This is a genomic window from Coriobacteriia bacterium, from assembly GCA_014859305.1.
GTDB lineage: Bacteria > Actinomycetota > Coriobacteriia > Anaerosomatales > Kmv31 > Kmv31.
This window is the reverse complement of record JACUUM010000004.1, coordinates 1-57671: the sequence shown is the minus strand read 5'-3', so window position 1 is coordinate 57671 and position 57671 is coordinate 1. Positions and strand designations below refer to the sequence as shown.

General features: G+C 72.1%; 58 protein-coding genes, 1 tRNA gene and 1 riboswitch (1 of these 60 running past the window's edge). Of the genes, 1 reads left to right on the top strand and 58 read right to left on the bottom strand.

All coding sequences use genetic code 11. The features are described from left to right. From IBX62_01515 to IBX62_01265, 51 genes are all read right to left on the bottom strand, one after another. Positions 1-432 carry the 5' portion of a hypothetical protein gene (locus IBX62_01515; protein MBE0475769.1) on the bottom strand. Its footprint begins 297 nt before the window's first position, so 432 of the gene's 729 nt are visible here — the first part of the coding sequence; it begins with the start codon at positions 430-432; its stop codon lies beyond the left edge, outside the window. Between the two features lie 26 nt (positions 433-458). Next, positions 459-1550 (bottom strand): Nif3-like dinuclear metal center hexameric protein, encoded by a 1092-nt coding sequence (locus IBX62_01510; protein ID MBE0475768.1) that lies wholly within the window; start codon positions 1548-1550, stop codon positions 459-461. After that, positions 1547-2362, bottom strand: a complete 816-nt coding sequence (locus tag IBX62_01505) for a histidinol-phosphatase HisJ family protein (GenBank protein MBE0475767.1) — start codon at positions 2360-2362, stop codon at positions 1547-1549. Before IBX62_01505 ends, IBX62_01510 begins: the two co-directional genes overlap by 4 nt. Further along, complete coding sequence (gene mnmA, locus IBX62_01500) at positions 2359-3390, bottom strand: tRNA 2-thiouridine(34) synthase MnmA (protein ID MBE0475766.1); 1032 nt, start codon at positions 3388-3390, stop codon at positions 2359-2361. The genes IBX62_01505 and mnmA overlap by 4 nt, the downstream gene beginning before the upstream one ends. Before the next feature lie 26 nt (positions 3391-3416). Next, positions 3417-3848: a Fe-S cluster assembly scaffold protein NifU gene (nifU, locus tag IBX62_01495; protein MBE0475765.1), complete on the bottom strand. Its 432-nt coding sequence runs from the start codon at positions 3846-3848 to the stop codon at positions 3417-3419. A gap of 35 nt (positions 3849-3883) precedes the next feature. Continuing rightward, positions 3884-5068 (bottom strand): cysteine desulfurase, encoded by a 1185-nt coding sequence (locus tag IBX62_01490; GenBank protein MBE0475764.1) that lies wholly within the window; start codon positions 5066-5068, stop codon positions 3884-3886. A gap of 5 nt (positions 5069-5073) precedes the next feature. Next, entirely contained in the window at positions 5074-5502 is a 429-nt protein-coding gene (locus IBX62_01485) for an Rrf2 family transcriptional regulator (GenBank protein ID MBE0475763.1), read from the bottom strand. Between the two features lie 144 nt (positions 5503-5646). Continuing rightward, positions 5647-6387: a hypothetical protein gene (locus IBX62_01480; GenBank protein MBE0475762.1), complete on the bottom strand. Its 741-nt coding sequence runs from the start codon at positions 6385-6387 to the stop codon at positions 5647-5649. Positions 6388-6738: 351 nt separating this feature from the next. Continuing rightward, positions 6739-7203 carry a 6,7-dimethyl-8-ribityllumazine synthase gene (locus IBX62_01475; protein ID MBE0475761.1) on the bottom strand — a complete coding sequence of 155 codons (465 nt, stop codon included), beginning with the start codon at positions 7201-7203 and terminating at the stop codon, positions 6739-6741. Positions 7204-7207: 4 nt separating this feature from the next. Continuing rightward, positions 7208-8467, bottom strand: coding sequence for a bifunctional 3,4-dihydroxy-2-butanone-4-phosphate synthase/GTP cyclohydrolase II (locus IBX62_01470; protein MBE0475760.1), 1260 nt, complete (start codon positions 8465-8467; stop codon positions 7208-7210). An 8-nt stretch (positions 8468-8475) separates the two neighbouring features. After that, positions 8476-9141 carry a riboflavin synthase gene (locus IBX62_01465; protein ID MBE0475759.1) on the bottom strand — a complete coding sequence of 222 codons (666 nt, stop codon included), beginning with the start codon at positions 9139-9141 and terminating at the stop codon, positions 8476-8478. A gap of 27 nt (positions 9142-9168) precedes the next feature. Further along, entirely contained in the window at positions 9169-10290 is a 1122-nt protein-coding gene (ribD, locus tag IBX62_01460) for a bifunctional diaminohydroxyphosphoribosylaminopyrimidine deaminase/5-amino-6-(5-phosphoribosylamino)uracil reductase RibD (protein MBE0475758.1), read from the bottom strand. 10 nt (positions 10291-10300) lie between these two features. Next, positions 10301-10423, bottom strand: a riboswitch (FMN riboswitch). A 20-nt stretch (positions 10424-10443) separates the two neighbouring features. Then, positions 10444-11103: a ribulose-phosphate 3-epimerase gene (locus IBX62_01455; protein ID MBE0475757.1), complete on the bottom strand. Its 660-nt coding sequence runs from the start codon at positions 11101-11103 to the stop codon at positions 10444-10446. A 32-nt stretch (positions 11104-11135) separates the two neighbouring features. Next, entirely contained in the window at positions 11136-12170 is a 1035-nt protein-coding gene (locus tag IBX62_01450; GenBank protein ID MBE0475756.1) for an NAD(P)-dependent glycerol-3-phosphate dehydrogenase, read from the bottom strand. Continuing rightward, positions 12167-12832 (bottom strand): glycerol-3-phosphate 1-O-acyltransferase PlsY, encoded by a 666-nt coding sequence (plsY, locus tag IBX62_01445; GenBank protein ID MBE0475755.1) that lies wholly within the window; start codon positions 12830-12832, stop codon positions 12167-12169. Before plsY ends, IBX62_01450 begins: the two co-directional genes overlap by 4 nt. A gap of 8 nt (positions 12833-12840) precedes the next feature. Further along, positions 12841-14154, bottom strand: coding sequence for a ribosome biogenesis GTPase Der (gene der / locus IBX62_01440; protein ID MBE0475754.1), 1314 nt, complete (start codon positions 14152-14154; stop codon positions 12841-12843). A 3-nt stretch (positions 14155-14157) separates the two neighbouring features. Further along, positions 14158-15504, bottom strand: a complete 1347-nt coding sequence (locus tag IBX62_01435; protein MBE0475753.1) for a DUF512 domain-containing protein — start codon at positions 15502-15504, stop codon at positions 14158-14160. Then, positions 15497-16342 carry a 4-hydroxy-3-methylbut-2-enyl diphosphate reductase gene (locus IBX62_01430; protein MBE0475752.1) on the bottom strand — a complete coding sequence of 282 codons (846 nt, stop codon included), beginning with the start codon at positions 16340-16342 and terminating at the stop codon, positions 15497-15499. The genes IBX62_01435 and IBX62_01430 overlap by 8 nt, the downstream gene beginning before the upstream one ends. Next, complete coding sequence (locus tag IBX62_01425; GenBank protein MBE0475751.1) at positions 16342-16953, bottom strand: 1-acyl-sn-glycerol-3-phosphate acyltransferase; 612 nt, start codon at positions 16951-16953, stop codon at positions 16342-16344. Before IBX62_01425 ends, IBX62_01430 begins: the two co-directional genes overlap by 1 nt. 1 nt (position 16954) lies before the next feature. Next, positions 16955-17629, bottom strand: coding sequence for a (d)CMP kinase (locus IBX62_01420; GenBank protein MBE0475750.1), 675 nt, complete (start codon positions 17627-17629; stop codon positions 16955-16957). A gap of 57 nt (positions 17630-17686) precedes the next feature. Next, the gene (gene aroA / locus IBX62_01415) at positions 17687-19003 is read right to left on the bottom strand and encodes a 3-phosphoshikimate 1-carboxyvinyltransferase (protein MBE0475749.1); all 1317 of its coding nucleotides are present in this window, start codon (positions 19001-19003) and stop codon (positions 17687-17689) included. Beyond that, positions 19004-20143 carry a prephenate dehydrogenase/arogenate dehydrogenase family protein gene (locus IBX62_01410; protein ID MBE0475748.1) on the bottom strand — a complete coding sequence of 380 codons (1140 nt, stop codon included), beginning with the start codon at positions 20141-20143 and terminating at the stop codon, positions 19004-19006. Then, complete coding sequence (gene aroF, locus IBX62_01405) at positions 20128-21150, bottom strand: 3-deoxy-7-phosphoheptulonate synthase (protein MBE0475747.1); 1023 nt, start codon at positions 21148-21150, stop codon at positions 20128-20130. The genes IBX62_01410 and aroF overlap by 16 nt, the downstream gene beginning before the upstream one ends. 83 nt (positions 21151-21233) lie before the next feature. Further along, positions 21234-22349, bottom strand: a complete 1116-nt coding sequence (hisC, locus tag IBX62_01400) for a histidinol-phosphate transaminase (protein MBE0475746.1) — start codon at positions 22347-22349, stop codon at positions 21234-21236. A gap of 133 nt (positions 22350-22482) precedes the next feature. After that, a complete protein-coding gene (locus tag IBX62_01395; protein MBE0475745.1) occupies positions 22483-23124 on the bottom strand; it encodes a histidine phosphatase family protein in 642 nt (213 codons plus the stop codon). A gap of 3 nt (positions 23125-23127) precedes the next feature. Next, entirely contained in the window at positions 23128-23877 is a 750-nt protein-coding gene (locus IBX62_01390; protein MBE0475744.1) for an adenosylcobinamide-GDP ribazoletransferase, read from the bottom strand. Beyond that, positions 23874-24926, bottom strand: coding sequence for a nicotinate-nucleotide--dimethylbenzimidazole phosphoribosyltransferase (cobT, locus tag IBX62_01385; protein MBE0475743.1), 1053 nt, complete (start codon positions 24924-24926; stop codon positions 23874-23876). Before cobT ends, IBX62_01390 begins: the two co-directional genes overlap by 4 nt. Before the next feature lie 21 nt (positions 24927-24947). Further along, the gene (locus IBX62_01380) at positions 24948-25562 is read right to left on the bottom strand and encodes a bifunctional adenosylcobinamide kinase/adenosylcobinamide-phosphate guanylyltransferase (GenBank protein MBE0475742.1); all 615 of its coding nucleotides are present in this window, start codon (positions 25560-25562) and stop codon (positions 24948-24950) included. Further along, positions 25562-26305, bottom strand: a complete 744-nt coding sequence (locus IBX62_01375; protein ID MBE0475741.1) for an rRNA pseudouridine synthase — start codon at positions 26303-26305, stop codon at positions 25562-25564. Before IBX62_01375 ends, IBX62_01380 begins: the two co-directional genes overlap by 1 nt. Before the next feature lie 54 nt (positions 26306-26359). Beyond that, complete coding sequence (gene scpB / locus IBX62_01370; protein MBE0475740.1) at positions 26360-26938, bottom strand: SMC-Scp complex subunit ScpB; 579 nt, start codon at positions 26936-26938, stop codon at positions 26360-26362. A gap of 42 nt (positions 26939-26980) precedes the next feature. Further along, positions 26981-27724 carry a segregation/condensation protein A gene (locus IBX62_01365; GenBank protein ID MBE0475739.1) on the bottom strand — a complete coding sequence of 248 codons (744 nt, stop codon included), beginning with the start codon at positions 27722-27724 and terminating at the stop codon, positions 26981-26983. A gap of 9 nt (positions 27725-27733) precedes the next feature. Then, positions 27734-28732 (bottom strand): tryptophan--tRNA ligase, encoded by a 999-nt coding sequence (trpS, locus tag IBX62_01360; protein MBE0475738.1) that lies wholly within the window; start codon positions 28730-28732, stop codon positions 27734-27736. Positions 28733-28828: 96 nt separating this feature from the next. Continuing rightward, positions 28829-29449 carry a site-2 protease family protein gene (locus IBX62_01355; GenBank protein MBE0475737.1) on the bottom strand — a complete coding sequence of 207 codons (621 nt, stop codon included), beginning with the start codon at positions 29447-29449 and terminating at the stop codon, positions 28829-28831. 29 nt (positions 29450-29478) lie between these two features. Next, complete coding sequence (locus IBX62_01350) at positions 29479-32124, bottom strand: CBS domain-containing protein (GenBank protein ID MBE0475736.1); 2646 nt, start codon at positions 32122-32124, stop codon at positions 29479-29481. Positions 32125-32146: 22 nt separating this feature from the next. Beyond that, positions 32147-33448 carry a thymidine phosphorylase gene (locus tag IBX62_01345; GenBank protein ID MBE0475735.1) on the bottom strand — a complete coding sequence of 434 codons (1302 nt, stop codon included), beginning with the start codon at positions 33446-33448 and terminating at the stop codon, positions 32147-32149. Positions 33449-33468: 20 nt separating this feature from the next. Then, a complete protein-coding gene (locus IBX62_01340) occupies positions 33469-34665 on the bottom strand; it encodes a phosphopentomutase (protein MBE0475734.1) in 1197 nt (398 codons plus the stop codon). Then, entirely contained in the window at positions 34662-36365 is a 1704-nt protein-coding gene (gene tadA / locus IBX62_01335; GenBank protein ID MBE0475733.1) for a Flp pilus assembly complex ATPase component TadA, read from the bottom strand. Before tadA ends, IBX62_01340 begins: the two co-directional genes overlap by 4 nt. 7 nt (positions 36366-36372) lie before the next feature. Beyond that, positions 36373-36657 carry a hypothetical protein gene (locus tag IBX62_01330; protein ID MBE0475732.1) on the bottom strand — a complete coding sequence of 95 codons (285 nt, stop codon included), beginning with the start codon at positions 36655-36657 and terminating at the stop codon, positions 36373-36375. A 119-nt stretch (positions 36658-36776) separates the two neighbouring features. Further along, a complete protein-coding gene (locus tag IBX62_01325) occupies positions 36777-37034 on the bottom strand; it encodes a hypothetical protein (GenBank protein MBE0475731.1) in 258 nt (85 codons plus the stop codon). A 290-nt stretch (positions 37035-37324) separates the two neighbouring features. After that, entirely contained in the window at positions 37325-38794 is a 1470-nt protein-coding gene (locus IBX62_01320) for an NADH-quinone oxidoreductase subunit N (GenBank protein ID MBE0475730.1), read from the bottom strand. Then, positions 38791-40242 carry an NADH-quinone oxidoreductase subunit M gene (locus IBX62_01315; protein MBE0475729.1) on the bottom strand — a complete coding sequence of 484 codons (1452 nt, stop codon included), beginning with the start codon at positions 40240-40242 and terminating at the stop codon, positions 38791-38793. The genes IBX62_01320 and IBX62_01315 overlap by 4 nt, the downstream gene beginning before the upstream one ends. A 4-nt stretch (positions 40243-40246) precedes the next feature. Further along, entirely contained in the window at positions 40247-42127 is a 1881-nt protein-coding gene (nuoL, locus tag IBX62_01310) for an NADH-quinone oxidoreductase subunit L (GenBank protein MBE0475728.1), read from the bottom strand. 1 nt (position 42128) lies between these two features. Further along, complete coding sequence (gene nuoK, locus IBX62_01305) at positions 42129-42440, bottom strand: NADH-quinone oxidoreductase subunit NuoK (protein ID MBE0475727.1); 312 nt, start codon at positions 42438-42440, stop codon at positions 42129-42131. Further along, a complete protein-coding gene (locus IBX62_01300; GenBank protein ID MBE0475726.1) occupies positions 42437-42934 on the bottom strand; it encodes an NADH-quinone oxidoreductase subunit J in 498 nt (165 codons plus the stop codon). Before IBX62_01300 ends, nuoK begins: the two co-directional genes overlap by 4 nt. Next, on the bottom strand, positions 42931-45009 hold the full coding sequence (locus tag IBX62_01295) for an FAD-dependent oxidoreductase (protein ID MBE0475725.1): 2079 nt from the start codon (positions 45007-45009) through the stop codon (positions 42931-42933). Before IBX62_01295 ends, IBX62_01300 begins: the two co-directional genes overlap by 4 nt. 11 nt (positions 45010-45020) lie before the next feature. After that, positions 45021-45992, bottom strand: coding sequence for an NADH-quinone oxidoreductase subunit NuoH (gene nuoH / locus IBX62_01290; protein MBE0475724.1), 972 nt, complete (start codon positions 45990-45992; stop codon positions 45021-45023). Beyond that, entirely contained in the window at positions 45989-47137 is a 1149-nt protein-coding gene (locus IBX62_01285) for an NADH-quinone oxidoreductase subunit D (protein MBE0475723.1), read from the bottom strand. Before IBX62_01285 ends, nuoH begins: the two co-directional genes overlap by 4 nt. A gap of 8 nt (positions 47138-47145) precedes the next feature. Further along, positions 47146-47607, bottom strand: a complete 462-nt coding sequence (locus tag IBX62_01280) for an NADH-quinone oxidoreductase subunit C (protein ID MBE0475722.1) — start codon at positions 47605-47607, stop codon at positions 47146-47148. Then, positions 47604-48242 carry an NADH-quinone oxidoreductase subunit B gene (locus IBX62_01275; GenBank protein MBE0475721.1) on the bottom strand — a complete coding sequence of 213 codons (639 nt, stop codon included), beginning with the start codon at positions 48240-48242 and terminating at the stop codon, positions 47604-47606. The genes IBX62_01280 and IBX62_01275 overlap by 4 nt, the downstream gene beginning before the upstream one ends. Further along, a complete protein-coding gene (locus IBX62_01270; protein MBE0475720.1) occupies positions 48212-48577 on the bottom strand; it encodes an NADH-quinone oxidoreductase subunit A in 366 nt (121 codons plus the stop codon). The genes IBX62_01275 and IBX62_01270 overlap by 31 nt, the downstream gene beginning before the upstream one ends. A gap of 203 nt (positions 48578-48780) precedes the next feature. Then, positions 48781-50847 (bottom strand): ABC-F family ATP-binding cassette domain-containing protein, encoded by a 2067-nt coding sequence (locus IBX62_01265; protein ID MBE0475719.1) that lies wholly within the window; start codon positions 50845-50847, stop codon positions 48781-48783. Between the two features lie 30 nt (positions 50848-50877). Here IBX62_01265 and IBX62_01260 point away from each other — a divergent pair, with 30 nt between their 5' ends. Beyond that, positions 50878-52230, top strand: a complete 1353-nt coding sequence (locus IBX62_01260) for an NAD(P)/FAD-dependent oxidoreductase (protein MBE0475718.1) — start codon at positions 50878-50880, stop codon at positions 52228-52230. Between the two features lie 42 nt (positions 52231-52272). On the opposite strand, the gene IBX62_01255 is transcribed toward IBX62_01260, so the two are convergent. From IBX62_01255 to IBX62_01225, 7 genes are all read right to left on the bottom strand, one after another. Continuing rightward, positions 52273-52497 (bottom strand): DUF2905 family protein, encoded by a 225-nt coding sequence (locus tag IBX62_01255; protein MBE0475717.1) that lies wholly within the window; start codon positions 52495-52497, stop codon positions 52273-52275. Between the two features lie 538 nt (positions 52498-53035). Beyond that, positions 53036-53110 (bottom strand) — tRNA-Val (locus IBX62_01250). A 107-nt stretch (positions 53111-53217) separates the two neighbouring features. Next, positions 53218-54198: a UDP-glucose 4-epimerase GalE gene (gene galE, locus IBX62_01245; GenBank protein ID MBE0475716.1), complete on the bottom strand. Its 981-nt coding sequence runs from the start codon at positions 54196-54198 to the stop codon at positions 53218-53220. A 64-nt stretch (positions 54199-54262) separates the two neighbouring features. Beyond that, on the bottom strand, positions 54263-55120 hold the full coding sequence (rfbD, locus tag IBX62_01240; GenBank protein ID MBE0475715.1) for a dTDP-4-dehydrorhamnose reductase: 858 nt from the start codon (positions 55118-55120) through the stop codon (positions 54263-54265). Beyond that, positions 55113-56135: a dTDP-glucose 4,6-dehydratase gene (gene rfbB / locus IBX62_01235; GenBank protein MBE0475714.1), complete on the bottom strand. Its 1023-nt coding sequence runs from the start codon at positions 56133-56135 to the stop codon at positions 55113-55115. Before rfbB ends, rfbD begins: the two co-directional genes overlap by 8 nt. Further along, positions 56132-56587 carry a dTDP-4-dehydrorhamnose 3,5-epimerase family protein gene (locus tag IBX62_01230; protein ID MBE0475713.1) on the bottom strand — a complete coding sequence of 152 codons (456 nt, stop codon included), beginning with the start codon at positions 56585-56587 and terminating at the stop codon, positions 56132-56134. The genes rfbB and IBX62_01230 overlap by 4 nt, the downstream gene beginning before the upstream one ends. A gap of 9 nt (positions 56588-56596) precedes the next feature. Next, positions 56597-57664 carry a glucose-1-phosphate thymidylyltransferase gene (locus IBX62_01225; protein MBE0475712.1) on the bottom strand — a complete coding sequence of 356 codons (1068 nt, stop codon included), beginning with the start codon at positions 57662-57664 and terminating at the stop codon, positions 56597-56599. Between the last annotated feature and the right edge of the window lie 7 nt (positions 57665-57671).

Below are 57671 nucleotides of genomic sequence, written 5' to 3'. Positions count from 1 at the left end.
CTCGCCCTCGCGCGCGTCCAGCGCCGTCAGCGCGCCGTCGATGCGCGCCAGCTGCCCCTCGGCCTTCTCGACCTTCTCCATCACCCGGAGCTCCTCGATCTCCAGCTTGTCCTTGCGCCGCTTCAGCGCGTCCATCTCGCGCGTGATGTTCTGCACCTCTTTGGGATTGACGACCTCACCCGACATCACCCTGGCCTGCTCGGAGCCGATCTTGGCCTCGACCCCTGAGGCTTCATCCTCCAAGCGGGAGAGCTCGCTGCGCAGCCCGCCGAGGAACTCCTCGGCTCGCCCGCGGAGCTGCTCGACCTCGCGGCGCTTCTTGCGCGCATCGAGTATGGCGCGCTTCTCGGGCAGCTCGTCCAGGCGCTTGCGGGTCCGGACCTCGACGAGGTCCGCCTCCTGCAGCCTGACGAGCGTCTCGGATCGCTCCACGCGGTTCTCCCCGCTCCCCTCGCGGCTCACGGCGACCAGTACAGCGTTCCCGGCGCGTCCACGTGGACCGCCGTGGTCCCGAGCGACGGAGTCGCGCGCACCGCCTCGGCGAGCACGGTCACCATCGGCCACTCGCTGGCGTCGTGGCCGACCTCGATCACGCACAGACCCGCGGCCACGGCGTCCAACGCGTCATGATACCTCAGCTCGCCCACCAGGAACGCGTCGGCGCTCGAGGACAGCGCCGCGCCCAGGAGCGAGCCCGCGGACCCGTTCGCCACGGCGACGGTCTCCACGAGCCGCTCGGGCTCGCCGAGCGCGCGCGGCGCCACCTGCAGCCTGCATGCGACGTCGAAGACGAGCTCCTGCAGGGTCCGGCCGCCGGTGGCGCACAGACGTCCCATCCGCGCGGCTCCGCGGGCGGTAGAGGACTCCTGCACCATGATGAGCGGCTCGTCGTAGGGGTGGGCCGCTGCCGCCGCCGAGGCTACGCCCGGACCGCTTCCGCGCGGGGCCACCATCTCCACGCGCGACTCGGCCACCCGCTCCTCCCGCCCGTGCGTCCCGACCGACGGGGAGGAGCCGCGCAGCGGCGTGTAGCGGCCGATGCCGCTGCCGCAGAAGGCGCAGCCCCCGTAGAGGCCGATGCGCCCCGCGCCTGCCGCCGCCATGGAGTCCACGACTGCGTCCTCGGCCTCCGGGGGGACGAACACGGTCACGACGTCGACGGGCTGGAGCCCGTCCTCCAGCGGCCGCAGCACCCGCAGCCCGAGGACCGCCGGCAGCGCCTCCGCGCCGGCAGGCGAGCGGTCGAGGTTGGTGTGCGCGCAGGCGAGCGCGACACCGGACTGCAACGCGGGCAGAAGCGGGCTCGCGGTCTCGGTCGGTCGAGGCCCGGGCCCCAGGTAGGCCGGGTGATGCGTCACGAGCAGGTTCGCGCCCGCGGAGGCCGCGCGCTCGACGGCGTCGACCGTCGGGTCGAGCGTCACCAGCACGCCCGTGACCTGCGCGTCCGCCCTCCCCGCCAGCAGCCCGACCGCGTCCCACGGCTCCGTCCACTGCGAGGGGAACCGCTCCTCGAGCACCCCCACGACATCGGCGATCGTAGCACCGCTCATCGGCGTGCCACCCCCATCGGGATCTCCTCGATCCGGCGTCCACGTACGACGGCGATGCTCTCGTACCCGGCCGCGCGCAGCAGCTCCTCGGCCGCGTCCAGCCGGAAGCCGACCTCCAGGGGGTGGTGCGCGTCGGATCCGGTCACCACGCTCACTCCGGCTCTGCGGCAGGCGGCGAGGAAGTCGAGCGAGGGGTACGCCTCGCCCACCGGCTTGCGCAGCCCGGCAGTGTTCACCTCCACCGCCACGCCCGCGCCCGCGAAGACGGACGCGGCTTCCTCGTACAGCGGCAGCGCGTCGAAACCCGGGCGATGCCCGAACTTCTTGACCAGGTCGGGATGCGCCATGGCGTCGAAGAGACCGCTGCGGGCCGCCGCGCAGAGCCGGCCGAAGTAGGCGCGCCACACATCCCCCGCGTCGCGGCGGTCCCACTCGCCCGCCAGGCGCGGGTCGTCGAAGGCCCAGCCGTCGAGGAAATGGACCGACCCCAGGACGACGTCGAACGGGTACGCCGCGACGGCGTCGCCGACGCGCTCCTCGGCCCCCGGCAGCCAGTCGGCCTCGATGCCGAGGAGGACCTCGGGTCCGCCGGCGGAGCGCATGCCCTCGGCGGCGACCAGCACCTCGGAGACGTAGGCCTCGAGCTCGTCGGCGCCCATGGCGTAGCCGGGGTCGAAGCCCGGGGGAAGCGGCAGGTGGTCGGTGATCGCCACGACATCCAGGCCCGCGGCGCGAGCGGCCTCGGCCATCTCCGCGGCGGTGCCCTCCGCGTGTCGGCACAGCGACGTGTGCACGTGCAGGTCGACCCTCATCGCGCCTCCCTCAGCACCCCGCCGCCGAGCACGCGCTCTCCCGCGTAGCATACGACGGACTGCCCTGGTGCCGCGCCGACCACCGGCTCGTCGAGCGCGATCCGCAGAGTCCCGTCCTCGCCGAGCCGGATCAGCCCGGGGACCGGGCGGGCGCGGTGGCGGATCGCCACCCCCCCTCGCTCGGCGGCCCCCGCGCGCCAGACGACGTCGTCGGCCACCAGCTCGCGCGCCTCCAACTCGCGCGCCTCGCCGACGACGACGGCGTTGCGTTCGGGCAGCAGGGCGACCACGTAACGCCTCCGGTCGGCCCCGCCGCCGAGCCCACGGCGCTGCCCGACCGTGTAGCGCGCGAGCCCGCCGTGCTCGCCCACGACGCGGCCAGCCGTATCGAGCACGGGACCCGGGGTCAGCGCACCGGGATACGCCTGGGCCACGAACGCCCCGTAGTCGTCGTCGGGCACGAAGCAGATCTCCTGGCTGTCGGGCTTCTCGGCGGTGGGGAGCGCCCGTTCGGCTGCGATCCGGCGCACCCGGTCCTTCGTCAGGCCTCCGACGGGGAAGCGTGCGAGCGCGAGGTGCTCGGAGGTCATGCGATACAGGAAGTAGCTCTGGTCCTTGCCGGCGTCGGCGCCGCGCACCAGCCAGCGCTTCCCCGCGGGATCCTCTACGATGCGCGCGTAGTGCCCCGTCGCGAGCCCTTCCGCCCCCGCGGCGAGACACCGCCGCAGCAGCTCGTCGAACTTGACCCGGTCGTTGCAGGCGACACAGGGGTTCGGCGTCCTCCCGACGGCGTAGGCCTCGGCGAAGGGCGCGGCGACCTCGCGCGAGAACGTGTCGCGGAAGTCCATCGTGTAGTGCGGGATGCCCAGGGCGTGGCACACCCTCTTCGCGTCCCGGGCGGCGGCGGCCGAGCAGCAGCCGCTCTCGGCGTCGGGTGCCGCGAGCAGCCGCATGGTCACGCCCACGACCTCGTGGCCCTCCTCCACGAGCAGGGCGGCCGCAACCGAGCTGTCGACGCCTCCGCTCATCGCGACGAAGAGGCGGGCCAAGGGGACTACTCCTCGCCATGCGGGTCGAAGTGAGGGTCCTCGGAGCGTATGGGTCCCGCGATGGGCTCGCGTCCCTGCTTGACCAGGTAGTCGTCCACGGCCTTCTTCAGGCCGTCGGTCGCCAGGACGGAGCAGTGCATCTTGACCGGCGGCAGGCCGCCGAGCTCGTCCGCGACCTGCTGCTTGGAGATCCTCACCGCGTCGGCGAGCGACATGCCCTTTGCCATCTCGGTCACGATCGACGAGGTCGCGATCGCGGCCCCGCAACCGAGCGTCTGGAACTTGATGTCGTCGATCCGGTCGTCATCGACCCTGATCGTGATCTTCATGACGTCGCCGCAGACGGGGTTGCCCACCTCGCCCACGCCGTCCGCGTCCTCTATCACGCCGACGTTGTGCGGGTTCGCGAAGTGCTCCATGACCTTCTCGCTGTACATGCCTCTCCTTCTCGCGTGGCGGCGTGCCGGCGCCGCTAGCTCCGCCCGAACATCCTCGCGTAGACCGGCGACATCGCACGCAGGCGCTCGACGATCGGCGGCAGCGTCTCGACGAAGTACTCGACATCCTCCTCGGTGGTGTACCTCCCCACGGTGACGCGCAGCGACCCGTGCGCATGCTCGGGCTTGCATCCGATGGAGAGCAGCACGTGGCTGGGCTCCAGTGAGCCCGAGGAGCACGCCGATCCCGTGGAGACCGCGATGCCCTTGGCGTCGAGCTGGAGCAGCATCGCCTCTCCCTCCACGCCGAGGACGATCAGGTTCGCGATGTTCGGCAATCGCTCCTGCGAGTCGGCCGCCGACAGTCGCGTGTTCTCCATGGCCAGGACGCCCTCTGCGACCCGGTCCCGCAGCGCCTCCAGCCGGGGCGCCTCGGCGGTGCGTTCCTCGTCCATGATCCGCAGCGCCTCGGCGAAGCCCGCCGCGCCGGCGACGTTCTGCGTGCCGGACCGCTTGCGGAACTCCTGACCCCCCCCGCGAAGCAGCGCCGCGAACGGGGTTCCTCGCTTGAGGTAGAGGCCGCCGACGCCTTTGGGGCCGTAGACCTTGTGGGCGGAGAAGGAGGCCGCGTCCACACCGAGGGCACCGACGTCGAAGGCCACTTTGCCGAGGGACTGCGCGGCATCCGTGTGGAAGTACGCGCCGCGCTCGTGCGCGACCTCGGCCAGGCGGGCGATCGGCTGCAGCGTGCCGATCTCGTTGTTCGCGTGCATGATCGAGACGAGGACGGTATCGTCACGCAACGCCGCGGCCAGGTCCTCGGGGTGGACCACGCCGTCCTCGTGGGGCTTGAGATAGGAGACCTCGTACCCGTGCTTCTCGAGCCAGTGCGCCGGCTCCAGCACCGCGTGGTGCTCGAACGCCGAGACGACCACATGGCGGCCCTTCCGCTCGCTCGCCGCGGCGGTGACCCCGAGGAGCACCGCGTTGTCCGATTCGGTGCCGCCGCCGGTGAAGAGCACTTCGTTGGGACTCGCGGCGCTGATGGAGGCCATGACGCTCTCCCGCGCGTCCTCGAGGGCCTTGTGGGCGTCGCGGCCCAGCGCGTAGAGACTGTTCGGGTTGCCGTAGCGCTCCGTGTGGAAGGGCGCCATCACCTCTACGACGCGGGGGTCCACCGGGGTGGTCGCCGCGTAGTCCAGATACACCAGCCGCTCCACGCCGATCACGCTCCCTTTCCCGCGTCGAGACGCGTCTGCGCCGAGGCCAGATCCGACAGCGTGGTACCCTGCAGCACGCCCCGCAGGCCGTCCGCCGCCCTCTCCCACACGACGGCGGCGGCGCACGCGTGGCTGCGGCCGCACTCGCGGTCCGGCGAGCACAGGGTGGGCACGAGCGGCCCCTCGAGAGCCTCGACGGCGTCGAGCACGGTGATCGCGTCCGGGTCCTTCCCGAGCTCGAAACCGCCCCTGGCGCCGCGCACGGACGTGACGATGCCCGCGCGGCGCAACGAGACCAGCAGCTGCTCGAGGAAGTTCGCCGGGACGCCCTGGCGCTCCGAGATCTCCCGCACGCTGATAGGGCCTGCGCCGTGACGGCACGCGAGGTCGATCAGCGCGAGGAGACCGTACTCGCTCTTCGCCGTGAGCCGCATGCCGCCCGTCCTCGCAGTCGCCGCCGTAAGGTGAATCCTTACCGAATAGGTAAGGTTTAAAACGCGACGGCGGGCATGTCAAGCCTGGAGGTGCTTCCCGCGCTCGCCGAGACGCGTGAAGCGGCAGCTCGGTCCGGGCGCGGCTCAGCCGGCTTCGGCCTCCGGAGCCGCCGAGCGGATGATCGACAGGACCTCGCCCACGTCGATGTTGGCGATCGGGACGAGCAGCACGACCGCCTGGGCGTGGTCGATCGTCCCGTGCTCCACCAGCGCCCGGATCTCTTCGAGGTTCTCGACGGCGATCGTCCGCATGAGGTCGTACAGGCGCCGTTGCCGGATGGCGACCTTGAAGACGTCGGCGGTCTGCTGGCCGTCGACGATGAACAGCGCCGTGGAGTCCGGGCCCGCGACGGTCTCCCGCCGGTTCGCGACCTCCGAGACGTAGTGGCTCGCGGCCGCGAGGGAGACCGGCCGCTCGATGGCGCGCGTGAGGATCGACAGACCCGAGGCGGACTTCCACATCCCCTCGCCGCTCGTCGCGAAGCCGATCGCAGCCCCGTCGGCCTCTACCCGCGCGCGGAACTCCCGCCTCAGCCGCGCCTCCTGCTCGTCTCGGGCTCTCGGGACCGAGAGGACGACCTCCGGCACGGCCTCCGTTCCCGCCCCGGTGTGGACCTGGGGCGCGGCGCCGACGAACTCGCGCACGTCGGCGCCGAGGGCGTCCTTGGCGTCCATGGTGAGCAGCTCGGCCAGGCGCGGGTTGCTGACCTCCAGCTTCAGGCCGAAGACGTCGAGCACGGCGAAGCGGGAACGCTCCTGTCGCTCCTCGGTCGTGCCCTCGTCCTGGTCGGGGGGGCCGGCCGGGACGGTATCGTCCTCCAGCATCGCAGGCTCCCTTCCGCGCGGTCGGAACAGCCCCGCCCATCTTAGCGCAATCGGAGGGCCTGGCCGACGGACAAGTGGTCCGGGTCGCCGCGGGTCCACCCGCTCGACCCGCTCCGGCGGCCCGCGTCGCCGTTCGTCGAATCGAACACAGCGTCGCTTGTCGGCCGGGCCGGCCGGTGCTAGATTCTGGTTCCGTCTCTCCTCGGACCCCCCGCGAGAGGGTGCGAAGCGGCAAGAGGACCCACGGCCGACAGCCACAGGGTGGCGAGGGCCCTCTGGGTCTTCCACGGACGGTGAGGCCCCGCTCTCCGGTCGGGAGGACGGGGCCTCGCGACCGCCCGAGGAGAAGGCCTACGGCATCGCCTTCAGCAGGTTCGCCATCTCGATGGCCGACAGCGCCGCGTCCCATCCCTTGTTGCCGGCCTTGGTGCCTGCCCGTTCCACCGCTTGTTCGATCGTGTCGGCGGTGACGACGCCGAAGATCACGGGGACCCCGGTGTCCAGCGACGTGGAAGCCACGCCCTTGCTCACCTCGGCGGCTACGTACTCGAAGTGCGGGGTCCCGCCTCTGATCACCACGCCGAGAGCTATCACGGCATCGTAGGCGCCCGAGGCAGCCATACGTTTGGCCGCCAGCGGCAGCTCGAAGGCGCCGGGCACCCAGGCGACGTCGACCGCTTCCGGCGCCGTCCCGTGGCGCGCCAGCGCGTCGCGGGCGCCGTCGAGCAGACGCGCGGACAGGAGCTCGTTGAAGCGGCTCACGACGACGCCGATCTTGAGGTCGGTGCCGATGAAGTCGCCTTGGTACGTCGCCATCCGGTCACTCTCCTTCCGTCAGGGACCCTCCGGGGCGGCCCGGGGGGAGCGTCAGGGTGTGGGCCATCTTGTCGCGCTTCGTGTGGAGGTACTCCAGGTTGTGCGGGCATGCCGGTACTTCGAGCGGGACCTGCTCGACCACCTCGAGCCCGTATCCCTCGAGCCCGACGATCTTGGTGGGGTTGTTCGTCAGCAGCCTCATCGAGGACAGGCCGAGGTCCGCGAGTATCTGCGCGCCGATGCCGTAGTCGCGCAGGTCGGCAGGAAAGCCGAGCGCCTCGTTCGCCTCCACCGTGTCGTGGCCGCGCTCCTGGAGCTCGTAAGCCCTGAGCTTGTTCGCCAGCCCGATGCCGCGGCCCTCATGACCGACGATGTAGAGGATGACCCCGCGCCGCTCGCTCTGGATGAGCCGCATGGCCTCTTGCAGCTGGGACCCGCAGTCGCAGCGCAGGGAGCCGAAGACGTCGCCGGTGAGGCACTCGGAGTGCACCCTGACCAGCACGTCTCGCGCACCGGAGACGTCGCCCGCCACCAGCGCGATATGGGTCGCGCCGTCCAGTACGGAGGTGTATCCGTAGGCCGTGAAGTCCCCGTGCGCCGTAGGCAGGAATACCGTGGAGCTGCGCTCCACGAGGCGCTCCGTCCGCCGCCGGTAGCGGATCAGGTCGGCCACGGTCACCATCTTGAGACCCCGCTCCGCCGCGACGCGCTCGAGCTGCGGCCGCCGGGCCATCGAGCCGTCGGCGTTCATGATCTCGCAGATGACGCCCGCCGGGTACAGCCCCGCGAGGCGCGCCAGGTCCACCGCCGCCTCCGTGTGCCCGGCGCGTTCGAGCACGCCTCCGGGCTTGGCGCGCAGCGGGAAGACGTGGCCGGGCATCGAGACGTCCTCCGGACCGGTGGCGGGGTCGATCGCCGCCTGGATGGTCGCGGAGCGGTCGGCGGCCGAGATGCCGGTGGTGATGCGTCCCTTGGCCCCGATCGAGACGTGGAACGCGGTCCCCTGCGCGGAGGTGTTGGTCTGCGTCATCGGGGGTATGCGCAGCTCGTCGAGCCGCTCGGCGGTCAGCGGCAGACAGATCAGGCCACGGCCGTTGGCGGCCATGAAGTTCACCGCCTCGGGCGTGACCTTCTCGGCGGCCATGACGAAGTCGCCCTCGTTCTCCCGGTCCTCGTCGTCGACCACGATGAGCATCCGCCCCGCCCGGATCTCGTCCAGCGCCTCGTCGACGGAGGAGAACGGCGTGTTCGCGCAGTGGGCCACGTCAGCCCTCACCTGCCCTCCGTGAAGTCCCGCAGCATCTCGCCCAGCCCGCGGCGGGTCTCGCCGGCGGACTCCTCGGCTCCCTCGTACAGTGCGACGTAGCGCCTGACGTACTTGGCGAGCATGTCGGCCTCCAGGTTCACCGGGGAGCCGATCGCCTTCTCCTTCAGCGTGGTGACCTCCTCGGTGTGCGGCACGACGGCGGCGGTGAAGTCGGTGTGTCGCAGGGAGGCCACCGTCAGCGAGATGCCGTCCACCGCCACCGAGCCCTTCGGCACGAGGTACTCGGCCACGCCCGCGGGGGCGCTGAACGTGTACACGGTCGAGTTGCCGGCCGGTAGCCGCCTCTCGAGCCGCCCGACGCCGTCGACATGCCCGGTGACGAGGTGCCCGCCGAGGCGGTCGGAGAGCCGGAGCGCACGCTCCAGGTTCACCTTCCCCGCCTGCTGAAGGCGGCCCAGCGTGGTCACCCTCAAGGTCTCGTCGCTCACGTCGGCGAGGAACGCGCCGCGGATGAACTTCACGACGGTCAGGCACACCCCATCGACCGCTATCGAATCGCCGATCGACATGTCGCGCCCGAACTCGGGAGCGTAGACCTCCAGCCGGACCCCGCCCGGGACCCGCTCGACACGCGTGATGACGCCCTGCGACTCGACAAGTCCGGTGAACACGGCGTGCTCCCTTCCTTTCCGCGCGGCCTACCCGGCCGCGCGCCTCTCCCAGACGGTGACCGCGTCGGGACCGAGAACGCCGGTCTCTACGCAGCGCATCTCCCTCTCCAGCCGCCCGTGCGCCTCGCTGCCCTGCCCGAGGTACAGCACCGGGGCCGAGACGCCCCCTACGCCACCGGCATGAACCAGGATGAGCCGGTCGACGAGATCGTCCTCCCACGCCGAGGTGAACAAGCCGGGTCCGGCCTCGAGCAGGACGCGGGAGAGCCCGCGCCCGCTCAGCGCGCGAAGCGCGCCTAGGAGGCCGTCCGCGCGCGGGTACGTCTCGCACTCCACACCCGACGCGCTCAGCGCGTCGCAGCCGCTGGGGCGGTCCTCGGGGATCAGAACGAGCGACGGGCCGAGCCCGGGGTCCAGCACCCGCGCGCCGGGCTCGGGACAAGCCGTACGGCACACGACGACGCGAAGCGGCTGGCGGGCCGCGGGGACGCCGCCCTCGTCGCGCACGGTGAGCAGCGGGTCGTCTGCGCGCTGCGTGGCGGCCCCCACCGCGACGGCGTCCGCTGCCGCGCGCAGTCGCATCGTCAGGCGAGCGGCCTCCGGACTCGAGATCGCCGTCCGCCGCTGCGCTGCGAGCGCAGGCCGGCCGTCGAGCGTCAGGGCGACCTTCACGTCCAGCCACGGCAGGCCGGTGCGTGTGCGCTTCAGCCACGCCTCGTTCAGCTGCTCGAACGGTCCCGGGTCCTCGGCGAAGCGCACCTCGACGCCCTCGTCGCTCAGCGCCTGGGCGCCGCCGCCTTCGACGTCCGGGTTCCGGTCGGGCATCCCGATGACCACCTCGGCCACCCCTGCCGCGACAAGCGCCTCTGCACACGGCGGCGTGCGTCCGTGGTGGTTGCAGGGCTCGAGGGTCACATAGGCGGTCGCTCCGCGCGCCCGCCCGCCGGCCGCCTCCAGCGCGACGGCTTCGGCGTGCGGCGCCCCCGCGCGCTCGTGGAAGCCCTCACCGACCACGGCGCCTTCGCGGACGAGGACGCACCCGACCATGGGGTTCGGGGACGTCGCCCCTCGTCCTCGCTCCGCGAGGCGGTAGGCTCGGGCGAGCATCGGCTCTGCCACGGACGCGGCGGGGTCGCTGAACAGGCGCATGCGCGCGACGACCTTCCTTCTCCCATCCGGACTGTCACCGTCGGCCCCGGGATTCCACCGGGTCTGCCCCTTCGATCGGGGCTCGCGGGCTCTCACCGCCGGTGGGGACTTCCACCCCGCCCTGAAGAAAGCGCATATGAGGATACCACACGGCTAGAGCGCCGACTCACCGGCCTGCCGGATCGCCGCGAGCGCCGCCGCGGGGTCGCCGTCTCCGAACACGGCGTTGCCGGCCACCAGGACCCGGGCGCCCGCCTCCACCACCAGCGGCGCGGTCGCGACGTCTATGCCGCCGTCGACCTGGATGACCGGGGCGGCCCCCTCGTCGGCGCACAGTTCCGCGATCTCGCGAACCCGTTCGACGGACCGCGGGATGAAGCGCTGGCCGCCGAAGCCGGGGTTGACGCTCATCACGAGCACGAGGTCGGCGTAGCCGACGGCGTCCCGGAGCGAGTGCACGGGCGTGGCCGGGTTCAAGGTGACGCCGGCGGAGGCCCCCGCTTCCTTGACCGCTCCGAGCGTTCGGTGCAGGTGGGTGGAGGCCTCGACGTGCACCGTGACGATGTCCGCGCCGGCGTCGAGGTACCATTCCACGGTGCCGTCGGGGTCCGCGACCATGAGGTGGACGTCCAACGGCAGCGAGGTGACTCGCTTCAGGGCGCGCACCACCGGCGGTCCCACGGTGACGTTAGGCACGAAACACCCGTCCATGACGTCCACGTGCACGAGGTCCGCTCCGGCCTCCTCGGCCAGCGAGACGGCCTCGGCGAGACGCGTGAAGTCCGCCGCGAGGATCGACGGTGCGAGCACCACGCGCTCACCTCCGAAGACGGACGGGTCGATGCTCACCTGCGCTCCCCTCCCTCGAGCAGCCCCATGCCGTGCATCTCGTCGACCGCCGTGCGCGTCATCAGCTTCTCGACGGCCTCTCGCGCCGGCAGCCCCTCGTACAGGATACGCCTCACGAGCGAGGTGATGGGCAGCTCGACCCCGTAGCGGCCGGCGAGCTGCCCGATCGTGAGGGCCGCGGTCGTGCCCTCGGCGACCATGCGCGTGGACGCCTCCCACTCCGCCACCGTACCGCCCTTGCCGACCGCCTCGCCGACCGAGCGGTTCCTGCTGTGGCGCGAGGTGCACGTAGCGATCAGGTCGCCCATGCCCGCCAGCCCCATGAAGGTCAGCTGCCTCGCTCCGGCAGTCTTGCCGAGCCGGGACATCTCCGCGAGCCCGCGGGTCATGAGCGAGGCCTTCGTGTTGTCGCCGAAGCCCAGACCGTCCGATATCCCCGCCGCCACGGCGATCACGTTCTTGGAGGCGCCGCACAACTCCACGCCCACGATGTCCGGATTCGTGTACACGCGGAAGAACGGTGTCATGAACGCATCACGGACGAAGGCCGCGAGCCCCTCGTCGTGCGCGGCGGCGACGGTGGCCGACGGGATGCCGCGCGAGACCTCCTCGGCGTGGTTGGGGCCGGAGAGCGCCGCCAGTCGTTCCGGCCCGCCGAGCTCCTCGGCGAGCACCTCGGTCATCCGCAGCAGCGTCCCGCGCTCGAGGCCCTTGGCGAGGCTGACGACGGGCACCTCGGAGGACAGGAGCGGCCGCAGCGCACCTGCTGCTTCTCGCACGCCGTGGCTGGGCGTGACGATCACGACGAGCTCGGCGCCCGAGGTCGCCCGGGCGAGGTCCGAGTACGCCCCGACGGTCTCGGGCAGCAGGACGTCCGTGAGGTAGCGCGGGTTCCGGCGCTCCGCCTCGATGGCCTCCGCGGTCTCGGGCCGCCGCGCCCACAGCCGCACGTCGTGGCCCTTGCCGCCGAGCATCCAGGCGACGGCCGTCCCCCACGAGCCGGCTCCCACCACCGCGACGGTCCGCGTCACCGCTCGCCTCCGCTCTCCCTGGTCGCCCTCCTCCAGACTACCTTACGTTCCTGTCCCCGCGCGATGCGCGCGATGTTGCCGCGATGCCTCCACGTCAACAGCGCCGCGGCTGCGACCGCGAAGGGCAGCGCGCCCGGCACGTCCCTGTAGAACAGCCCCACGACACCCGGATAGAGCAACGCGATCACCAGCGAGCCCGCGGAGACCATGCGCGTGAGAGCCACCACCACGGCGAACACGCCGAGGAGTATCGGGACGGCCAGCGGCGTGACGACGAGCAGGACCCCTGCGGCGGTGGCGATGCCCTTGCCGCCACGGAAGCGCAGGAAGGGCGTGTACGTGTGGCCGAGGACGGCGGTGAGGCCCGCCAGCACCGGCAGGGCGGCCGAGACCCCGGCCGGCGCCGCGCCTGACGCCTGCCAGGACACGGCCGCGGCCGCGTACGGCGCGGCCAGGACCGCGACCGCCCCCTTCACGACGTCGAGCACCAGCACCGCGACTCCGGCCGCCGGCCCCAGGACACGCCATGCGTTCGTCGTGCCGACGTTGCCGGAGCCGTGCTCCCGGATGTCGATGCCCCGGTGGACGCGGCCGACGATGTAGGCGACCGGGATCCCGCCCGCCAGGTACGCGATCAGCAGTGCGGCCAGGATGCCCGCCATCCCGTAGGTCACGGCCGCTCCTTGGCCTTGAACCTCAGGACGACCGGCGTCCCGGTCAGGTCGAACCGTTCGCGCATCCGGTTCTCCAGGTAGCGGCGGAAGCTGTCGTCGGCCAGCTTGGGCTGGTTCGCGAAGAACGTGAAGACGGGCGGCTTGGTGCCGGTCTGGGTGACGTAGTTGACCTTGAGCGTGCGGCCGCCCTTGGAGACGGTGTGACCGACGTCGCGCAACTCGGTCAGCAACTTGTTGAGCCGGCTGGTCGGGATCTCGGAGACGTACGACTCGTAGACCGTGTCCACGGCCTGCAGGACACGGCCGACCCCTCGGCCCGTGAGCGCGCTGATCCGCAGGACGGGCGCGTAGCCGACGAACCCGAGCTTGCGCACCAGATCGTCGTAGACCTCCTCCTTCTCCTCGGGCGTGGCCAGTGCGTCCCACTTGTTCAGCAGCACCACGAGCGCGCATCCCCGCTCCTCGGCGAAGCGCGCCACGCGCTGGTCGCCGTCGGTCACGCCGATGGTGGCGTCCACGACCAGCAGAGCCACGTCGGCGCGGTCTATCGCGCGCATCGCGCGCACGAACCCGTAGTACTCCACCGACTCGTCGATCCTGGCCTGCCTGCGGATGCCGGCGGTGTCCACTAGCCGGTAGCGGGCGCCGTCGCGCTCGATCACCGTGTCCAGCGCGTCGCGGGTCGTCCCCGGAACCTCCGACACGATGGCGCGCTCCTCGCCCACCAGGCGGTTGAGCAGCGACGACTTCCCCGAGTTCGGTCGCCCTATGATCGCGACGTCGACCCGTCCGGCCTCCTCGGCGGCCTCCAGGTCGGGAAGGGCCGCGACGACCGCGTCGAGGAGGTCGCCCGAGCCGTGACCGTGGGTGGCGGATACAGGCCGGGGCTCGCCGAGACCGAGGGCCCAGAACTCGTGGACGGCCTCCTCCCGCGACGGGTCGTCCATCTTGTTCACGGCGAGGAAGACCGGCTTGCCGCTGCGCTTGAGGATCCTGGCCACGTCCTCGTCGGTGGTGGTCACCCCGGTCTTGCCGTCGACGAGGAAGACGATCACGTCGGCCTCCTCGGTCGCGGCCATGGCCTGCGCGCGGATGGACGGGGCGAAGACGTCCTGGCGCCCGAACTCGATGCCTCCCGTGTCCACCAGCATGAAGTCGCGCCCGTTCCAGTCGGCGCGGTGGTAGCTGCGGTCGCGAGTGACGCCGGGCGCCTCGTGCACGATCGCTTCCGAGGCCTGCGCTATGCGGTTGACCATCGTCGACTTGCCCACGTTCGGCCTGCCGACGACCGCCACGAGCGGCAGCGCCATGCCTCACGCCTCCCGGTACCGTCCGACGATGTCCGCCAGGCGCTCCGCGAACGCCCGCCCCTCGCTGGGCACGACCAGGACGTCCCTGCCCGTCTCGGCGGAGAGGGTGTCGGCCGCATCGCCCCGGTGCTCCAGGTCGTCGAGGAGGAGCCCGTCGGAGTTTACCACTACGTCGGGGACGAGGTACGGGCCCGGCCCGGCGTGTCCGCGGACACCGCCGAGGACGTCCCCCCTCCCGAGCAGACCGGCGACGGACACGTTCCCCCCGAACAGCGAGTTGGCGACCGGCAGGACGTCCGCCGCGGCGCCCAGCGCCCTGAGCGACGGTGCCACGCGACGCAGCAGCGGCGCGAACAGCGCGCCGGTGACCAGCGTGACGGGCACGGGCCGCCCCCCGCTGGACTCGGCATGGGCCTCGCGGACCGCGTCGCGCACCTCGTCGACGAACGCCCGCGACGGACCGACGCCGTTCTCGTACTGGGGGAAGCCGTCGTACTCCGACCAGGGCGGCAGCTCGATGCCGGCGCCGAGGTAGAGCTCGTCGGCGGCCTGCACCCAGGTCTCACCCCTCTCCACGCGCGTGACGGCTTGCCAGGATCGCAGCCTGTCAAGGACCGCCGCGGCTCGAGAGGGGTCCTCATAGGAGGAGGTGAACCGGCTCTGGTGTGCCGTGTAGCCCATCGGGACGACGCCCACGGAGAGCACGCGGTCGCGCCGCGATGCCCACGACAGCGTCTCGTCGAGCTCCTCTCCGTCGTTCAGGCCCGGGACGAGGACCACCTGCAGGTGGACGTCGATCCCCCCGCGCAGGAGCCGATCGAGGTTCCCCAGCGCTCCGTCCCCGGCGGCGGGAGACATCAGGCGGCGCCTCACGGCGGTGGTGACCGCGTGGATCGAGACGTACAGCGGGCTCAGCTTCTGGGTGAGTATGCGGCGAACGTCGGTGTCGTCGAGGTTGGTGAGGGTGATGAAGTTGCCCTGCAGGAAGGAGAGACGGAAGTCGTCGTCGCGCACGTACAGCGAGGGCCGCAGACCCTGCGGGAGCTGGGAGATGAAGCAGAAGGCGCATGCGTTGGCGCACTCCCGCACGCCGTCGAAGAGCGCCTCGGCGAACAGGACCCCCCACTCCCCGCCCTCGCGGCGCATGCGAACCGTGCGCTCCGCGGCACCTCCGGTCACGCGGAGCGAGACCTCGCTTCCCGAAGCGTGCCAGCGCCAGTCCAGCACGTCGCGCAGCGGGCGGTCCTCCGCAGCCAGGATGCGGTCGCCCGGGCGCAAGCCGGCGCCCTCGGCGGGCGACCCCGGCGCCACGGAGGCGATCAGACCCCCGCGGGTGCGGCTCTCACCCATGCCCTCCTCCGAACGATTCGACCGCGCGGACCACGCCGGACACCTGCTCCTGGGGCGTCGAGGCACCGGCCGTCACACCCACGACGCGAGCGCCGGCGAACCAGCCCGGGTCGAGCTCGTCGGCGGTCTCGACGTGGTGCACGCGGTCGTTCACCGACCTGCAGATCTCGGCCAGCCGGTTGGTGTTGCCGGAGTTGTGCCCCCCTACCACGACCATGACGTCGACGTCTCTGGCGAGCTCCTCGGCGGCGCGCTGGCGCTTGGCGGTGGCGCTGCAGATCGTGTTGCATACGCGCAGCTCCGACACGCGGGGGAGCAGCGCGGTGACGACCTCGTTGAGCCTGGAGAGGGACTGCGTCGTCTGAACCACGACTCCCACCTTGCGCGAGGGAAGCTTGTCGGGCAGGTCCTCGGCGGCCTGGACGATGAGCGCCTCTCCGGGCGCGTGGGCCATGATGCCCTCGACCTCCGGGTGCTCCGCCTCGCCCACGATGACGACGGAGTAGCCCTGCTCGGCGAGCTCGCGAGCGCACTGATGCGCGGCGGACACGAACGGGCACGTCGCGTCGACGACGTCGAGACCCTTCTCGCGAGCGGCTTCGATGATCGCGGGGTCGACCCCGTGGGAGCGGATCACCAGCGTGCCGTCGTCGGCCTCGTGAAGGCACGCGGCGACCTCGACGCCCTTCTCGCGCAGCGCCGCGACCGCCTGGGGGTTGTGGATCAGCGGCCCCAGCGTGCGCACCCTGCCCCCGGCCTCCGCCGCCTCCTCGGCCAGCCGCAGCGCGCGCTCGACCCCGTAGCAGACCCCCGCGTACCGCGCGACCTCGACGCGCACTAGACCCTCCTCGCTTCGTCGAGCGCGGCCCCGATCCCGGCCATCAGCTCCGCGGTCATCGCCGAGACGCGTTCGCGGCTCCCTCCGGCGAAGGCGCCCGGCTCGATCGGCTCGCCGTAGGCCACCGAGATCCGCGGAAAGCGCACGGAGCGCACGCCCGGAGGCCGCACCCCGCCCGTACCGTCGATGCCCACCGGTACGATCGGGGCGCCCGTGCGCATCGCAAGGAACGCCGCCCCCTCCTGACCTTGCCCGCCTCCCTCTCGGACGCGCGTCCCCTCGGGGAAGATACCCACCGCCCAGCCGCCTTCCAGACGCCGGCTCGCCTTCGCGATCGCCCCCCTGTCGGCGGTATCCCGCCGCACCGGGAACGAGTGCAGCGCCCGCAGGAGCCACCCCAGCACGGGGATGGCGAAGAGCTCCGCCTTGGCCATGAAGCTCACCGGACGCCACAACCCCGCCGGGATCACGATCGGGTCGAGGTACGACACGTGGTTGCCCGCGAGGATGACGCCGCCCGCGCGCGGCACGTTACCCTGCCCGACCCAGCGGATGCGGAAGAACGGGCGCAGGAGGGCCTGCGCGAGGAACCAGCACGCGCGATAGAGCACGTCAACGCCTCCTCGCCCGCTGCGCCAAGCCGACGACGCGATCGACGACCTGTTCCACGCCGGCTCCCGTGGTGTCTATCCGTACGGCATCGGCGGCGACCGCGAGAGGGCTCGCGGCCCGGCTGGAGTCCGCGGCGTCCCGGGCCTCCAGGCGCTCCAACACGTCGCGGGCCTCCGCCTCGTGCCCGGCCGCCGCATGCTCGGCGTGGCGCCTGCGGGCCCGCTCCCCGGGCGCGGCCGAGAGGTACACCTTGACCTCGGCTTCCGGGAACACGACCGTGCCGATGTCGCGGCCCTCAACCACCAGGTCGTCGCTGCGGCCCAGGCGGCGCTGCTCTCGGACCATCGCCTCCCGCACGCCCGGTGCCCGCGCGACGGCGCTGACGGCCGCATCGACCTCCGGCGTGCGGATGGCGGCGGTGACGTCCTCGCCGTCGAGGATGACGGCAGCGGGCAACGGCTCGCCCGGAGCGTGCGCGAACGCCACCCGCGACGCCTCCGCCAGGGAGGCGAGCGCCGCCTCGTCGTCCAAGGGGGTCCCGGTCCGCAGCGCCTTCAGCGCCACGGAGCGGTACATCGCGCCGGTGTCCAGGTAGTGCAGCCCGAGGCGTCGGGCGACGGCCTTGGCCACGGTCGACTTGCCCGAGGCGGCCGGGCCGTCTATGGCTACGATCATCGGCGGGACTCCTGGTCGGGGGGACGGACCGAGGAGAGGATAGCAGACGCGCGCCCCTCAGCCCGACACCAGCGACGCGAGGTCCTCGGCGAAGCGCGGGTACGACACCTCCACGCACTCGAATCCGTCGATGCCGACCGTCGCGTCGGCGGCCAGCGCCGCCACGGCGTAGGCCATCGCGAGACGGTGGTCCCCCCGGCTGTCCAGCGCCACGTCGCCGCGCAGGGGGGCGTGCGAACGCCCCACGATCACGAGCGTGCCCTCCTCGTCGATCTTGGCGCCAACGTACAGCGCGGAGAACACCCCCACGATACCGTCGAGCCGGTCCGACTCCTTGAGCCGCAGCTCCTCCACGCCCCGGAAGCGCGTGGTGCCCTCCGCTTGCGTCGCCACGACCGCGAGCAGCGGGACCTCGTCGACCAGCGACGGCACCTCCTCGGCGGCGACCTCGGCGGCCTGTAGCGCCCCGTCGCGCGCCACCGTCACGTCGGCGACGGACTCCCCGCCCTCGTCGCGCTCGTTCGCGTACTCGACACGGGCCCCCATGCGCTCCATCACGCGCAGGAACCCCGTGCGCGTCGGGTTCACGGACAAGCCGGGCAGCGTCACCTCTCCGCCCTCGTGCATGAGCGCCGCTCCCGCCATGAACGCCGCCGAGGACGGATCGGCCGGGACCGACAGCTCCGTCGCGGCGGGCACGACCGGCCCGTCCACCCAGGCGGCGAGCCCCTCGCGGCCCACCGGCACGCCGAAGGCGGGCAGCATCCGCTCGGTGTGGTCGCGGCTGGGGGCGGGCTCGGTGACCAGGGTGCGGCCCTCCGCGCGGCAGCCGGCGAGCAGGACGGCGCTCTTGACCTGGGCGGAGGCCACGTGCAGGTCGTAGCTGAAGCCGATCGCCGATGCGGCGCCGCGGATCGTCATCGGCAGCGTGCCGTCCTCGGTCAGCTCGAAGCGCGCGCCCGTCTCCACGAGGGGGCGCGTGACGCGCCGCATCGGCCGGCGGGACAGGGACTCGTCGCCGACCAGGGTGACCGTCACCGGCCACGGCGCCAGAACGCCGGCCAGCAGGCGCGCCGTCGTGCCGCTGTTGCCGCAGTCGATTGGCCCCGCGGGCTCCGAGGGGCCGCGCTCGCCCCAGCCCGTGGCCGCGAGCTCCAGGCCGTGCTCCCCCTCCTCCTCGACGACCTCGGCGCCCAGCGCTCTCACCGCGCCTATCGTCGCGCGCACGTCCGCGCCGCCGAGCACGCCGTGCAGCCTGCTGGTGCCCTCGGCCATGGCCGCCAGCAGCACCGCGCGGTGCGAGATGGACTTGTCGCCCGGTACCCGAAGGGTTCCTCGAGCGGGAAAGGCGGGGGGCTCGACGATGTGCTGCATTCAGGCCTCCTCGGTGGAGAGCGGACCGGCTTCCGGTTCGTAGCCGAGAGAGAGAAGGGCGTCCAGCAGCGCGGGCAGGTCTCCCTCGTCGGTCAGCACCAGCCGCAGCATCGCGCTCGACTCGGTCTGGTGCAGTATCTCGATGTCCTCGATGTTGCATCCCGCGCGGCCGACGGCCATCGTGACCTCGCTTATGACGCCGGGCCGGTCGATGACCGGGATGGTCACCTCGGTGAGGCGCTCGGTCGCGGGCACCCACTCCGCGGGCAGGGAGGAACGCGTGTCGGCGGCCCGGGCGAGCCACGCCCGCACTCGGGCGACGTCCCCGTGGCGCAGGGCCGAGGAGAACGCGTCCAGCTCGCGGCCGAGGCCGCGTAGCGCCACCCCGATGGCCTCGCGGTTGTCCAGGCAGATGCCCGTCCACAGGTCCGGCGAGCCTGCGGCGACGCGGGTCATGTCCTTGAAGCCGCCAGCCGCCAGCCGCAACGCCTCACCGCCGCGCTCGGCGGCGAGGTTCGTGAGCGCGGACGCCGCGACGTGCGGCACGTGGCTGACGACGGCGACCGCCTCGTCGTGGCGATCGGGGTCGACGGACATCGCGCGGGCGCCGAGCGCCCCCACGAGCGCGTGCAGGCGCCGGTACGCCTCCATGTCGGTCGACTGATCCGGCGTGAGCACGTAGTACGCCCCGCGGAAGAGCGCGTGCGTGGCGTTGCGCACGCCACTGCGCTCGGAGCCGGCCATCGGGTGCCCTCCCACGAACGCGGCCCCGGGGGCGAGCCACGCCCGGGCGGCCGCGGTCACGCCCGTCTTGGTCGACGCGACGTCGGTCACCGTACCCCGGTAGCCCACCTCGCCGAGCCGGCGGAGCCATTCCTCGGCCGCCGCCGCCGGCGTGGCCAGCACGACGAGGTCCGCCGGCCCGCCTGCCAGCCACCCGGCGGCCTCGGCGGCTTCCGGCGAGAGGCCCTCGTCGAGAACGCCGTGCTCGACGGCCCAGGCCAGCGCCTCCTCGTCGGTATCCACGCCGAGGACCGGCGGCGCCTCCGCAAGGGCGCGCACGGCGGCGGCCAGCGACCCGCCGATCAGCCCCACACCGACGACGATGATGCGCGAGAAGCCGCTCACGGCCGCCCCCACCGCCTGCCCCCGAGCTCGACGTAGGGTCCGAGCGAGGCCATCGCCTCGGCGAACCCCTCCGCGGTGAGCGACTGCGGGCCGTCGCAGCGAGCGTGCTCGGGGTCGGGGTGGACCTCGACCATCAGACCGTCCGCTCCCGCGGCGAGCGCAGCGCGGCACATCGGCGCCACGAGGTCCCGACGGCCGGTCGCGTGGGAGGGGTCCGCGACCACGGGCAGGTGCGTCAGCGACTTCAGCGCGGCCACGGCCGCGAGGTCGAGCGTGTTGCGCGTGTAGCTCTCGAACGTCCTGATGCCGCGCTCGCACAGCATCACGTCGCGGTTGCCTCCCTTGAGCACGTACTCGGCGGCGGAGAGCAGCTCCTCTATCGTGGCCGACAGGCCCCTCTTCAGAAGGATCGGCTTGCTCGTCCGTCCGAGCTCGTCCAGCATCATGAAGTTCTGCATGTTGCGCGCTCCGACCTGGAGCACGTCGGCATGCTCGGCCACCACGTCGGTGTCGCGCACGTCCAGCACCTCGGTGACCACCGGCAGGTCGACCTCGTCCGCCGCCTCGCGTAGCAGCTTGAGGCCCTCCACGCCCATGCCCTGGAACGCGTACGGGCTCGTCCGGGGCTTGTAGGCCCCGCCTCGCATCATCGTGGCGCCTCCGGCCTTCACCGCCCGCGCCGCGGCGAGCACCTGCTCGGCCGATTCAACGGAGCAGGGGCCTGCGATCATCGCCACCGCCCCGCCCCCGACCACCGCCCCGCGCACGTCCACCACGGTGTCCTCCGCCTGGAAGTCGCGGCTGACCAGCTTATAGGGCTTGAGCACGCGCACGACCTCTTCGACGCCGGGGAGGCCCTCCAGCTCCAGGCTGTAGATGGTCTCCCGGTCACCGATGACGCCGATGATCGTCTTGACCTCGCCGCGCGACAGGTGCGCCTCGGCCCCCGCTTCCCGCAGCAGGTCCACCACGTGTTCGACCTCCGAGGAGGTCGCACGGTCCCTCATCACCACGAGCATCGCTCGATCACCCTCTCTTCGCCCGCCTGCTCACTGCCGGTCCCCGGCCCGCCCCGGCCCGCGGAGGTCGTCCGTGGCGGCCGTCAGGCCAGCCCGCGCAGCCTCTCCGCGGCCGCCTCGAGGGCCTGGACGGCATCCAGGGTTTCCGCGGGGGTGCCCACGGTCATGCGCAGCGCGGGCGCGGTCCCGAATCCCCTGACGATGACGCCCTCCTCGAGGAGTGCCTCGAACACCTCGGCCGGCCTGGACGTGTGGAAGTACACGAAGTTGGCCTCCGAAGGCGCGTAGGAGACCCCGAGCCGGTCGAAGGCCGAATAGAGGTAGGTCTTCTGCTCCTGGTTCTCGGCGCGCCGGCGCCTCACCTCGGCCTCGTCGCCGAGGGAATGGTACGCCGCCGCCTGGGCGACGGTGTTGACGTTGAACGGGGCGCGCAGGCGGTGCACGGCGTCGGCCAGCGGCGCCGGCAGGGCGCCGTAGCCGACGCGCAAGCCGGCCAGCGAGTACATCTTCGAGAACGTGCGCAGCACGGCCAGCGGGCGATCCCCGTCGAAGAAGGCCAGCGAGTCGGGGTAGCCGGGGTCCGTCACGTACTCGAAGTACGCCTCGTCGGCCACGACCAGCACGTGCTCGGGCGCGCGGCGAAGGAAGCGCTCGAGCGCCTCGCGGCGGTACACCGTGCCCGTCGGGTTGTTGGGGTTGCACAGGAACACGACGCGCGTCCGTTCCGTGATCGCGCCGGCCATCGCCTCCACGTCGTGGGTGTCGTCGGCGAGCGGCACGCGCACGGCCGTCGCGCCGAACATCTCGCAGGCCATGGGGTAGACGACGAAGCTGGGCCAGGCGAACACGACCTCGTCGCCGGGGCGAAGGACGGCCTGCGCGATGAGCACGAGCAGCTCGTTGCTGCCGTTGGCGACGACGAGGTTCTCCGCCGGCACGCCGAGCCGCTCGGCGAGGGCGCCCCGGAGTGCTCGCGCCGACCCGTCCGGATAGCGGTTGACCCGGGGGGCCACGGCCCGGATCGCCCGGAGCGCGGCCGGGAAGGGCGGATGCGGGCTCTCGTTGCTGGACAGCTTCAGCACTCGCGGCCTGCCGCAGCGCTCCCGCACCTCGCTCGCACGCAGGCCGGGCGCGTACGGCACGAGACCGGCCAGGTCGTCGCGCACGATCCGCTCCCACGCGCTGCTTCCGCTTCCCAAGGCGCCTCCCATTCCGTCGGCGCACGGCTCACCGCGAGCCGCGGCCGGAGGTTGCGAAGGATTCTCCCGCAGGGGGGCGCGCGGTGGCAAGCGGTCTCAGGGGCGGGACGCCCAGGCGGGCGGAGCGAGGGGGTCAGTCCCTCCCCGGCGTGCGGACGCACGTACCGGGCGTCATGCCGAAGACCTCCAGCGCCCCGTGCCCGTCGGCGAGCTTGACGACGGTGACCGACGCCGGACGGATCGCGAAGCGCCATGCCGCTTCCGCCGGCAACCCGAGCCAGGTCACCAGCAGGGCGCGGACCACACCCCCGTGGGTGACGACGGCGACCCTCTCCCCCGCCTCCGCGATGAGTCCCGCGGCCTCCCGGATGCGACGGGTGAACGAGGCCCAGCTCTCGCCGCCGCCGGCGATCTCCCCCGCATCCGGGCCGCCGAGGTAGTCCATCGGTACGCCGGCGCGCCGCACCTCCGCGTAGGTGAGCCCCTCGGCGTCCCCCCAGCCCACCTCGCGGAGCCGCTCCTCGACCAACAGGCGTGCGCCCGCCGCGGCCGCGCCTGAGCTCGCCGGCTCCAAGGCCCGCCGCGCGGGCGAGGCGAGCACCGCGTCGGGGCGGAAGGCCCCGATGCAGCGGGCCAGGGAGGCGGCCTGCCGCGCCCCTCGGGGCGTGTAGGGCGAATCCGCCTCGGCGATGTAGCGCCCCTCGCGGTTCGCGACGGTCTCGGGATGCCGCGCGATCAGCACCCGCCGCGTCGTCGTATCCCCGTCGCCTCCCATCGCCTAGAGGATCCCCGCGATCATCAACGCCGCCGTCTCGACAAGCAGGACCGAGGCTCCGAGCACGTCGCCGGTGTATCCCCGGAACGGCCGCGCCACGACGAAGGGCACGGCTATCGCGACGGCCAGCCCCGTGAACGCCGCGGCCGCCGCGGCGGAGGGCTCCTCCAGCCGCACGAGCGCCACGGCGACGGCGACGGCGGCCGACGAGGCGAGCACGCCTCCGACGGGCGCGGGGCCGGCGAGCGCGGCGCCGAGCCCCCCGGAGCGCGCCGGGCGAAGCCCCCAGACCAGGAGCGAGGCCGCGCTCCGCCCGAGCACGGGAGCGAGCACGAGCGGCCACACGCGGCCCGCCGTCAGCGACGCACCGATCGCGGATGCCTGTCCGAGCGCGACGAGTGCCACGGCGGTGGCGCCGAACGCGCCCGTGCGGGTGTCGGCCATCACGGCGAGGCGGGATGCCGGATCGGCCGCCCCCCACGCGGCGTCCGCCGCGTCGGCCAGCCCGTCCCAGTGCAGCATCCGCGTGCCCCACGCCCACCACGCCACGACGAGCACCGCGGCGATCATCGAGGCCTGACCGCGCCAGCCCCATCGAAGCGCGAGCCAAGCCGGCAGCGCGGCCGAGGACCCCAGGAGCAGACCGACGGGCCCGAACCAGCCCACTGCGCCCGGGCCCGGCGCGGGATGCCGGGGCACCGGGACCCGGGTCAGCAGCGCCAGCGCGGCGAGCGCTCCTCGGGCCGCGGTCACCCTACGCCCCCACCGGACACGCCTGCCTCCTCGAAGCTCGCCATGTCGCGCAGGACGGCCGCGGCGGCCTCGATCGCCGGCATGGCCAGTGCCGCCCCGGTGCCCTCGCCGAGGCGCATTCGCAGGTCCAGCAGCGGCTCGAGCGCGAGCCAGCGCAGCGCCACGGCGTGACCGGGCTCCGGCGAGAGGTGCGACGCCACGACTCGCTCGCGTAGCGCGGGACACATCGCCGCGGCGGCCACCACGGCGGCCGTCGAGACGAAGCCATCGGCCACGGTCACGCACCCGCGTCCGGCGGCGCCGATGGCGGCTCCGGCCAACGTCGCTATCTCCAGGCCGCCCACGCCCGCCAGCGTCGCCAGCGGGTCGCGGCCGTCGGCGCCGTTGCGCTCCAGCGCGGCGCGCACCACCGCGGCCTTGCGGGCCACTCCCTCGGCGTCCAAGCCCGTCCCCGGCCCCGCCACGTGCTCCGGCCCCGCACCCGCGAACGCCGCCACCAGCGCGGCCGCCGCGGTCGTGTTGCCGATCCCCATCTCGCCCAGCCCCAGCACGCCTACGCCGTCGTCGACGAGCTCCCGTGCCAGGCCGATCCCGGCGCAGATCGCTGCGAGCGCCTCGTCCCCGCTCATCGCGGGGCCGGCCGTCATGTCGCGCGTGCCGGCGGCGACCCGCAGGTCGCGCACGCCTTCGGGGACGTCGCCGGCCCGCACCCCAACGTCGGCGACGACCAGACGAGCCCCCACGCTACGCGCGATCGCGTTGATCGCCGCCCCGCCGGCGGCGAAGTTCGCGGTCATCTGGCGCGTGACCTCCTGCGGGTACGCGGCCACCCCCCTTGCGACCACGCCGTGGTCCGCGGCGGCCACGAGCACGGCCTTCTCGCCGAGGACCGGCGGCACGCTCCCCGTGATGGCCGAGAGCCGCGCCGCGAGCTCCTCCAACCGGCCGAGGCTCCTCGGGGGCTTGGTGAGCGAGTCGAGCCGCGCCCAGGCGGACTCCTCGACCCCGGTGTCGGCCGGCCGGACGGCCGCGCACGCCTCGGCCAGCACTCGTCGTCGGTCCCTCGTCACCTACGTCTCCTCTCGCGCCGTCGGCGCTGCGACCGCCGGCAGGCTCTTCAGGTCCAGGCAACGCCCGGCTACCACCAACCAAGCGGCGTCCGCCGCCTCGACCAGCCGCCGGTTGGCGCGCCCGAGCACGTCGCGGAAGAGCCGACCCGACGCGTGCGCCGGCACGACTCCGTCACCCACCTCGTTCGTCACCACGACCAGGTGGCGGTCGCGTGAACCGGCGGCGGCGGCGCACGCCTCGGTGACCGCGTTCATCCGCGCCTCGACCTCGTCGGCGAACTCCTCGGGCAGCGCCTCGGCGTCCCACGGGCCGGCGAGCGCCCCGCGCGCCGCCGTCTCGTCCATCAACCGGCCCAGCAGCGTGCCGAGGCACTCCAGCACGACCGTCTCCCCTGGTCGCGCCCCTGGCGTCCAGGCGCCCGCGTCCCGGACCTCCCGAACGCGCCATGCCTTCGGGCGCGCCTCACGATGCGCCTCGATCCGTGCCGCCATCTCCTCGTCGCCCGCGGCCGACCCCGCCGCGGCGACGACGACGGCGCCTCCGAGCTCGGCGGCCAGCCCCTCGGCGGCGGAGGACTTGCCCGAACGCGCGCCTCCCGTGAGCACGTACAGCACTACGCCTCCCCTCCCGATCCCGCCGCCTCGCGCAACGCCGCGACCTCCTCGGGCATGAGCGGGCGAGCCTGACCGGGACCGAGCCCGCCGGCCTCCACGGGCCCGAACCGCGTCCGGCGCAGTCCCAGCACCGGATGGCCGACAGCGTCGAGCATACGCCTCACCTGGCGCTTGCGTCCCTCCCGGATCGTGATCTCCGCCTCCGAGCGGTCCGGGCCGGAGTGCAGCAGCCGGACCTCGGCGGGCTGCGTCGGCCCGTCCTCCAGCATCACCCCGCGCCGCAGCCGCTCGGCGTCGGGCTCGCGCAGCTCGCCGCGCACCACGGCGAGGTACGTCTTGGGCACGTGGAAGCGCGGGTGCGCCAAACGGTGCCCGAGCTCCCCGTCGCTCGTGAGCAGCAGCAGGCCGGTGGTGTCCTTGTCCAGCCGCCCGACGGGGAACAGACCCGGCGGGACGGTCCCGTCGGCCAGGCGCGGCAGGAGCTCCGCGACCGTCGGTCGCCCGCGGGGGTCCGACATCGTCGTGAGGTACCCCGCCGGCTTGTCGAGCACGTAGTGGTACGGGCCCTCGCCGAGTACCACGGGCCGTCCGTCGACGGCCACCGTGTCCGCCGCCGGGTCCACCTTCGCGCCCAGCTCGGTGACGACCGCGCCGTTCACCGTCACGCGGCCCGCGGTCATGAGGTCCTCGGCGCCCCGCCTGGAAGCGGCCCCCGCGCGCGACAGGAAGCGCTGCAGCCGCATGGTCACCGGCGTCTCCCCCGCGCGCCCGCGTTCCTCCCTGCGTCCGCCCACGCCCTAGTCGACCTCGGCGAGCTCGTCGTCGTCCTCGGCTTCCAGGGCCGGCCCCCGCATGGCGCTGAGGCGCTCCTTGATCGCCGACTCGGTCTCCGGGTCCGGGGAGAACTCCTCCAGCGGAGGCAGTTCCGTGAGGTCCTTCAGACCGAACTTCTCCAGGAAGGCGCGCGTCGTCGCGTACAGTATGGCGTTGCCGGCGTCGCGGTCGCGCCCGACCTCGCGCACCAGCCCCTTGTCCACGAGCGAGGAGATCACCCCCTCGGAGTTCACCCCGCGCACCGCGTTCACGCCGGATCGGGTCACGGGCTGGTGGTACGCGATCACGGCGAGCGCCTCGAGGGACGCTTGCGAGAGCCGCCTCGTGTCCCACGACAGCACGTAGCTCTCTACGGCCTCGTGGTAGGCGGGGTGCGTGTACAGGCGCCATCCGCCGGCCACCTCGCGCAACTGGAAGCCCCGCTCGGCGTCGCGGTACTCCTCGGCCAGCGAGCGCAGTGTCGTCTCCACCTCCCCCGCGTCGGCCTCGAGCACCTTGGCCATCCGCGACGCCGAGACCGGCTCGTCCGAGACGAACAGCATCGCCTCCACGGCGCCGCGCAGGTTCTCCTCGAACGTCACCGCCTACGCCACCTCCTCCACGAGCACGACCTCGATCTCGCCGAAGAGCGCCTCCTGCCGGACGTCCGCCCTGCCGCGCTTGTACAGCTCCAGCACGGCCAGCAGCGTCACCACGACCTCCTCGGGAGTCGCCGAGGACAGCAGCTCCGTGAAGCGCGTCGGGCCGCGCCGGCCCCTCAGCGCCCGCTCGACCCCGGCGACGTGCAGCTCCAGGCTTATCGGCGCCGCAGCGACGTGCTCGGCCTCCAGCAGGAACGTGCGTCGCCGGTGCTCGAGGTCGGCGCAGACCACCGCCAGGCCGTGCAGGGTCACGCCTTCCAGGAAATCCGGCATGAGCCCGAGGAAGGGCTCCTCGAGCCCGGCCTGCCGGGGGTGCGTCCGCGCGGTGGACTCCATGCGCGCCGCGAGCTCGGCCGCCACGTTCTTGAACTGTTTGTAGGCGAGCAGACGCGCGATCAGCAGCTCTCGCGCCTCCTCGGGCGAGAGGTCCTCGAACTCCTCCAGCTCGACGGTCTCCTCGGAGGGCAGCAGGCCCGCCGCCTTGATCTCCAGCAGCGTCGCGGCCACGAGCAGGAAGTCGCTCGCCACGTCCAGGTCCAGCTCGCGCATCCGGTCCACGTAGGCCAGGTACTGGTCGGCGACGTCGGAGATCGAGATCGCGCTGACGTCGAGCTTCTGCTTGGAGACCAGGTGCAGCAGCAGGTCGAACGGCCCTTCGAAGACCTCGGTGCTGACGCGGTACGACACGGGGCGCTCCTACGCGTCCGCGTCGACGTGCATCGCCCGGCGCACCGAGGACATCAGCTCCTCGACCGCCGGGCGCACCCGCGAGGCGCCCTCGGCCAGGACGTCCCAGGCGAAGGACGGGTCCGCCCCGAGCTCGTCGCGCCGGGTGCGGAACGGGCGCAGGTACGCGTTGAGGTCCTCCACGAGCTCACGCTTGTGCGCCACGCACCCGCACTCCGCCGTACGGCAGCACGCGTCGAACTCCGCGACCACGTCCGGCTCCCCCACCAGCTTGTGGATCTGCTGGAGCGGGCAGACGTCTGGGTCGCCCGGGTCGGTCTTGAGCTTGCGCGCCGGGTCGGTGAGCATCCCCATCACCTTCGACGCCGTCTCCTCCTCGGTCTCCGAGATGTAGATGGCGTTGCCGTAGGACTTGGACATCTTGCGACCGTCGGTGCCCGGCACGCGCGCGCCCTCCTCGGCGACCTTGGCCTGCGGCTCGGTCAGCAGCTCGCCGTAGACGCCGTTGAATCGGCGCACCACCTCGCGCGTGAGCTCGAGGTGGGGGAGCTGGTCCTCGCCCACGGGCACGACGTCGCCGCGCACTATCGTGATGTCGGCGGCCTGCAGCAGCGGGTAGACGAAGAACCCGACGTTGCCGAGGTCCTTGTCGGTGATCTGCTCGCGCTGCTCCTTGTAGGACGGTACGCGTTCGAGCCACGGCATCGGCGTGACCATCGCGAGGTACAGCGTGAGCTCGGCCACCTCGGGCACGTCCGACTGGCGGTAGATCGTGGCCTTGGCGGGGTCGATCCCGGCGGCCACCCAGTCGAGCACCATCTCCTCGGTGAAGCGGCGCACGCCGGACGTGTCGGCCCAATCGGAGGTGAGCGCGTGCCAGTCGGCGACGAAGTAGTACGCCTCGTACTCCTCCTGCAGCTCCCGCATGCTCGTCAGGTTGCCGAACCAGTGGCCCAGAGTGAGACGGCCGGTGGGGCGGTAGCCGGTGAGGATTCGCTTCCTGGTCACGTTCCCGCTTCCGGTCGAGACGTCGGATCCGCGTGAGGCCGAGGGATGTCCCCGGCCGGAGGTCGCCCGTAATGATACCGCAGCGTCGGGGCCCGGCTAGCTCGCCAGGCGCAGGAGGAACCCGAGCATCGGGTCGACCGTGTAGCGGAAGTACTCCCCGATCGGGCTCACCCCGGCGACCGAGGGCAGCACGAACACCAGCACCATCAGGATGAGGAAGCTCTGGCGCTCGAAGGCCCGGTACGCCGGCATCGCCGACGGCGGAAGCAGCAGCGGGAAGAACGACGAGCCGTCCAGCGGCGGGATCGGCAGCAGGTTGAAGAACATCAGCACCAGGTTGGTGAGGATCAGGTAGAACGCGAGCGTGGCCGCCACCGCGGCGGCCGTACCGCCCGGCGCGAAGCCCAGGACCCACAGGAGCGCCGTCCCGGCCAGCGCCAGCGCCAGGTTCGTGAGCGGACCCGAGAAGCCGATGAGCAGCTCGCCGGTGCGCGGTTCGCGCAGGTTGCGCGGGTTGAACGGCACGGGCTTGGCCCACCCGAAGATCGGCGCGCCCGAGAACGCCAGTATCGCGGGCAGGATCACCGTCCCTACCGGGTCGACGTGCTTGATCGGGTTGAGCGTTATGCGCCCCGCCGCCTTGGCCGTCGGGTCCCCCAGACGGTAGGCGACGTAGCCGTGCGCGACCTCGTGGCAGATCACGGACGGGATGAGCATCGCGAACCATATCAGGCGCTCGTACGCGATCATCGGGGGGAGGACGTCTCCTGGTCGCGCGGTCTCAGGCCCGCCTTGAGCGCCAGCCTGCGCAGGTTCTCCAGTTCGGCCTCACGTCCCACCGCGCGCTCGTCCAGCCTGTCCGCGAGGGCCTGCGCAAGGATATCAGAGAACGCCGAGGACGGTTCGAAGCCCATCGCCACGAGATCGTCGCCGGTCACGGCCGCCCGGACGTGCGCGAGGACCGCGGCGTATCGCGTGACGCGCTCCCGCACGACCTCGTCGCCGGTCACGAGCAGCCACACGAGCGTCTCGGGCGGTAACGGCGCGAGCAGCGCGTTGAGCCTGCTGTCGCGCATCCCGCGACGGTCCCTCAGGCGGCGCAGCACGGTGGGGCCGCGCTCCGACGCGGCGCGGACGGCAGGGGTGTGCTCGCGCCCCAGGCGCAGCCGCCGCAGCCACTTGTCGGCCTCGCGCACGCTCGCCGCGCCCCCCAGCGCCACGAGCAGCGCCGTACGCCGCTTGGGCGGCGCGGGCAGCGCCTCCGCCAGCGCGGCGTATGCCCCCTCGGCGGCTCGCACGGACTCCACCGCCCGCTCCTGCTCCACGTCGTCGGGCAGCAGCGCGGACAACGCGCCCAGCTCGGCCAGGCGCGTGAACGCCGGGTCGGCCGGCCGCTCCTCGATGAGATCCATCAGCTCCTCGCGCACGCGCGCGCCGCTCACCTCCTCGAGCACCCCCAGCTGCACCGCCTCGCGCGCGAGCGCCTCCGTGTGGGCATCCATGCGGAACCCGTAGCGCTCCTCGAACCGAGCGGCGCGCAGCACCCGCGTGGGGTCCTCGACGAACGACAGCGTGTGCAGCACTCGCACGACCCCGCGGCGAACGTCGCGATAGCCGCCGAAGGGGTCGGCGACCGCGCCGAAGCACTCCGGGTTGATGCAGGCCGCCATCGCGTTGATCGAGAAGTCGCGCCGCAGCAGGTCCTGTCGCAGCGACGAGCGCTCCACCGTGGGCAGCGCGCCGGGACGCGTGTAGTACTCGGTGCGCGCGCTCGCGATGTCGACGTGCAGCTCGCGCGACACAATCAGCACGGCGGTCCCGAACCGGCGGTGGGCCCGCACCCGATGCCCGAGTCGCCGTCCGGCCTCCTCGCCGAAGGCCACCCCGTCGCCCTCCACGACCACGTCCACGTCCAGGTTCGCCCGGCCGAGCAGCATGTCGCGCACGAACCCGCCCACCACGTAGGCGCGCACGCCGAGGTCGTCCGCCACCTCCCCGAGCGCGTGCAGGCTCTCGCGGGCCTCCGTCGGCAGGAGGTCTTCCACGGATGCGAGGAACCGCTGGGACGACTCGGCGGTGGCCTGCGGGAGCCGCCGGTCGAGGTACGCGTCGCCGTGCTCGGCGCGCAGCAGGTCCTTGCGCGTGACGATCCCCACGAGGCGCCCGTCCTCCACCACCGGCACCCGGCCGATGCCCGCCTGCGCCATCAGCCGCTCGAGCTCGCCGAGGTCGGTCTCGGGCGAGACGGCCACGACGTCGCGCGCCATGAAGCCCTTCACCGGCGCGTGGTCGAGCTTGTGGCGCCGCGCCTTGTCGAAGTCCTTGCGCGTCACGAGCCCGACGAGCCGTCCCTCCTCGACGACCGGCAGCCCTCCGTGACCCCAGGCCGCCATCACCTCGCCGGCCTGCCGCATGGTCTCCTCGGGCGTCACGGTGCGCACCGGCGCCGAGAGGATGTCGCGGGCGGCCAGTGGAGGGCGGACCTCGGTCTCCAGGGCGCGGCGCAGCTCGGCGAGCGTCTCGTCCAGGTCGGCGTCCTTCAGCGCCGCAGAGGCCGCCTGCGGGTGGCCTCCCCCGCCCAGGTGCCCGAGGACCCGCCCCACGTCCACGTCGGTCAGGCGGCTTCGCCCCACCACGTGCAGCCGGTCCGGCATGTCGACCGCGGCGAAGGCCACGCGGTATCCCATGTCCTCGACTATGTAGTGCGTCACCACGCTCGCGGAATCGACGTACTCCTCGAGCCGGGCGCGGCCGACCACGACCTCCTGCCCGTGGATCCGCCACGTCTCCAGAGAGGCGATCAGCCGGTCGAGCAGCCCCTGCTGGGCGGGCGTGAGCGTGCGCACCAGGAACTGGTTCAGCACCTCCATGTCGGCGCCGACGGCCATCAGGTAGGCCACCGCGTCGGCGTCGTAGGCCGTGGAGCCCGGGTACGTCAGGGAGCCCGTGTCCTCGTGGATCCCGAGCAGCATGACCGAGGCCTCCAGCGGCGTGAGGGCCACGCCGCGACCCCGGATCTCGTGCACGAGTATGGACGTCGTGGCCCCCACGAGCCTCGAGCGGTCCTCGACGCCGGCGAGGTCGCCCGGACCGGTCGGGTGATGGTCGTAGACGACGACCTCCACTCCCGGCCTCGTGGCCACGCGTCCCAGCTCGCCGATGCGTCCCGCGTCGCGCGTGTCCACCATCACCAGCCGCGTCACGGCGTCCAGGTCCAGCTCCTTGAGCTCGATGAAGTTCAAGAAGTCCTGGTGCAGGTTGTGGAACTCCCTCACGTTGTCGTTCTGCGAGCCGAGGAAGACGCCCACGGAGCCAGGGAACAGCTTGGTGGCCGCCACCGTGGCGGCGTACGCGTCGAGATCGGGGTTCGCATGACCGACGACGACCTGCACTGCGCTCCTCCTCGGAGGGGGTCTACACGTCCGTCAGCAGCGCCCTGGGTTCCGGCCGGTCATCGGTGACGCCCACGGCGGCGAGCAGGCGCCGCTCCCCCTCGTCCAGAAGCGCGGGACCGGCCGCGTGCAAGGTCGCCAGCGGGTCGTCCCGCGATACCGGTTCCCCTACCCGAGCGTGCAGCACGATGCCGGCCCCGGGGTCCACGGCCGCGTCCTTCGTCGTGCGTCCCGCGCCCAGCGCCGCCGCGGCTCGCCCCACGCCTTCGGCATCCATACGGGAAAGGTACCCGGACCGCGGCGCACCCGTCACGCGGCGCTCGCGTGCGCGAGGAAGGACGTCGGCGGGGTCCTCGGCAACGGCCTCGTCGCCGCCCTGCGCCCGCACCCAGCGCCTGAACGCCTCCAGCGCCCGTCCGTCGGCCAGCGCCTCACGTGCCAAGGCCTCGCCGGCGGCGGCGGTCGGCGCGCCGCCTCCCATCGCGAGCATCCGCCCCGCGATGGCGACGCATACCTCGGCGAGCCGGCCGGTCGCCGAGCGCATCGTCGCGACCGCCTCGGCGACCTCGAGCGCGTTGCCGACGGCGGCGCCGAGGGGCTCGTCCATGTCCGAGACCACGCACCGGATGCAGCGCCCGAGCGCCGCGCCGACCCTCGTGAGCTGCCGCGCGAGCGCTCGAGCCTCGTCCCCGGTCTTGGCGAACGCGCCGCTGCCTGACTTGACGTCGATCAGGACGGCGTCGGCGCCGCCGGCGACCTTCTTGCTGACTATCGAGGCGACGATCAGCGGGATCGACGGCACCGTGGCGGTGACGTCGCGCAACGCGTACATCGCCCCGTCCGCCGGGTCGACCTCGGGCGACTGGGCGATGACCGCGACGCCGACCTCATCGGCCTGGCGCACGAACTCGCCGATGGACAGCGCCGTCCGGAACCCCGGTATCGACTCGAGCTTGTCCAGGGTACCTCCCGTGTGCCCGAGGCCGTGTCCGCTCACCTTCGCCACGGTACCCCCGCACGCGGCCACCAGGGGCGCCACCACGAGTGTGACGGTGTCGCCCACACCGCCCGTGGAGTGCTTGTCCAGCACCGTCCGCCCCAGCGCGGACAGGTCCACCCTCTCTCCGGAGCGCACCATGGCATCCGTCAGCCACACGGTCTCCTCCGCGTCCAGCCCCCGGATGCACGCGGCCATCAGCCAGGCCGCCATCTGGTAGTCGGGCACCTCGCCGGCGGTGAAGCCCAGCACCAACCGGTCCAGTTCCTCCGCAGAGAGCCCTCCGCCGTCCCGCTTCCGCGCGATGAGCTCCTCGATCGTCGGCATGCCGGCTCGCCCCTTCCCCATCACCGTCGCGCCGCCAGCGTCTCGCCGAGGAACGAGCGCCCGCCGCCCGGCCTCTCGCTCGAGCCGTAGAAGTGCAGCAGCGTCGCGCCGACGTCGGCGAAGGTCTCCCTCACGCCGAGGTCTACCCCCGCGTCCACGCCGGACACCTTGACCAGCAGCGGCGCATGCTCGCGGCTGTGGTCGGTCGAGGGCGTCGTCGGGTCACAGCCGTGGTCCGCCGTGACCACGAGCAGGTCGCCCGGCACCATCGCGCCGAGCAGCTCCGGGATGCGCGCGTCCACGGCCTCGAGCCCCGCCGCGTAGGCCGGCGCGTCGTTGCGATGGCCCCACAGCATGTCGAAGTCGACGAGGTTCGCGAAGACCAGCCCGGGCTCCTCGGAAGCGACGCGCTCCACCGTCTTGTCCAGTGCGTCCATGTTGTCGGTGACGTGCGGGGACTCCCGGACGCCGCGCCACGCGAAGATCTCGCCTATCTTTCCGATGCCGTGCACGGGGACGCCGGCGTCGGCCAGCGAGTCCAGCGCGGTGCGGCCCGTCGGCGGCAGCGCGAAGTCGCGGCGGCGGTGCGTGCGCACATAGCGCCCTTCGGGATCCGGCCCGGCGAAGGGCCGCGCGATCACCCTCCCCACCGCGTGCTCGCCGACGAGCATCATCCTGGCCGCCTCGCAGACCGCGTAGAGCTCCTCGACCGGGATCACGCCCTCGTGGGCCGCGACCTGGAAGACCGAGTCCGCCGAGGTGTACACGATCGGGTCGCCGCTTGCGACGTGGGCGTCCCCCAGCCGCTGGATGATCTCGGTCCCGCTGGCGGGTTCGTTGCCCAGCCAGCCCCGGCCGGTGACGCGCGAGAACTCCTCCATCACCTCGGCGGGGAACCCGTCCGGGTAGACCGGGAAGGGCCGCTCGAGCGTCACGCCCATCATCTCCCAGTGCCCGGTGGTGGTGTCCTTGCCCGGGGAGAGCTCCCGCGCGCGCCCCCATGACCCTATCGGCGCCGGCACGGGCGGAACGCCGAGGACCTCGCTCAGGTTACCCAGCCCCATCGCGCCGAGGTTGGGCATGCGCAGGCCGCCCACCGCGCGCGCCGTGTTGCCGAGGGTGTCGGCGCCCTCGTCGCCGTAGTCCGCCGCGTCGGGGAGGGCGCCGACGCCCACGCTGTCCAGCACGAGCACGATCGCGCGGGCAGCACGGGTCACACGACCACCCGCGCCATCTCCTCCATGCTCGTCACGCCCGCGGCCACCTTGTCCAGAGCGTCGCGCCGCAGGCTCCGCATGCCCTCTGCCAGCGCGATCTCGCGCAGCCGCTCGGCGGGCGAGTCGCGCAGCGACTCCCGGCGCAGCTCGTCGCTCACCCGCATCACCTCGAAGAGCCCGACCCGGCCCTTGTAGCCCGTGCCGGCGCACCGCTCGCACCCCACTGCCGCCTGCGGCCGGAGCCTCTTCGCCTCGCCGGCCGTGAAGCCGACGGCGGTCAGCTCCTCCGCGCCCAAGAGGGCCGGCGCCTTACAGCCGTCGCACAGCTTGCGCGCCAGCCGCTGCGCGACGATCCCGATCAGCGCCGAGGAGGTGATGTAGGGCGGCACGCCGATATCGTTGAGGCGCGTGAGCGCCGAAGGAGCGTCGTTGGCGTGCAGCGAGGAGAGCACGAGGTGGCCCGTCAGCCCGGCGCGCACCGCGATCTCGGCGGTCTCCGGGTCCCGGATCTCCCCGATCATCACGACGTCCGGGTCGCTGCGCAGGATGGTGCGCAGCCCTGCCGCGAACGTCAGCCCGATGCGAGGATGGACCGCCATCTGCGTGAGGCCCTCCATGCGGTACTCGATGGGATCCTCCACCGTGAAGATCTTCCGCTCGGCGACGTTGAGGATGTTCAGGGCCGCGTACAGCGTGGTCGTCTTGCCCGACCCCGTCGGTCCGGTGAGCAGCACCACCCCGTGCGGCCGGCCGAGGAACCCCCGGACCACGTCCAACTGCTGCGCGGACATGCCGAGGTCCTCCAGCGACCTCGCTGTGCCGTCCGTGTCGAGCAGCCGTATCACGACGCTCTCGCCGTAGGGCGTGGGCAGGGTCGCCACCCGCATGTCCACCCGACGCCCCTCGAGGGTGATGCCGATCCGCCCGTCCTGGGGCAGACGGCGCTCCGCGATGTCCATCTCGGCCATGATCTTCAACCTGCTGGTGACGCCGGGACGCGCCGAGGAGGGCAGCTGAGTGACCTCGTGCATCACGCCGTCGACGCGGTAGCGGATCCGCACGGAGCGCTCCATCGGCTCCACGTGTATGTCCGTCGCGCCCTCCCGTACCGCGTCGCGGATGAGCTGGTTGACCAGCCTGACGATGGGCACGTCCTCGCCTGCCGCGACCTCGTCCTCGGGCGGCGGCGCGGCAGGCTCGTCCTCCGCGGCGAGGAAGACGTCGTTGGAGGTGAGGAACCGGTCGACGGCGCGCCGGATCTGGCTCGCTGTCGCCACGACCGGCCGGACCTTGTGGCCCGTGCGCAGCTCCGTGTCGTCTATCGAGGCGATGTCGAGCGGGTCGGCCATCGCCAGCACGAGCCTCCCGTCCTCCATGCCGATCGGGATGATCCCGTGACGTCGGGCCAGCCGTTCGGGCAGAAGGCTCGCGGCGGCGCGGTCGATCCTCCGCACGCTCAGGTCGACGTGCTCGAGCCCCTTCTGGCGCGCGAGCGTCTCGGCGATGCGCTCCTCGGTGGTCATGCCCAGGCGCACCAGCACGGCCCCGAGCTTCCCGCCCTCGCGGCGCTGCACGTCCAGCGCGTCCTCGAGGGCCACGGCGGTCACCACGCCGGAGCGCACCAGCAGCTCCCCCAGGCGCTCCCGGCCGTGCGCGCGGTCCCCGGCGTCCTCCCGCTCGCGCCTGCCGCGGACGCTCATCGGCGGGTCACGCCTGCCTTCGCACGATCGACAGCACCCACTCGCCGATGAGCACGGCGACGATGGAGACGGTCGCGTCCACGTCGAACACCCCGCCGTAGGGCGTCTCAACGGGTTCCAACCCCAGCGGCAGCACCAGCCATCTCGTCAGGCCGAGGAGGGCGCGTGCCCACTCTTGCTGGGCGATCGTGCCGAAGAACCCCACGACGAGGTGGATCGTGAGGGCCACGGCGACCACCACGAGGATGTCCATGACGACCGTGATGAGCGTGCGGACGGGTCTGCCGGCCATTCGTCCCTCCGTCGATGCGCCTATGAGCGGATTATGCCGCTACCTGGGCACTCGCGCCAGAAGCGGCGGCGGTCCGTGTCGGTCTGACGGTCGCGGGAGTCGGCTCGCGGCAGACGCCCTCAGCGCAGCGAGTCCGAGACGATGCGCGAGAGTATCTTGCGGGCCACGTCGGCAGCCGAGGGCATCATGTCCAGCAGGGCCCGTCCCCGGCGCACTCGGTCCTCACGCGTCTCGGGGAGCTCTGTCAGCTCTCGGCGCAGCCGCTCGACCAGTTCGTCGTCGGCGGGCGATGGCTGCTCGGCCCTCTCTCGGCCCCTTGGATCTGACGTCCGCAGGTACTTCGCCGCGAGGCGGGCCTGCCTGTTCGAGATGATCATGTCAGGGGTTCTATCGGCAGTGCCGGAAGGCCGCTTGACCGCCGGTCGTCGGCCTACTGTGAGATGCCTCACGCTTCGCGGGGAGCTCGCTTGAGGGATGGGGCGCAGGATCGTTCATATCGAAGAGAAAAGCTTCACAAGTCACTTGCTTTCCCGAATGAGCGGGTATTAGAATGACCCGTAGAGAGCTGCTTCGGCAGCCCCCTTACCCCTGAGCCTCAAGGTGCCGGCCTTGGGGCTCGCCCTTTTCTCGGGGCGGATCCCGGGTCCGATGCCGAAGCGCGGCGACGCTAGAACGGCAGCGCGAGGAATCGCGTGAAGAAGCGCAGCCCGTCGAACAGCGGCAGCACGCCTGCGGCGACCACGACGAGAGCCACCGCCACCACGGCCGCCTCGGCCGTCCTGTCCGCGACAGCACCCTCGGCGGTGGCCTCGCCCGCCCCGGCGGCGGGCACGGGGGGGACGCGCGGCTCGTCGAGGTACATCGCGCGGATGGCGCCGCCGTAGTACCCGAACGAGACGACGGACCCCAAGACGCCGACGACGGCCAGCCAGGCCGTGCCCGTCGTCACGGCACCCCCGAAGACGAGGAACTTGCCCCAGAAACCGCCGGTGAGCGGGATCCCCGTGAGGGAGAGCAGGCACACCGTGACCGCGGCGGCCAGAAGCGGACGGCGCTTGCCGGCGCCGGCCAGGCCGGCGATCGTCCCGTCCCAAGCGGGGTCCGACGCCCTGAACGCCTGGGCCGCGAGGAAGGCGCCGGCGGCCGCGACCGCGTACATCGAGCCGAGCAGGTACACCGGGACCGAGTTCGGCAACCCCACGAGGTGCATCACGGTGAGCCCGACGAGCGCGTAGCCCACCTGCGCGATGCCGGAGTACGCGAGCATCCGCGCGTACGACGTCTGCTTCAGCCCCCCCAGGTTCCCGAAGACGATCGACGCCACGGCGAGCGCCCCCAGCATCCACAGCGCCGGCCCGTCGAACGGTTCCCCGGAGAAGACCACCGGGAACATGATGAACGCGATCGCGAGCACGGCGAGCTTCGGACCGCTCGCCAGGAACGAGGCCATCGAAGGCGGGGCGGTCTCGTACGCGTCGGGGGCCCAGGAGTGGAACGGGAACGCGCCCAACTTGAACGCGAAGGCCGCGAGCAGGAGCGCGAACGCGGTGAGCGCCGCCCGGTCGCCCGGGCCGACCGCGCGCGCGATGTCCGGCAACGACAGCCCGCTGCCCAGCGTCCCGTACAGCACGGCCAGCGCGTAGACCAGCAGCCCCGTGGCGACCGCCCCCTGGATGAAGTACTTCATGGCGGCCTCGTCGGAGCGCCGGCCGCGCGCGCCCGCCACGAGCGCGTAGCCGGTGAGCGCGACCGCCTCGAGCAGTATGACGAGCGCGACTATGTCGACGACGCCGGGCAGGAGGCCCGCGGCGGCCGCGGACAGAGCCGCGAGGGCGGCCATCTGCCCCCCGTTGGGCGCCGCGCTGAGCGCGCGGTAGCCCCCCAGGACGGCCACAGCGGCCAGGGCGTGGACCAGCCCCGCGATCATCCATAGCGCCGGCACGAACCCGAACGCGTCGAAGCCCAGCACCGCGGTGTCGCGGGCGGCCAGGACGAAGGCCGCCGTCGCGCCGGCGGCGAGGCCGGCCGCGATCACGACCAGGGCGGCGCGCCGGCGCTCCCCGGCGTCCAGCGTCAGACCCAGGACGGCGCCCGCCAGGACCAGCCCGGTGGGCAGCAGGACCATCCAGTCGCTCACGAGCCACCCCCGATCGTCGCCGCCAGGGCCCGAACCACGGGCCCAGCGGCATCCACGACCAGGGCGGGCCAGACCCCGAGCGCCACGATCCCCGCCGCGAGCGGCGCGACGGCGGCCCACTCCCCCGCCCGCAGGTCCGAGGTGCCCGCCCATTCCTGTGCGACGGGCCCGTGGTTGACGCGGCGGACCGCGACGAGGTTGTATGCGGCCGCCAGAACGACGCCCGCGGCGGCGACGGCCGCCCACCAGCCGATCGAGCCGAAGGTCTCGAGCACCGTGACGAGCTCTCCCGGGAACCCTGAGAGGCCCGGCAGGCCCAGGCTGGCGAGCGCCGCGAACGTGAAGGCTGTCGCCCAGCCGGGAAGGGTTCGCCCGAGCCCGCCGAAGCGGTCCATCTCCCGGGTGTGCGTGCGGTCGTACAGCAGACCCACCAGGAGGAAGAGCATGCCGGCCACGAGCCCGTGGCTGACCATGACGAGCATCGCCGCGCCCAGCGCGAGAGGCGTCCCCACGCCGAGCGCGAGCACGACGAAGCCCATGTGCGAGACGGAAGAGTAGGCGACGAGCCGCTTCAGGTCGCTCTGCGCCAGCGCGACGAGCGCCCCGTAGATGATCCCCCCGATCCCCAGCGCCACGAGCACCGGCTGTGCCGAGGCGAAGGCCTCGCCCGCCACGGGCATCGCGAGGCGGATCATCCCGTACCCGCCCATCTTCAGCAGCACGCCCGCGAGCATGATCGAGCCGGCGGTAGGCGCCTCGACGTGGGCGTCAGGGAGCCACGTATGGAGTCCCATCACCGGGATCTTCACGAGGAAGCCCGCCGCGAGCAGCCAGAACACGGTGGCACGCATCTCGTCGGCCATGCCTCCGGCCGTCAGCCCGAAGCCCGGGACGAACTCCAGGCTCGCCGAGGAGAACGCGACCATCATCAGTCCGACGAGCATCAGCGCGCTGCCGGCGAAGGTGTAGATGAAGAACTTCATGGCGGCGTGGCGCCGGTCCTCGTGTCCCCAAAGCCCGATCAGGAAGTACATCGGGATCAGCACGGCCTCCCAGAACACGTAGAAGAGCAGGACGTGCGCGGCGAGGAAGACGCCGGCCACCGCCGCTTGCAGGGCGAGCAGCAGCGCGAGGTGGGCCGCGGGCGAGCGCTCGATCCGCCACGACGCGAGGATCGAGATCACGCCGAGGAAGGCCGTCAGCGCGACCAGCGGCGCTGCCAGGCCGTCCAGCGAGAGCACCCACCAGGTCGCGCCCTCGCCTCCGGCCGGCAGCCGCTCCACGAGGCCCTGCGCGCCGGACATGCCCGCCAGCGCGACGCCCGTGACCGCCATCGCGGCCAGCGACGACGCCAGTGCGAGCACGCGCGCCAGGCCGGCGGAACCCCTGCCGGCCAGCGCCACGAGGACCGCGCCGGCGAGCGGTACGAGAACGACTGCGCTCAGCACGGCCTCACCTCCCGATCCATCCGAGGAGCGTCTCCAGCGCGCTCCCGGCGGTCGTCAGCGCGATGAGCGCGATGACCCCCGCGCCCATGAGCGCGGCGTACCATTGCCCGTCGCCGCTCTGGAGCCGCGCGAGTCCGCGGCCGACGGAGCGCGCGACCGATGCCGAACCCTCCGCGATGCCGTCGAACGTCAGGCGGTCGAGCACGGCGTACGTCATGCGGGAGAGGCCGAGCACCGGTTCCACGACGAACCGCCCCACGGCCGCGTCCACGCCGTAGGCGTTCCGCGCCGCGCTCCACGCGGTACCCAGGCGGGCCTCCAAGAGATCGTCCGCCTCCGGCCCTCGGCGGTACAGCATCGAGCCCGCGGCGATGCCGGTGAGCGCCACCGCCACCGAGGCCGCCGCGACGGGGAGCGATATCGCCTCCTCGTGACCTCCGAGCAGCTCCGCCACCCCGCCGGCTCCGGCGCCCAGGACCGCGGCGGGCACGGCCAGCGCCACGAGCGGCAGCCACATCACCGGGCCGCTCTCGTGCGGATGACCGTTGCCCCGGTACTCCCCGAAGAACGTGAGCACCGTGGCCCGGGTGATGTAGAAGGCCGTGAAGGCGGCGGCGACGAGCAACGCCGCGCCGGCGGCCGTCGACGCGCCCAGCACGCCGTGGACGACCTCGTCCTTGCTGAAGAATCCTGACAGGGGCGGGAGGCCGGCCAGCGCCGCGGCGCCGATGACCCACGTGACCGCCGTGAAGGGCATCCTGCGCGCCAGCCCGCCCATCTCGCGCATGTCCTGCGAGTCGGTCCCGTGGATGACCGACCCCGACCCGAGGAAGAGCAGCGCCTTGAAGGCGGCATGCGTGACCAGGTGGAACATCGCGGCACGCCACACGCCGGCGCCCAGCGCGGCGAACATGAAGCCGAGCTGGCTGATCGTCGAGTACGCCAGCACCTTCTTGATGTCGTGCTGTCCCAGGGCGATGGTAGCCGAGGCGAGCGCGGTGAACGCCCCGATCCCGAGGATCACCGTCAGAGCGGCGGAGGACGCCTCGAACAGCGGCCACGTCCGCGCGACCAGGAAGACGCCCGCGGCGACCATCGTGGCGGCGTGGATGAGCGCGGAGACCGGCGTGGGGCCGGCCATCGCGTCGGGCAGCCAGATGTGCAGCGGGAACTGCGCCGACTTGCCCGCGGCCCCCACGAACAGCAGCAGCGCAGCCGCGGTGAGCGCCCATGGTGCGAGGTCGGGCAGCGCGGCCATCACGTGGGTGTAGCCGGTCTCACCGGTGTGGCCCCAGAGCAGCGCGAGCGCTACGAACAGGCCCACGTCGCCGACCCGGGTCACGAGGAACGCCTTCATCGCCGCGGCCGCCGCGGTGGGCTTCTCGAACCAGAAGCCGATGAGCAGGTAGCTGCACACGCCCACGAGCTCCCACGCGATGAAGAGCCCGACGAGCCCGTCGGCCAGCACCAGGCCGGTCATCGAAGCGGTGAACAGCGACAGGACGGCGTAGTAGCGCGCCAATCCCCGATCGCCGGCCATGTATCCCACGGAGAAGACCATGACCATGAGCGCCACGAAGCCCACGACGACCAGCATGATCGAGGTGAGGCCGTCCACGGCGTAGCCCACGTCCAGCGAACGCCCCCCGATCTCGATCCACGGGACGGACGCCGATGCGGTGAGCCCGCCGACGAACGGCGACGCCGCCTCTCCTTCGCCGCGTCCGGCTATGTGCGCGAGTCCGGTGAGGAGCACGGCCAGCGGACCGAGAGCCGCCACCCACCTCGTCACCGGAGCAAGGCGCGACCCTCCGGCGGCGACGATAGCGGCGAGCGCCACGGGCACTGCCGCGGCCAGCCAGGGAGCGTCGAGAAGAAGCCGCATCCTACCCCTCCACCTCGACGAGTTCGTCCACGCGGCCCCTGCCGGTCCGCTTCACGACGCTGACGAGCAGCGCGAGGCCCACCGCGGCTTCGGCCGCGGCGAGCACCAGCACGAGCAGGCCCAGGGCCTCGGCGGTGGCGGGATCGGGACCGGCCACCGAGGAGGCGGCCGTCATCGCCGACGCGATCAGCTGCACGCTGGCCGCGCCCAGCATGACCTCGACGCTGGCGAGCACGCCGATCACGTCGCGCCTCACGAGCACGCCGTAGAGCCCCAGGCAGAACAGCGCGGCACATACGACGAGCACGTTCACCGCCGCTCACCTCCGACGATAGAGAGCACCGCCACGAGTGCCGCGAGCAGCAAGGCGCCGACGAGCTCGAAGTGCGGCAACAGGGCGCCGAGCAGCCGGTCGCCCACCGCCTCGATCCCGGCCCCCGCGGCGGCCGCCCCCGACGGGAGCGAACCCTGCAGCGACGTGACCAGCAGGACGAAGAGTGCGACGGCGACCATCGCGGAACCGACGTCGTGCCGGTTGTCCAGGTCCGGGGTGCCCTTCTCGGTGCGGTGCAGCAGCATGATCGCGAACAGCACGAGCACGAGCACGCCCCCCACGTAGAGGAAGACCTGCGCGACGGCGAGGAACGCGGCGCCGTACAGCAGGAAGTACCCCGCCACGGCGAGCAGGAAGGCGCCCAGGCCGAGCACGAGCCGCATCACGTCCCGGGTGAGCACGACCGTCGCCGCGCCGGTCAGCGCCACCGCTGCCAGGCCCCAGAAGAGCGTCTGTCCCACGAGCGTGCTCACAGCGCTCCCTCCTCGGCCACCGGCGGGCAAGGCGCGTCCGCACCGCCGTCGGCACCGGTCGCGCGCGTCCCCGTGCGCGGGCGCCGCATCTCACCCTTGTCGAAGAGCATCATGTCGCGGTGGTAGAAGGACAGCTCGTACTGCCCGGTGTGGGTGAGCGCGTCGGTCGGACACTGCTCGGCGCACAGACCGCAGAAGCAGCACTTGGTGAGATCGAGCTCGTAGCGGGTCAGGCATCGCTGGCCCGGGTCGTCGACCCGCTCGACGCGGATCGCGTAGTCGGGGCACGTGCGCGCGCAGAACTGGCAACCGACGCAGACCTCGGACTGACAGCGCAGGCAGCGCGCGGCCTCCATCAACCCCTCGAGGTGCGTGAAGCCGAGCTCCACCTGCCGGAAGTCGCGCGCGCGCTCCTCGGCCGGCGCCATCGGTATCTCCACCCGGCGGCGAGTCTCCTCGACGCCGTCGAGGACGGCGGCCTCGTACTTGTCGTAGCGCGGCACGGGCCGGGCCACCCTCCCCTCGGAGACGCTCTGGCCGGAGAGGTAGCGGTGGATGGACGTGGCCGCCTCGTGCCCTGTCGCGATCGACCCGATGCAACTGCCGGGGCCGGTGACGACCTCGCCACAGGCGAACACGCCCGGCACCGCCGTCGTGAACACCGCGCCGTCCACGGGCAGGTTGCCGCGCTCGTCCAGCTCCAGGTCGGTGCCCGTGACCACGCCCTTGAGGTCGGAACCCTGGCCGATCGAGAAGACCACGATGTCCGTCTCCACCTCCGTGTACACGTCGCCGAACTGGGGAGCGAAGCGTCCCGTCTCGTCGAACACGGACAGGCACTGCCTGAGCTTCATGCCGCGGACCTTGCCGCCCTCGCCGGTCAGCACCTCCTGAGGGCCCTGGCCGCACATCGCGATCACGCCCTCGTCCAGCGCCTCCTCTATCTCCCAGGGATGGCAGGGCATCTCGGTCTCGCCCTCCAGGCAGGACAGGCGGACCTCGGTGGCGCCGACGCGCAGGGCGCAGCGGGCCACGTCGACGGCCACGTTGCCGCCGCCGATCACGAGCACGCGCTTCCCGCGCACCCCCGCCTCGCCCCTCCAGTTCGCGGCCTTGAGGAACTCCAGCGCGCCGCGCACGCCCTCGGCGTCCGCGCCCGGGATGGGCAGCAGGCGGCTCACCTGCAGGCCGGCGGCGATGAGCACGACGTCGTACTCGCCGATCAGGTGCTCCAGCGGCACGTCGCGCCCTATCTCGATCCCGCAGCGCAGGTCCAGGCCCATGCGGACGAAGTCCTCGATCTCGCCGTGAAGGATCTCCCGCGGGAGGCGGTAGCTCGGCACGCCGGAGTTCAGGGCCCCGCCGGGCGTGTCCTCCTTCTCGAACATCGTGACCTTGTAGCCGAGCGTCATCAGGTCGTACGCGGCGGCCAGGGCGGACGGTCCCGAACCGACGACGGCGACGGACTGCGGCCGCGTGACCGGCAGCGGCGCCACGCGCTCCTCTCGCACGTCCACGTAGCCCTCGTAGGCGATCCGGTGCAGCGGGCGCACGGCGACGGGCTCGTCGTAGTAGTTGCGCCGGCATGCGGTCTCGCAGGGGTGATGGCAGATGCGCCCGAGCACGCCGGGGAGGATGTTGCGCTGTCGCACGAGCTCGTAGGCCTCGGCCGCGCGGCCCTCGGCGAGGTGGTAGTTCTGTCCTCGGACATCGACGTTGGCGGGGCAGTTGCCCACGCAGGGGGGCAGGCGGTCGGCCCGATACGCGGCGTCCACCGCCGCGTTGTGCTCCGTGGGGAGCACGGAGAACAGCGGTATCTCGTCCGCGCCCAGCGCCCCGCGCAGCGACAGCGCGCCACGCCAGCGAGGCGACAGGTCCACCTTCTCGGCGGGGTAGCGTACAGTCAGCGGTCTGCGGAACGCGTGCCGGGCGGTGATGCCCAGGCCGGTCGCGAGCGAGCGCCAGGCGGCGACGAACGCGCCGACGCCGCGCCCGTCCCCGTCCGTGACCGTCAACCGCGGCTGGACGGCCTTGGCCGGCGCCGTCTCGCCCTTCGGCTCGGGTGCGCCTCCCACCTCGGTCTCCTCTAGAGCCATGGGATCACCACCCCGACGATGAGGAGCTGCACCAGCGCCAGGGGCGTCAGCACCTTCCAGGCGGTGGTCATCAGCTGATCGGGGCGCATCCTCGGGAACGTCCACTTGACCCACATCATCGCTACCGTCAAGACGACGGCCTTGACGATGAGCACGGCCACGCCGGCGGCCCCGGTGAGCGGCCAGCCTCCGCCGAAGAACACGACCGCGGCGAAGAGCGACGTGGCCAGCGCCCCGCCGTACTCGGCCATCATGAACAGCGCCCACCGCATCCCGGAGTAGTCGGCGAAGTAGCCCGCCACGAGCTCGGACTCCGCTTCCGGCAGGTCGAACGGTCCGCGGTTGAGCTCGGCCAGCGAAGCGATGAAGAACACGACGAAGCCGATGAACGTCAGCGGCAGCCACCACACTCGCCACTCGCTCAGCACCGCCAGCGGCCTCAGCGAGCCGGCCAGCAGCACGATGCTCAGCACCGCCAGCGAGCGCGGGAGCTCGTACGAGATCATCTGCGCCGCGGCCCTGAGCCCGCCCAGGGTGGCATAGGTGTTACGCGAGGACCAGCCGCCCAGCAGCACCCCCAGCACCGCGATCGACGGCACGGCGAGGAAGAACAGCATGCCCACCGAGCTGTCCACGGGCGCCCAGCCCTCGTTCCCGCTCGTCATCGCCAGCGGCACGACGACCAGCGACATGAGGATGGGTGTGGTGACCAGCAGCGGCGCCATCCGGAACACGCCGGGCGAGGCCTGCCTGGGCAGCACGTCCTCCTTGGTCAGCAGCTTCACGAAGTCGTACGGGAGCTGCAGCAGCCCGAACGGCCCGGCCTCCTGCGGTCCGTACCGCCGCTGTATCCGGGCGGAGACCTTGCGCTCGCCCCACACGCCGAGGACGGTCGCCACCGCCACCGCGACGCCGGCGGCGAGTCCCCATACTGCCCCTCCGAGGAAGCCCGTCAAGCTCACCGGTCCACCTCCCCGAACACCGGGTCGAGCGAGCCGAGGATGACCACCAGGTCGGACATCATGTGGCCGACCGCGAGCTTCTCGAGCAGAGCCAGGTTGCAGAACGCGGGGGAGCGCACCTTCATGCGGTAGGGCTTGGGCGAGCCGTCCGACACGAGGTACACGCCCAGGGAGCCTCGGGCGGACTCGATGTGGTCGTAGGCGTCGCCGGGCCTGGGCCTCAGCAGCCTCGGCAGCCCCTCGGCACGCACCCGCCCGGGCTCCATCTGCTCGAGGGCCTGCTCGACGATGCTCACGGACTCGTAGCACTCGAAGAGCCGCACGCGGTTGCGGTCGTACGCGTCTCCGTTGCTGCCCAGCGGCACCTCGAAGTCGAAACGCGGGTAGACCGAGTAGGTGTCGTCGCGCCGCAGGTCCCAGTCGACACCGCTGCCGCGAGCGACCGGACCGGAAGCCCCCCATGCGACCGCGTCCTCGGCGGAGAGCACGCCGATCCCCTTCAGGCGCCCGCGCGTGATCACGTTGCCGAAGAAGAGCTTGTCCATCTCCGCCACCGCGCCGCGATGCTGGGCGCAGAAGGCCCGCACGTCGTCCAGCCAGCCGTCGTCAGGGACATCGAAGCTCACGCCGCCGGGCCGCACGTAGTTGTAGGTGAGGCGGGCCCCGCAGAGGCGCTCGAAGAGGTCCACGACGAAGTCGCGCTGGTTGAACGCGTACAGGAACATCGTGAAGGCGCCCGCGTCGGCCGCCGCAGAGCCCATCGCCATCATGTGGCTGGCGATGCGCTGCAGCTCGCATGTGATGACGCGAAGGTACTCGGCGCGCTCGGGCAGCGCGATGCCCGCCAGTCGTTCGACGGCGCGGCAGTAGGCCCAGTTCGCGTACATCGATCCGACGTAGTCCAACCGGTCCGTCAGCGGCACGACCTGGAGGTACGTGCGGTTCTCGGTCATCTTCTCGATGCCGCGGTGCAGGTAGCCGATGACCGTCTCGGCCTTGGTGATCACCTCGCCGTCGAGGTGCGCGATGACACGGCAGACCCCGTGGGTGGAGGGGTGCGACGGGCCGACGTTGACGACGAGCTCGGTGACGGCGCGTCCCTCGTCGTCCACCGCTGGGCAGGAGCTATGGATGTCCAGAGCCATCGGATACCTCAGATGAAGTCGGGCCGGGGGACGATGCGGTCATCGGTGTAGTCCTTGCGCAAGGGGTGGCCCTCCCACTCCGGCGGCAGGAGGATGCGCCGCAGGTCCGGATGGCCCTCGAACTCGATGCCGAAGAGGTCGTACGTCTCGCGCTCCTGCCAATCGGCGGCCGGCCACAGGTCGGTCAGCGAGCGGACCCGCGGCTCCGAGCGGGGGACCTCGCACTTCAGGAACATGCCGGCGCTCATCGAGCGCGACTGCAGGCGGTAGACGAGCTCGAAGGTCTCGCCGCGGTCCACCGCCGTGACCATCCCCAGGCGGTCGAAGCCCAGGTCGCGGAGGTCGGAAGCGGCGTCGTGCAGCTCGCCGCGCTCGACGCCGAGCACCCCGTCCCCGAACTCTGTCGAGAACAGCGGGCACAGGTCCGGATGGGTCGCGCAGAGGTGCTCGCGCAGCTCTTCGATGTTCACGCGACCTCGCCTTCCCCTCCGTCACGCTCGCCCGCTGCTGACGCGGCAGCAGGCGTCTCCTGGTCGTGACGAGTGGCGGGAGTGGGCAGCAGCAGTCTGCGCTCGTAGCGGCGCCCCTCCGAGATCGACTCGGTGGCGACCTTCTCGCGCAGCCGAAGGATCGCGTCCTGCAGGGCCTCCGGCCGCGGCGGGCACCCCGCGATGTAGACGTCGACCGGCAGGAACTCGTCCACGCCGCGCACCACCGAGTAGGAGTCGTAGTAGAAGATGCCGCCGGAGACGGCGCAGTTGCCCATGGCGACCACCCACTTGGGTTCGGCCATCTGCTCGTAGAGCCTCTTTATCGCCGGCGCCATCTTGCGCGTGACGGTCCCCGCCACCACCATGACGTCTACGTGCCGTGGGTCCGGCCTGGGGAACGTGCCGTGACGGTCGAAGTCGAACTTGGAGAACGACGCCGCGATGAGTTCCATCGCGCAGCACGCCGTCCCCATGGGCATCGCCCACAACGAGTGCCCCCGGGACCAGTCCAGCACGGCGTCCAGCGAGGTCAGGATGACGCCCCCGCCGGGGATGCGCTCCAGGGCCTTGCCGAGCCCGTCCACTATCGCCACTGCAGCGCCCCCTTCCGCCACGCGTAGAACAGCCCGAACGCCAGGAGCGCGGCGAAGGCGCCGACCTCGAGCAGTCCGACCGCCGAGCCGCGCAGCCGCGGCGCGACGGCGAACAGCAGGATGGCCTCGGCGTCGAAGAGGACGAACAGCAGCGCGATGGTGCTGAATCGGACGTTCACGGGCCCCCATGGCCCACCCGCTTGCGGCATGCCGCACTCGTAGGGCTCGACCTTCTCGGGGGTCGGTCGGCGCGGCGCCAGAACGGCGTTGAGACCGAGCACCACCAGGATGAACGCGACCGCGGCGAAGGCCAGGCCGAGTACCAGCATCACGTCCTGCGGTGCCGCTGCCTGCATTCGCGCTCCTTACCCCGTCCTTGGCCGGGACGCCCCCGACGACTCCTTGTAACAGCATGTTACAAGCCAAGATGCCGTTTCCGAACAGGTAGGATGCCGTGGGTACGGGACGTCACCTCACCTGGTTCGGCGGAACGCGCCCCGTGCCGGCGGAAGCGCCCCTCCGCGATTCTAGCCATTGAGGACGACGATTGTAAACATTGTTACATTGTTCCTTGGGGCGTTCCTTCAGCTCCCCCGCCCTCGACCCGCTCGGTCAGGTCCAGCCACTCGCTCTCGAGTCCGGCGATGCGCGCCTTCACGGCGTTGAACTCCTCCGCGATCCCGAAGAATCCGTCCTTGTCCTGGTACAGCGACGGTTCGCCCAGGAGCGCCAGCAACTCCTCGTGCCGCGCCTGCGAGGCCGCCAGCTCCTCCTCCACCACCCGGAAGCGCTCCTTGAGCTCGCGGGTGGCGCGGTAGGCGCGGTTCCGCTCCTCGGCCTCGGCTCGCTTGCGCTCGCGGGACTTGGGGCCGCTTCCGGGGGCCGTCGGGGGGCGCGACCCCCGGTCGCCGGCTTCGGCCCCCGCGGGGCCTGCGGAGGCTCCCTCCGGCCGCATCCCCTCGGCCGCCCGGTCGGTCCCCGCCGACGCGTCGCGCTCGGCACGCTTGCAGAGGTAGTAGTCGTAGTCACCCTCGAAGACGGCGACCCTGCCGCCCGGCCGCACCTCCACGATGCGGTTCGAGACCGCACGGATCAGGTGCCTGTCGTGGGTGATGAGCACGAGCGTGCCGGCGAACCCTTCCAGCGCGTCCTCGAGCATCCCCACGGAGGAGATGTCGAGGTGGTTCGTCGGTTCGTCCAGGCACATCAGCGGCGCCGGCCGGACCAGCATCTTCGCCAGCGCCAGGCGGGCCCTCTCGCCGCCGGAGAGCACGGCGACCCTCTTGTCGACGTCGTCGCCGCTGAACAGGAAGGCGCCCAGCAGCTTGCGCGCCTCGGGCTGGGTGAGCTCCGGGGCCGACAGGTACAGCTCGGCGAGCACCGTCTTGGCCCTGTCGAGCGCCTCCAGCTGGTGCTGAGCGAAGTAGGCGCGCGAGACCTTGGGGCCGAGGCGCACCTCGCCGGCGTCGGGCTCGACCTCGCCGGCGATCAGCTTGAGCAGCGTGGACTTACCCGCACCGTTGGGCCCGACGAGCGCGACCTTGTCGCCGCGGTACAGCGACATGTCGAGCCGCTCGTAGACCACGTTGTCGCCGTAGGCCTTCCGCACGTCATGCAGGCGCACGACCTCCTCGCCGGTGCGCACCGGCTGGGGGAAGGCGAACCGCACGCGCTTGCGCGCCTCGGGCAGCTCGATACGCTCGAGCTTCTCGAGCGCTCTCACGCGGCTCTGGACCTGACGGGCCTTGGTGCTCTTGTAGCGGAAGCGCTCGATGAACCGCTCCGTCTCGGCGACCCTGCGCTGCTGGTTCGCCCGAGCCCCCCGCAGCCGCTCGGCCGCCAGCTCGCGCTGGCGCTCGTAGGCGGAGTAGTCGCCGTGATAGAGCGTGAGGGTGCCTGCCTCGATCTCGGCCACGCGGTCGACCAGGCCGTCCATGAACGCCCGGTCGTGGCTCACCAGGACGACCGCGCCGTCGTAGGAGCGCAGGAAGCCCTCCAGCCACGTCACGGTCTCGAGGTCGAGGTGGTTCGTCGGCTCGTCGAGCAGCAGCACGTCGGGCGCGGCGAGCAGCAGCTTGGACATGGCGAGGCGCATCTGCCAGCCCCCCGAGAGCTCCTGCGGAGCGCGACCGAGGTCGGCCTCCCGGAAACCCATGCCTCCCAGCACGGCCCTCGCCTCGGCCTCGAGCGAGTATCCGCCGAGGTGCTCGAACCGCTCGCGCAGACGCCCGTACCCGGCGAGCAGGCGCTCCAGCCCGACGCGGTCCCCGTCGGGCGCGTCGTCGGCGGCCGTCGACACCTGCGCGATCTCCTCCTCCAAGAGCCGCAGTCTGTGCTCCAGCGTGGCCACATGGGAGCGCGCGGAGAGCGCCTCGGCCAGCACGGTCTCCCCGCCGAGCTCGATCGCCTCCTGGCGCAGGTAGCCGACGATCGCGTCCTTGGCGCGCGTGACCGCGCCCTCGTCGGCGGACTGCTCGCCGGCGAGGATCTCGAGCAGGGTCGTCTTCCCCGCGCCGTTGGGGCCGACGAGCGCGACCCGGTCACGGGCACCGACGCGCAGGCAGGCGCGCGCGAACAGCGTGCGGTGCCCGAACGTTTTCGCCAGGTTTTCGGCGGTGATAATCACGGCAGGGTGAGTCTAGCAGAGGGGGTGCCAGTGGCGGTCCGCGGCTCCGTGCTGGTCGTGGGCGGCGGGAGCGCGGGGACCGCGGCGGCTCGCATCCTTGCGGACGCGGACTTCCGCGTCACCGTGGCCGAGCCCGGTAAGCTCGGCGGATTGTGTCTCTGGCGGGGCTGCGTCCCGAAGAAGGCCCTCTACCGCTCTGCCGACGTGCTTAGGCTGACCCGCTCCGCCGAGCAGTTCGGCGTGCTGCCCGGCGAGCCGGCGCTGGACTGGCAGGGCGTGCTCGCCTGGAAGTGGCACGCGCAGGAGACCTACGCGGGCGACCAGGAGGCGCTGCTGGCGGCACGCGGCATCGAGCGCGTCGACGCGCCCGCCCGCTTCCTCTCCCCTGAGACCCTCGAGGTCGGCGGCAGCGTCCTGGCGCCGGACCACGTGGTGGTGGCCGCCGGCTCGGAGCCGGTCGTCCTCGGCATCCCGGGGGCCGAGCTAGCCGACGTCTCGGACGACGTGCTGCACTACCCCGAGCCGCCGGAGAGCCTGCTGGTGATCGGCGGGGGCTACGTCGGGATGGAGTTCGCCTCGGCGTACGCGCTGTTCGGCACCGAGGTCTCCGTCGTCACGGACGGCGTGCGCGTGCTGGAGCATGCCGACGCCGAGGCCGCGGGGGTCGTCACGAAGCGCATGGCAGCGACAGGCGCGCGATTCGTCACGGGCGCGCGCGTGAGCGCGATCGAGGGCGAGCCGGGTGCCCTGCGCACCTACTACGAGACCCCGCGGGAGAAGAGCTCGATAGGCTCGCAGCGGGTGCTGATGGCAGCGGGACGCCGCCCGGCGCTCTCCGAGCTCGACCTCGCCACCGGAGGCGTCGAGACGGACGAGCGCGGGAGGCCGGTGCTCGACGAGGCGCTCCGAAGCGTCTCGAACCCGCGCGTGTTCTTCGCGGGGGACGCTCGCGGCGACCTCATGCTGACCCCGCTCGCCTCGTACGACGGACGCCTCGCGGCGCGCTCGATCGTCGGCGGTGGGCCCCTGCCCCACGACGCGGTCGTCCCGCAGGTCACGTTCACGCATCCGCCCATCGGCCAGGTGGGCCTCACCGAGGAGGCGGCCGCGGCTCGCGGCCTCGCCGTGCGCGTCGGACGCCAGCCGTTCGAGCCGCTGGGCGCGGCTATCATCGACGACGAACGCACCGGCTTCGTCAAGCTGCTCTTCGCCGCCGACGACGGCCGCCTCGTCGGGGCGCACGTGGCCGGCGTCGCCGCGCCTGAGCTCGTGTGGGCGCTGGCGCTGGCGGTCCGGGTGCGCGCCACGGCCGAGGACATGCGCGCCACCCTCGGCGTACACCCCGCCTTCTGCGAGGCGCTCAACTGGGCCGCGTGGGCTTGAGGGTCGCTGCTCGGGACCCGCACCGTCGCCGCTCGGCCCCCGTCAACGGAAGAGCCGGAACAGCAGGTTCAGAAGGAGCGTCAGGATCACGCTCAGGATGAGGGTCGTCGCGATCGGGATATAGCAGCTCCAGCGGTCGTCGCCGAAGCGCAAGTCACCGGGGAGTCTGCCGAGCCCGAGCAGGCCGCCGACCCAGAGCAGCGCCCCGGCGAGCGCGAGCACGACCGCGAACGCCACGAGGATCTTGCCGATCGACTGAAGGTCCAACCGCGCCTCCCCGTCGGCCATCGGACCGAGCCGGCGACATCCCCTCGCCGACCGAGCCAAGCATAGCGAAAGGCCCCGGAGCCGTCCGCTTCGGAGCCTTCTGAGTCTGCGTGGTGCGGCGATGCTGGACCGCTTCGAACGGCTTGGTTGGCACCAGGTGGCGGTGGCGCCCCGTCAGCTCGACGACGAAGCGCGCGCAGGGCTTGCTCGTCCGATGCACTGAGGTTTGGTCCTCTCAGTCCGTCGACCAGGGCGAGCAGTCTTCGATGCTGCCCGTCGAAGTGGATCGCCCGTTGCGCACGACTCGTTCCAGGGGGCAAGGGCCACGGGAATCGTCCCCTTCACGTTAAGGTGCCGTGCGACGCGTATTCCCCCGGAGGGCGAGAGCGCAGTCAGCCCGGGCGCCCGGTGATCGCAGCGCAAGCCGGACGCAGGGAGGAACGCCGAGCTGCGGGACGGCGACGTAGTGGCCTACCGGCTGAAGACGCCCCTTCTCGACTTCCTTCGGAGAAGTCGAGAAGGGGCGTTCTGTCATCCATGGTGGGCGATACTGGATTTGAACCAGTGACCTCTTCCGTGTGAAGGAAGCGCTCTCCCCCTGAGCCAATCGCCCGTGGCGCCTGCCTCCCGGCTCGAGCCCGGGAAGCGGCGAAGGGTATTGTACCGGGGATGCCCCCGCCTGTCAGCACCCCATCCGTACACCGCCACCGGCGGTGCTCGCTAGCGGTCGCCGTAGCCCTCGGGGTGGCTCTCGTGCCAGCGCCACGCGTCGCGGATCATCTGCTCGAGACCGCTGTCCGGTCTCCACCCCAGCTCGCGCTCGACCCGTTCGGTCGAGGCGACGAGCACGGCGGGGTCTCCCGCCCGCCGAGGACCGGTCGTGACGTCCACGTCCACCCCGGTCACCTCGGCGCACGTCCGCACGACCTCGAGGTTGCTGTACCCGGTGCCGCTGCCGAGGTTGAAGACGCCGCCTCCCTCGTGCTTCGCCAGTCGTTCCAGCGCCAGGCGGTGCGCCTCGGCGAGGTCGATCACGTGGATGTAGTCGCGGATGCAGGTGCCGTCCGAGGTGCGGTAGTCCCCGCCGAAGACCTCGAAGCCGCGCTCCCCGCTCTGCATGGCGCCGAGGATCCTCGGGACGATGTGGGTCTCGGGCACGTGCGCCTCACCCAGGGAACCGTCCGGCCACGCGCCGGCAACGTTGAAGTAGCGCAGACGCACCGATCGGATGCCGAGGTCCTCGAAGCCGTCGAGGGCGCGCTCGAAGAGCAGCTTGGAAGCGCCGTAGACGTTGATGGGGTACGTCGGGGCGCCCTCCGATATGGGGAGCGAGGCGGGCTCGCCGTAGACGGCGGCGGTGGAGGAGAAGACGATCGAGCCGATGCCCCGGCGGACCATCTCCTCGAGCATCACCGAGGGCTTGAGCGCGTTGTTCTCGATGTAGTGCCACGGGCGCTCGGCCGACTCGGCGACGTCGATGTAGCCCGCGCAGTGAAGGATCGCCTCCACGTCCGGCATCGCCTCGGCGAGGGCGGCGGGGTCGCCGACGTCGCCTGCGACGAAGGTCGCCCGAGGATCGACGGCGCGCTCGTGCCCGTTCTCGAGCGTGTCCAGAACCACGACGTCGTGCCCGGCGTCCAGCAGGACGCGTGTCGAGATCGATCCGACGTAGCCCGCGCCGCCGGTCACCAGGATGCGCATGAGACCTCCCCTTCGTGTGCCGGGACGTGGCCGTGCGTGCCGGTAAGGCCGCCGCAACGGCAGGTTATCGCAAAGCGTCGCGCTTCGCCGCCCAGCGCATCAGCCCGTCGCGCCACTCAGGCAGCCGCACCCCGTGGGCGGCCGCCCGCGAGCAGTCGAGGCACGTCGCGCGAGGGCGCGCGGCCCGCAGCGGGAACTCGCCCGCGCCGGCGGGCTCCGCCTCCGTGCCCCGGCCCGCCGCCCCCAGCGTCGCTGTCGCGAGGTCGAAGCGCGAAGCGCACCCCTCGCCGGCCAGGTGGAAGAGGCCGCGTCCTCCCGCCTCCCATAACCCGAGCAGACCGGTCGCGAGGTCCTCGGCGAACGTCGGGCTCCCCCACCGGTCGGCGGCCACCCGAAGGCGATCGCTCTCCTCGCTCCAGGCCAGCACCTTCGCCGGGAAGCCGGAGCGCCCGTCGCCGTAGACCCACGAGGAGCGCACCACCAGGACCTCAGCACCGGACGCGAGCACCTCGCGCTCGCCGGCGAGCTTGGACTCCCCGTAGGCGTTCAGCGGCCGCGGCTCGTCCTCCTCGGTGTAGGCCGCGCCCTTCTCGCCGTCGAACACGAAGTCGGTCGAGACGTGCACGAGCCCGCAGCCCGCCTCGGCGGCAGCGCGGGCGAGGTTCGCGGGGCCGACGACGTTGCCGGCCTCGCGGTACGCCGCGTCGGTCTCACAGCGGTCGACGTCGGTCGCGGCGACGCAGTTCACGACGAGTGAGGGACGCGCTTCGGCGAACGCGAGAGCCACGGCGAGGGTGTCCCCCACTTCGAGCTCGGCGTGTGTCAACGGAACCGCGCGCCCGCCCAGCAGTCGTGTCACCGCCCGCCCGAGGCTGCCGCCCGCACCGGCCACGAGCACGCGGCCGGGGGCCTCCTCAGGCACTCCGGCTCCCATACCAGCGCTTCTCCCAGGCCGCGAACTCGCCGGCTGCGTGCTTGATCGGGCGCCACCACGCCTGGTTGTCGCGGTACCACCGGATCGTCTCGCGCAGGCCCGCCTCGAACTCCACCGCCGGCTCCCACTCGAGCGCTTCCCGCGCCTTGTCGCAGGCGATCGAGTAGCGGCGGTCGTGGCCCGGGCGGTCCGCTACGCGCTCGATGATGTCCTCGGAAAGCCCGAGCTCGTCGAGGATGATGGAGGCGATCTCGCGGTTCGTGCACTCGTTGCCGCCGCCGATGTTGTAGACCTCGCCGGGTTCCCCCCGCAGCGCAGCGGCCTCGACACCGTCGCAGTGATCGTCGACGTGCAGCCAGTCGCGCACGTTCAACCCGTCGCCGTACATCGGCAGCCGCTTGCCCTCCAGAGCGTTGGTCACGAACAGCGGGACGAGCTTCTCGGGGTATTGGTGCGAGCCGTAGGTGTTGCTGCCCCGCGTGATGCAGGCGGGAGTCCCGTAGGTGGCGTGGTACGCGAGCACCTGCAGGTCGCCGCCGGCCTTGCTTGCCGAGTACGGACTGCTCGGCGCCAGGCGGTCCGCCTCGCAGAAGCTGCCGCTTTCGATCGAGCCGTACACCTCGTCGGTGGACACCTGCACGAGCTTGCCGACCTCCAGCTCCCGTACGACCTCCAGAAGCGTGTGCGTGCCGAGGATGTCGGTGCGCAGGAACGACTCGGGGTCCGCGATCGAACGGTCCACGTGCGTCTCGGCCGCGAAGTTCACGATCGCGTCCACGCATCCACGGCGGTGGACGCCCGCCTCCACCGCCCTCCGGTCGCAGATGTCTCCCCGGATGAACGTATGCCGCGGATCCTTGGCCACCGTCGTGAGGTTCTCTCGGTTCCCGGCGTAGGTGAGCTTGTCGAAGGTCACGATCTCCCAGTCGGCGTGCTTGGCGAGCATCCGGCGCACGAAGCCGCTGCCGATGAAGCCCGCGCCCCCGCAGACGAGCAGCCTCATCCGTTCCTCACGCCCCAGTCGTACCCGATGACCTCGTCGTCGAAGGGCAGCCGGTGCTCGTCCGGGTTCTCGTGGTCGTAGGGTTCGCTGGGGATGTTGATGATGCAGGCCGCCTCGGTGCCCACCGCCGTGAAGCCGTGGTAGACGCCCGGCGGGATGATCAGGAGCCGCTGGCGCTGCCACCCGATGACGTGCGTCTCGGTCTCGCCGAAGGTGGACGAGCCGTCCCGCCGGTCGTGCAGCGCGACCTTGGCCATCCCCGAGACGCACACGAAGTGGTCGGTCTGCTTCGTGTGGTAGTGCCACGCTTTGACCACCCTCGGGTAGACCATCGTCATGTACACCTGGCCGAAGCGGACGAAGTCCGGGTCGTCCGAGCGCCACATCTCCATCAGCATCCCGCGGTCGTCGGGGATGACCTTGAGCTCCTTCACCTTCACGCCCTCTATCACGCGCGCCTCCTAGACGATCTCGACCTCGGAGTTGTCCCCGAGCATGAGGTGGAACGCAGCCGGTCTCCCGTCGGTCCGACGGACGACGGCGTTGCAGCCCATCAGGCTGTCGGAGATCCGGGCCCCGGCGTGCTCCACGCGCGCGCCAGGCATCATGATGGAGTGCTCGATCTCGCTGCCGAGCACGGCGCAGCCGTCGTGCACGGAGGTGTACGGTCCTATGTAGGCGTCCACGATCTCACAGCCCTCGCCGATCACCGCCGGGCCGCGCACGGTCGAGTTCACCAGCCTGCTGCCGGCTCCGAACCGCACCCGCCCATGCACCTGCGATGACGCGTCGATCTCGCCCTCGATGTCCGTCTCGATCGTGTCGAGCATGATGCGATTGGCCTCCAGCATGTCCTCGAGCTTGCCGGTGTCCTTCCACCAGCCCTCGATCACGTGAGGCCGCACGACGAGGCGGTTGTCCACCAGCCACTGGATCGCGTCCGTGATCTCCAGCTCGCCGCGCACCGAGGGCCCGATTGCCTTGACCGCGTCGAAGACGTGCGGGTTGAAGAGGTACACGCCGACGAGCGCAAGGTCGCTCGGAGGGTCCGCCGGCTTCTCGACCAGCCGGAGCACCGAACCGTCCTCGGCGAGCTCGGCGACGCCGAACTGCGACGCGTTGGGCACGTGCGCGAGCAGGATCTGCGCGTCGCAATCGTTCGCCTCGAACTCGCGCACGAACGGCCTGATGCCGTCCTTGATGAGGTTGTCGCCGAGGTACATGACGAACGGCTCGCCGCCCATGAACTCCTCGGAGATGAGCACGGCGTGCGCCAGACCGAGCGGCGCCTCCTGGGGGATGTAGGTGACCTCGCAACCCCAGCGCGAGCCGTCGCCGAGCGCCTCGCTGACCTCGTCGGCCGTGTCGCCCACGATCACGCCTATCTCCCGGATGCCCGCGTCACGGATCGCCTCGATCGCGTAGAAGAGGATGGGCTTGTTGGCCACCGGGACCAGCTGCTTGGCGCGCGTGAACGTGATCGGCCGCAGCCGCGTCCCCTTACCTCCTGCCAGCACGAGCGCCTTCATGGGCGGA

Coding starts and splice junctions, on each gene's coding strand:
- IBX62_01505 (MBE0475767.1), bottom strand. CDS start 2,362: ATGAGGGTCGACCTGCACGTGCACACGTCGCTGTGCCGACACGCGGAG.
- galE (MBE0475716.1), bottom strand. CDS start 54,198: ATGCGCATCCTGGTGACCGGCGGCGCGGGCTACGTCGGATCGATCTCG.
- IBX62_01375 (MBE0475741.1), bottom strand. CDS start 26,305: ATGCGGCTGCAGCGCTTCCTGTCGCGCGCGGGGGCCGCTTCCAGGCGG.
- mnmA (MBE0475766.1), bottom strand. CDS start 3,390: ATGAGCGGAGGCGTCGACAGCTCGGTTGCGGCCGCCCTGCTCGTGGAG.
- IBX62_01435 (MBE0475753.1), bottom strand. CDS start 15,504: ATGGGTGAGAGCCGCACCCGCGGGGGTCTGATCGCCTCCGTGGCGCCG.
- rfbB (MBE0475714.1), bottom strand. CDS start 56,135: ATGAGGCTGCTCGTCTGCGGGGGCGCGGGCTTCATCGGCAGCGGCTTC.
- tadA (MBE0475733.1), bottom strand. CDS start 36,365: ATGAGCGTCCGCGGCAGGCGCGAGCGGGAGGACGCCGGGGACCGCGCG.
- IBX62_01285 (MBE0475723.1), bottom strand. CDS start 47,137: ATGGCTCTGGACATCCATAGCTCCTGCCCAGCGGTGGACGACGAGGGA.
- IBX62_01420 (MBE0475750.1), bottom strand. CDS start 17,629: ATGATCGTAGCCATAGACGGCCCGGCCGCCTCGGGCAAGTCGACCGTG.
- IBX62_01480 (MBE0475762.1), bottom strand. CDS start 6,387: ATGCTGGAGGACGATACCGTCCCGGCCGGCCCCCCCGACCAGGACGAG.
- IBX62_01485 (MBE0475763.1), bottom strand. CDS start 5,502: ATGCGGCTCACGGCGAAGAGCGAGTACGGTCTCCTCGCGCTGATCGAC.
- IBX62_01475 (MBE0475761.1), bottom strand. CDS start 7,203: ATGGCGACGTACCAAGGCGACTTCATCGGCACCGACCTCAAGATCGGC.
- aroF (MBE0475747.1), bottom strand. CDS start 21,150: ATGCTCGTGGTGATGAGGGACCGTGCGACCTCCTCGGAGGTCGAACAC.
- IBX62_01395 (MBE0475745.1), bottom strand. CDS start 23,124: ATGGGAGGCGACGGGGATACGACGACGCGGCGGGTGCTGATCGCGCGG.
- aroA (MBE0475749.1), bottom strand. CDS start 19,003: ATGCAGCACATCGTCGAGCCCCCCGCCTTTCCCGCTCGAGGAACCCTT.
- ribD (MBE0475758.1), bottom strand. CDS start 10,290: ATGCGCCTGTTCAGCGACCCCGCCGCGTCCGTGGCAGAGCCGATGCTC.
- IBX62_01325 (MBE0475731.1), bottom strand. CDS start 37,034: ATGATCATCTCGAACAGGCAGGCCCGCCTCGCGGCGAAGTACCTGCGG.
- IBX62_01270 (MBE0475720.1), bottom strand. CDS start 48,577: ATGCAGGCAGCGGCACCGCAGGACGTGATGCTGGTACTCGGCCTGGCC.
- scpB (MBE0475740.1), bottom strand. CDS start 26,938: ATGCTGTTCGTCTCGGACGAGCCGGTCTCGGCGTCGCGGATGGCCAAG.
- IBX62_01355 (MBE0475737.1), bottom strand. CDS start 29,449: ATGCTCATCCCGTCCGTGATCTGCCACGAGGTCGCGCACGGCTACGTC.
- plsY (MBE0475755.1), bottom strand. CDS start 12,832: ATGGCGGGCATCCTGGCCGCACTGCTGATCGCGTACCTGGCGGGCGGG.
- nifU (MBE0475765.1), bottom strand. CDS start 3,848: ATGTACAGCGAGAAGGTCATGGAGCACTTCGCGAACCCGCACAACGTC.
- IBX62_01345 (MBE0475735.1), bottom strand. CDS start 33,448: ATGCCGACGATCGAGGAGCTCATCGCGCGGAAGCGGGACGGCGGAGGG.
- nuoL (MBE0475728.1), bottom strand. CDS start 42,127: ATGCGGCTTCTTCTCGACGCTCCCTGGCTGGCCGCGGCAGTGCCCGTG.
- IBX62_01510 (MBE0475768.1), bottom strand. CDS start 1,550: ATGAGCGGTGCTACGATCGCCGATGTCGTGGGGGTGCTCGAGGAGCGG.
- der (MBE0475754.1), bottom strand. CDS start 14,154: ATGGCGCTGCCGCTCGTGGCGGTCGTCGGCAGGCCGAACGTGGGCAAG.
- IBX62_01330 (MBE0475732.1), bottom strand. CDS start 36,657: ATGGCCGGCAGACCCGTCCGCACGCTCATCACGGTCGTCATGGACATC.
- IBX62_01225 (MBE0475712.1), bottom strand. CDS start 57,664: ATGAAGGCGCTCGTGCTGGCAGGAGGTAAGGGGACGCGGCTGCGGCCG.